Source organism: Tenacibaculum holothuriorum, assembly GCF_002120225.1.
Lineage (GTDB): Bacteria > Bacteroidota > Bacteroidia > Flavobacteriales > Flavobacteriaceae > Polaribacter > Polaribacter holothuriorum.
Genome location: NZ_LAPZ01000005.1, coordinates 57,672 through 115,342, shown reverse-complemented (window position 1 = coordinate 115,342; position 57,671 = coordinate 57,672). Strand labels below are relative to the sequence as shown.

The following is a 57,671-nucleotide window of genomic DNA, read 5'->3' as shown; positions in this document are numbered from 1 at the left end:
CGTATGGCCTTGGAAAAATACTATTTACAAAATAGAAAACGGAGTACATTTACTTGATAAAAAAGGAAATAAGATCGTTGAAAATTATCAACGTTATATTCCAGATTTTTCTTTGCAAGAAACATGGATTGCAGTAGGCTTTATTGTATTTGGAATTCTTTTAATTTTAGGAATAGATTATTATGGAAGAAAAAGAAAATAAACAACTTTTTGCTCTTGTAGGAAGAAATATTGCCTATTCATTTTCAAGAGATTATTTTTCAAAAAAGTTTGAAAAATTAAACTTACGGAATCATCAATACATAAATTTTGATATTGAATCTATTGCTGATCTTCCAAAGAAAATAAAAGAAAACAAAACTACTTTAAAAGGAATGAATGTTACCATTCCGTACAAATTAGAAGTCTTCAACTATTTAGATAAAATCGATAGGAAAGCATTAAAAGTAGGTGCAGTTAATACGATAAAAATTACCAAAAAAGGAAAGTTAAAAGGGTATAATACAGATGTGTACGGATTTAAGCATTCATTACTTCCACTATTAAAAAAACATCACAAAAAAGCATTGATATTAGGAACAGGAGGTGCTGCAAAAGCTGTGGGGTATGTTCTTAAAAAGTTAGACATTAAGTATAAGTTTGTTTCTAGAAATCCGTCTTCAAAAAAGGGAATTAGTTACAAAGAATTGTCAGAAGAGTTACTACAAAAGCACACGGTTATAATTAATTGTACGCCATTAGGAACTTCTCCTAATATTGAAAGATGCCCAGATATCCCATATCAATTTTTAAGATCAAATCATTTATTGTACGACTTGATTTATAATCCAGAAGTAACTACATTTCTTCAAAAAGGGATAGAGAAAGGTGCTACAACCAAAAATGGATTAGAAATGTTAGAGCTTCAAGCAGAAAAAGCTTGGGAGATTTGGAATTCGTAATGAAGTTTAGTTCCTACAAAAAAATCGTCGTTTTCCTTCTAAAATAAGTTTGCTGTTTTCTAAGAATGATTATCTTTATGACCTTTATTAGTGGAACTTAAACATTGTAGACATGTTAGACAATAACGACGAAAGCGTAGAGCAAACAACAAACACAAATTCACAAGAATTAAACGAAGTAGAAAAAGCGGTTGATGTAGTTGAAAATGAAGTAGCACAAGATGCTGAAAAAGAAGATGAGAAACACCAAATTCCGATGTTAGATTATGCATCGATGGATTTGGAAAAATTAGTAACAGAATTAAGTAAGTTGCTAAAGGCTCATCCAGTTCAACAGTTAAAAGCCAATGTAGATGCTATTAAAAATTCGTTTAATGCTAAGTTTGGAAAACTTTTAGCAGAAAAGAAAGAAGCTTTTTTAGCTGAAGGAGGAAACACTATCGATTTTCAATATTCTAATCCAACCAAAATAGAATATAACAAGTTATTAGGAGAGTATAAATCAAAAAGAGATACTTATTACTCGCAATTAGAAAAACAATTAAAAGAGAATTTAGAAAAAAGAGTTACTTTAATTGAAGAGTTGAAAAACTTAATTACTAATGCTGATCCTAAAACAATGTATAATGATTTCCAACAAATTCAAAATCGTTGGAAAAGTGTAGGGCCAGTTCCAAAAACTCGTTACAATGATACTTGGAAAACATACCATCATCACGTAGAAAGATTTTATGATTTACTTCACTTAAATAAAGACTTTAGAGAGTTAGACTTTAAACATAACTTAGAAGAAAAAATTAAGTTAATTGATAGAGCAGAGGCTTTAGCAAATGTAAAAGATGTAAATGTAGCTTTTAAAGAATTGCAGCTATTGCATAAAATGTGGAAAGAAGAAATAGGTCCTGTAAGTAAAGAGCACAGAGAAGAAGTTTGGACTCGTTTTAGTACCGCAACAAAGAAAATTCACGATAAAAGGCATGAGTATTTTAGACAATTAAAGTCTAAATACCAAGATATGATTGATGCTAAGTTAGAAGTAGTTGCTGAGATTAATGCTTACGATACTTCTGGGAATAAAACCCACAATGATTGGCAAAAGAGCATTAATGAAATAGAAGCTTTACGTAAAAAGTATTTTGATATAGGTAAACTTCCATACAATAGAAGTGAGGCTGTGTGGCAACAATTTAAGGCGGCCACTAAGAAGTTTAATACATCTAAGAATAGCTTTTATAAATCAGAAAAGAGTGCTCAGAGTTCTAACTTAAAGCAAAAAATGGCTTTAGTTGAATTAGCTGAGAGTATTAAAGATAGTGAGGACTGGAATGAAACAACCAATACAATGAAGCGTATCCAAGCAGATTGGAAGAAGATTGGTCATGTTCCAAGAAAATATTCAGATGATATTTGGAATCGCTTTAAAAATGCTTGTAATTACTACTTTGACAGATTACATGCGCACAAAAATGAACTAAACAAAGAGCAACAAGCTGTTGTTGATACGAAGAAAGAGTTTTTAGATGAGTTTAAAGCTCAAGAAGGAGTTACTTTAGAACAAGTACAAGAAGCAATGAGTAAATGGAAAGAATTAGGTTTCTTACCAAGAAATGCTCGTCACTTAGATGGTAAATTTAACAAAGCAATTGATTCACATTTAGAAAAGTTAAATCTAGGGAGAGAAGATATTGAAATGATGAAGTTTAAAAACATTGTCGATACATATCTATCTCAAGAAGATTACAGAAAACTTGATAGTGAGCAATTATTCATTAGAAGGAAAATTGATGAAACTGTTAGAGAAATGCAACAATTAGAAAATAATTTAAGTTTCATTTCTAATGCAACAGAAGACAACCCTTTAGTGAAAAATGTACGTGCAGGTATTCAGGAGTTTAAGAATGAATTGGATATTTGGCAGCTAAAATTAGACTATCTTAAAAAGTTAGATTACTAAAATATATTTATATAAATAAAAAATCCCAGAACAATTTGTTCTGGGATTTTTTTATTAATGCTTTTCAGTAGCTTTCAACAGTAAACTGCATTTGGCTATGTATCCATAATCAGATGATTTGCTGTTTTCAGCAGCTTTTAAGCATTTTGTAGCGCTGTTTCTGGCAATACTATATTTTTTCATTTTATAAGCTAATTCGCCTTTGTAATACTCATACCAAAAAGCATTTGGTCTTAGTTCAGTTGCTTTTTGAAACCAATTTAAAGCTTGGTCTAATTTTGTGTTTTTATGATAATAAAATTGAGCAGCATCAAAGTAGGTTTGTGCGTTAACTTTTCCGGTACCTTTATTTATTTTATCATCGATTTCTTGGAAAATTAACATATCAGTATCTACAAAAACAGGAATCTTCATTTTTGTGTTTTCCCATGCAATAACCAAATCTGCTCCATTAGTATTAAAATTTTCAAAATGTATTGTAAAAGTTTCTATGTTGTCTTTTAATGTTTGAGGAGTAATCTTAAAACGTAAAAAGTCATTTTCTTTATTATATCCTCCAGCTCCCCATAAATTGCTTTTCTTGTGTAATATTATAGTCCATTCCTTTTTAGTAGGAATAGTATAGATCCCATAAGTACCTGCTGGTACTTTATTACCAGATACATATATTTCTCTATTTGTAGTTAGTTTTGTTGATGCATTAGCACCAGTTCTCCATAACTTATTGTAAGGAATTAAGGAGCCAAAAATTGTTCTCCCTTGAGCATTGGGTTGTCCATACTCTAAAGTTATTTTAGCGAGTCCAACATGTTGTTCGGTTTTTATTTTTGGACTTAAACTAGGTTTGGTTATTTGTGAAAAAGTAAGTGAGCTACTTAAAGCTAATAAAAAGAATAGTTTGTTCTGAAATTTCATAATGTATTAGTTATGCTAGCTAAGACGAAAAAGAAAACGATTCTTTACTTATAAGCCAATAAAAAAAGCTCTCAATTTCTCGAGAGCTTTTTAAAAATATTTTTAAGCTAAAAATTAAGCTAATAAACTTTCTATTTTTTCTTTTTCTTCTGCTGCTAAAGCAGGATCAACTAAAATACGACCACTGTGCTCGTCGATAGTAATTTTTTTACGGTTAGCAATTTCTAACTGTACTTGTGGTGGAATAGTAAAATAAGAACCACCAGCAGCTCCACGCTCAATTGCAACTACAGCTAAACCATTTTTAACTTTATTACGAATTCTTTTGTAAGCGTTTAATAAGTGTGCGTCTATTGCTTGAGAAAACTCCTCTGACTTCTGTCTTAATAAAGTTTCTTCTTTCTCAGTTTCTTTTAAAATAGCATCTAACTCATTCTTTTTGTGATCTAAATGAGATTCTTGCTGCTTTAATTTCTCTTTAGTGTTAGAAATAACTTCGTTTTTCTGAGCAATTTTTGCTTTATATTCTTTGATTCTTTTTTCTGATAATTGAATTTCTAACTCTTGATATTCAACTTCTTTTGTTAAAGAATCGAACTCACGATTGTTACGTACGTTCTTTTGTTGTTCAGCGTACTTAGCAATTAATGTTTTAGACTCTTCAATAGCTAATTTTTTGTTGCTAATATCAGTTTCTAAATTCGATACATCCTCTGCTAAATTCGATAAACGAGTGTTTAATCCGGCAACTTCATCTTCTAAATCTTCAACTTCTAAAGGTAATTCACCACGAACGTTTCTAATTTCGTCGATTCTAGAATCGATTAATTGTAAATCGTATAAGGCTCTTAATTTCTCTTCTACAGTTACTTCTTTTTTTGCCATCTGTTAAATATAGTATATTGGATTTGTACTTTTTTCGCTTAAAATAATTGCAAAAGTACTAATTTTTTTTCTAAGATACTCAACTAATAAGTTTTTTGTAAACTGTTCACTCTCATAGTGTCCAACATCAGCTAGTAATATCTTTTTTTCTGCTTTAAAAAACTCATGATATTTAAAATCGGCACTTATATAAGCATCTGCACCTGCTCTTATAGCGTTAGAAATAGCAAAGCTACCCGAGCCCCCTAAAACAGCTACTTTCTTAATCGGTTTGTCTAGCAATGCTGAATGGCGAACACAATCGGTTTTAAAAGTCTTTTTCACATATTTTAAAAAGGATACATCATTCATTTCTTCTGAAAATTCACCAATCATTCCCATTCCCACATTTTGATGTGTATTATCTAACGTAGTCACTTCATACGCAACCTCTTCATACGAATGATTTTCAAATAAAGCTTTCAAAACTTTTGCTTCTTTATAAGCTTCAAAAGTAATTGTAATACAAGTTTCATCTTCAAACATTAGTTGTCCTTTATCACCAACAGTCGGATTAGAATTTTCGTTCCCTTGATAACTCCCTTTTCCGTTTACATTAAAACTACAATTATCGTAGTTACCAATGCTTCCTGCTCCCGCATTAAATAACGCTTGCCTTAAATCAATTGCTTCTTCAGTTGGAGCATAAGTAGTTAGTTTTTTTATGATGCCTTTTTTAGGGATAAGTGTTTTACAGTTAGTTAGTCCTAAAACTTCACACATTTTAGTAGAAACTCCGTTGTTAACATTATCTAAAGCGGTGTGGGTTGCGTAAATAGCAATGTTATTTTGAATTGCTTTTAACACTACTCGTTCTACATAATTGTTACCATTTAAACGCTTTAATCCATTAAAAATAATCGGATGAAAACTTACAATTAGGTTACAATTATTAGCAATTGCTTCATCTACGGTTTCTTCTAAAGTATCTAAAGTAACCAAAACACCATTGACTTTAGCATTGTAATCTCCTATTAATAAGCCTACATTGTCAAAACTTTCAGCATAGGCTAAAGGAGCTAATTCTTCTATATAATTTGTAACTTCTCTAATTGTCATATTCTCGTATTAATCGAAACCAAATTTACTATTTTTAATGTATTTTCGTGCTAATGAAACTGATTCGTTTTTTACTTTTTCCGTTTGCTATATTGTATGATATAGTTACTACAATTCGAAATGTTTTGTATGATAGAGGAATATTTAAATCAACAAAATTTGATATTCCAGTTATTGCTGTTGGAAATTTGAATGTTGGTGGTACTGGAAAAACTCCTCAAATTGAATATTTAATTGAACTTTTAAAATCTAAAGTTAATCTAGCAGTTTTAAGTAGAGGTTATAAAAGAAAAACAAAAGGATTTCAAATTGTTAATGAAACTCATACTGCGTTAGATGTTGGTGACGAACCATTACAATTTTATACAAAATACAAGGATGATGTTATTGTTTCTGTAGATGCCAATAGAGTTAACGGAATTCAAAACTTATTAAAACAGCAAAACGCTCCAGAAGTAATTTTATTAGATGATGCTTTTCAACACAGAAAAGTACAAGCAAGTTTTTATGTGTTACTTACTAAATATAACGACTTATATACCAATGATTTTTTGTTGCCAACAGGTAATTTAAGAGAAAATAGAAAAGGAGCAAATAGAGCAGATGTTATTGTAATAACCAAATGCCCTAGCGATATTTCTAAAGAAGAAAGAGAGAAGATTTTAAAGAGTTTAAAAACAAACAAACCAGTGTTTTTTAGCACAATTGTTTACGATGAGGTTGTTAAAGGAGCAGAAGTAATTCCGTTAGAATCAATTAAAAATAAGGAGGTGGTATTAGTTACGGGGATTGCAAATCCAAATCCGTTGTTAGAATTTTTAGCTACTAGAAATATAAAATTTACACACCTAGACTTTCCAGATCATCATAATTTTTCTGAGAAAGAAATCAATTCAATTAAAGAGAAAGTAGAAGGTGATAAGTTATTGCTAACGACTGAAAAAGATTACATGAGACTTAAGAATAGCATTAATTCTCTTTATTATTTAGGAATAAAAAGCCAGATTATTGATGATGTAGAAGCATTTAATTCTTTAATCTTAAAAGCGATAAACATTTAGTTGTTTTGAAGTTGGTATGTTTTTTGATAAATTTGAAAGGATAAGTTAAACAGTATTATTGTTTAATTTTTTAAATCATGAAATTTTTAGTAAAATGAAGAAAGTTATTTTCCTTAGCGTATTTATGTTTGTTTCATTTTTAGGATTCTCTCAAGAAACTGAATTAGTAAAAGAAGAAATTCATTTAAACTGGGTTGATTCGTATAAAGACGCACTGAAAAAAGCTAAAAAGGAAAAGAAACCATTGTTGATTTACTTTACAGGATCTGATTGGTGTGGACCTTGTATTAGGTTAGATAAAAAATTATTTCACACTCAAAAATTCAAAGATTTTTCTGATGAAAATATGGTGCTGTATATGGCAGATTTTCCTAGAAATAGAGATTTGGTAAGTAAAGAGGCTAGAAAGTATAACAAAAAATTAAAAGAACAACATGTGGTAGATTCTTTTCCTGCTATAATCGTTGTAGACGGAAAAGAAAATGTATTGGGAGAAAAAAGAGGAAGTTATATGGTTGAGTATTATTTTCCGTTTTTCGAATCATTAATAAAATAAATAAAAAAGAGGAAGTTTAAACTTTCTCTTTTTTATTATAGTTCTTTTGCTTCTGCAGCTATTTGTTTAATGTCTTGTTCGTCTTCTTTTGGACAAATTAAAATTACATCATCTTTTTCTACAACTATAAAATTGCTTAATCCTTGTAGTATAACTTTTTTGCCAGTTGAAGTACTAATCATATTTCCGTTAGCATCTCTACATAATGTATTAGCGCCAACAACAGCATTTTGTTGAGCGTCTTTATTGAGTTTTTGATATAAAGAACCCCAAGTACCTAAATCATTCCAGCCAAAATCAACAGGAAGCACGTGTACATTATTAGCACGTTCCATAATTCCGAAGTCGATAGAAATGTTTTCACATTTTTCATAGTTACTTTTAATAAAATCGTCTTCAAAATCGGTATTATAAACGTTGTTTCTATCGTCTAAAATATCAATCGTTTCTGGTAGGTGTTTTTTAAAAGCTTTGATGATACTTTTAGCAGACCAAACAAAAATTCCGGCATTCCATAAATAATCACCACTTGCTAAAAACTTTTCAGCAGTTTCTAAATTTGGTTTTTCGGTAAAATTTTTTACTTTTTTTATGTTAGAATTCTCATCTTCAAACTGAATATATCCATAACCTGTATTTGGTGAGTTTGGTTGAATTCCTAAAGTCATTAAAATGTCATTTTCAGAACAGGCTTTAAATGAGGTTTCTATGTTCTGTAAAAACTCAGCTTCATTTTCTATCCAATGATCAGAAGGAGCAACTAACATCACTGCATCTTTATTTTGCTCATAAATTTTTAAAGCAGCATATAAAATACAAGGTGCTGTATTACGCATTGCAGGTTCTAATAACAGATTGTTTTCTGAAGTTTTCGTAAGTTGTTCTAAAACCAGTTCCTTGTAGCGTTGATTAGTAGCAATTAATATATTTTCTGAAGGAATTAAAGAATGAATTCTATCAAAAGTTTTTTGAATTAATGACTGTCCTGTTCCTAACATATCGTGAAATTGCTTCGGATATTCTTCGGTGCTTACAGGCCAAAACCTTGAGCCTACGCCACCAGCCATAATTACTGCGTAATAATTATTATTCATTATTGTTTAAGTTTTGTTTAGCTGAATTTGTTTCAGCTTCTCATCATTAACTACCCGAATTTAATTCGGAGTTATATTTTAACTTGTTACTAAAATTACTTCAGCATTTTGATTAAAAAGGTACACTTGTTTGTTGCTTAAATTTAAGCATTCATAACGAGTTCTTCTTTTATTTCCTCTTTTGTATAAGGTGTTTTTAAACTGAAAAGTGCTTCCGTTTGGGATTTCAAAGATAAAACTCTTTCCCGACTCTGCCTTACCTTCTCGTAAAGCTAATGATAATTTAGCATCGGCATCGGTACTTGCTTTCGGATTTTTTAAATAATTCGCCAAAAAAGGAAGTATAGTTTTTGGGTAAATTTCTGGTTGTAAAAAAGGCAACATTAAATGCTGAAAAACAGTTTTCCATTCTTTTCCATGCGGTTGTACTTTGCCAAATTTAGTATAAGTAACATGATGTGCTATTTCATGAATAAGCGTTAGTAAAAATTGATACGGATTCAAATTGTTATTTACCGTGATTTGCATTTGTCCGTTAGGCAAACGACGAAAATCTCCATGTTTTGTTTGTCTTTGATTAACAATTTTTAAATGCACTTTATGTTTGTTAATCAAATATTCAACCAATGGAATTGCTTTTTCAGGAATGTATTTAATTAGTGTTTCTTTCAAAATTTAAGGAGTAGAACTAGAAACTTGTAAAACTTTTCCGTTGTAAAATTTATTTCCTCTTAAAGCAAAATCATAGATATAATTAGCCATTTCTTTGGCAGATAATGGAGCTATATAGCCTGGGAAAGCTTCTTCTAACATTTCTGTTTGTACAGCACCCAAAGCCAATACATTAAAAGCTATTTGTTGCTCTTTATATTCTTCAGCTAATAATTCAGATAGGGTAATTACGGCTCCTTTGGCAGAACTATAAGCTGCTAATCCTGCAAATTTAGCACTACCTTGTATTCCGCCCATAGAGCTTACAGTTACTACATGACTTCCTTTGTTCATAAACGGAAGTAAGTTTTTAGTTAACTCAGCAACCGCAAAAACATTTACTTTATAAACTTCTTCAAAATCCTGAGTAGTTAATTCTTCAAAAGGTTTATTGATGAGCTTACCTGCGTTGTTAATTAAAATATCTACTTTATTCCATTCATTTTTAATGAAATCAACAGCTTTGTTAATATCGTTTTCTGAAGATAAATCAACAGAAATGGTAGTGATGTTTTTATGGTTAACAGTTTCTAAAGGTTTCGTGTTTCTTGATAAAGCCAAAACCTTATGACCTTCGTTTGCAAATTGTTGAGCTAATTCAAAACCAATACCTCTACTGGTTCCTGTAATAACAATATTTTTCATTCAAATCGTGTAAAATAAAGAGCAAGCTACTTAAAATTTTTATACATTTAACAGATTAATCCAACTTTTTAAGATGAAAAAACTAAGCTTTTTACTTACATTACTATTTACTGCAATTCAAATCAATTCACAAAGCACCTATATTTTATGTGGAAAATTGATTGATACTGAAAAAGGAAATATAAAGAAGGAACAAACTTTAGTTGTAAATGGAAATAAAATAACAAATGTATTTGATGGCTATGTAATGCCAAGAGATAAAACTTCAAAAACCATAGATTTACGAGATAAAGTGGTAATGCCAGGGTTAATAGATATGCATGTTCATATTGAGAGTGAGCACAGCCCAAAAACAAGATTAGAAAAATACGTATTAAATGAAGCTGACAGAGCGTATAACTCGGTTGGGTTTGCTAAAACTACCTTGTTAAAGGGCTTTACTACGGTAAGAGATTTAGGAGGAACAGGAGTTAATATTTCATTGGCAAAAGCGATTAAAGCTGGTAAAATTCCTGGGCCTAGAGTATTTACTGCAGGAAAATCGTTAGCAACTACAGGAGGTCATGCAGATCCAACAAATGGAAGTAGTAGAAAATTAATAGGAAATCCTGGGCCTAAAGAAGGAGTCGTAAATAGTGTTGAAGATGCTAAGAAAGCAGTACGTCAACGTTATAAAAACGGAGCTGATTGTATTAAGATAACAGCTACAGGAGGAGTGTTAAGTGTTGCAAAAAGTGGAGATAATCCGCAGTTTACATTAGAAGAAGTGAAAGCAATTTGCGATATGGCGAAAGATTACGGAATGCATGTAGCAGCTCATGCTCATGGAGACGAAGGAATGCAAAGAGCTGTTTTAGGTGGTGTGAAAACCATAGAACATGGTACGTATATGAGTGATAAAACGATGGAGTTGATGAAAAAATACGATGCTTATTTAGTACCAACAATCACAGCTGGAAAAGAAGTTGAAGAGAAAGCGAAGGTGAAAGGATTTTATCCAGAAATAGTTGTGCCTAAAGCATTGGCTGTTGGACCTCAAATTCAAGGAACTTTTGCTAAAGCATATAAAAAAGGAGTTGGAATTGCTTTTGGTACAGATGCTGGAGTTTTCAAACATGGAAACAACGCAAAAGAATTTGGTTATATGGTAGAAGCAGGAATGCCTGCTATGGAAACTATTCAAGCCGCTACGGTTACTAATGCCAAGATATTGAAAATGGAAAATGAAATAGGGAAACTTAAAAAAGGGTTTTTAGCTGATATAGTAGCTGTTAACGAAGATCCAACAAAGAATATACATACTATGGAAAATGTAGTTTTTGTAATGAAAGATGGAAAGGTGTATAAACAGGAAAAGTAATCTCAAATTCATGTAACAACCTTTTCATTATTTCTACTAATAAATAAAACAAAAACAGATGAGAAATACAATTAATTTTAATAAGAGATATTTAGTTTTTGGAGTTCCATTATTAATGATTTTGTCATTAGTTGTATTATTAAAATCACCATTATTTATTCCAAAGTTATCGTCATTTGTTATTATTGATTTTTTGGTGACAATTCCGTTAGTGTACTTTTTTATTGTTAGAAAAACATCTATTTCTAATAAAACAACAATCTCAATTGCATTATTAGGTTTTGTTTTAATAACTATCTTAATTCCTGAAGAGTATCAAGGTTCTTTTTCAAAATTTAAAACCCTTTTATTACCTGTAATAGAATTATTGTTGATAGGTTTTGTGATAGTAAAAACTAGAGTAGCAATAAAAAAAATAAGAGAGAGTAATGATGATTCTAAAGATTTTTTTGAGCTAATGCAGCAAGTTTGTAATGAGATTTTACCCTTTGGCCTTGGAACTGTTTTTGCATCAGAAATCTCTGTTGTTTACTACGGATTGTTTAATTGGAAGAAAAGAACACTTAAAGAAAACGAATTTACCTATCATAAAGATGGAATGGCAACGAGTGTAATTCTAGGTTTTTTATTAGTGGTAGTGGTAGAAATGTTTGTGACACATTCAATGATGCAGCATGGTAATGTTAGGGGATCTATTGTACTAGGAATATTAAGTGCTTATACAATGTTACAGGTAATTGCAGTGCTAAGATCATTATCGAAAAGACCTATTTATATTGATGAACAAAAAGAAGAATTAGTATTACGATTCGGAATTTTATCAAATGCAATTATTCCGTTTAGTAGTATAGAGAAGACTGAGTTAAGTACGAAAGATATACCAGAAAAATCAATAATTAAATTTTTCTCCCCTATTGGAAGGTCTGGAGGACATAATATAATACTACATTTTAATAAAGAAATAAAGTTTAATGGATTCTATGGTTTTAAAAAGAAAGCAAAGTCACTAGCAATTTTTGTTGATGAGGTTAGCATGTTTGAAAAAGTATTGAAAGATAATTTGTCAAAAGATAACTAACCAAATTCCATTTATAGAGAATAAAAAAAAAGAGTTATTTACTTTAAGTAGATAACTCTTTTTTAACTAACCAAACTAATTAATCACAATAATCAATGAAACATTATGTTGTAAAGATATTTACAGAGTGAAGTTTTTTCTTCAGTTTTTCGTTGAGTTAAAGTTTTTAATCGTTTAGTGGTTATAATTACTTGTTAAGTCGATTTAATCGAATGTTATATGTTGATATGCGCCAATATCAGGATTCGTAGTTCTATTCACTCCTAATATGTCAAAAGAAACAGGGGTGCTAATTGCTTTATTAATTGCATCGCTGTCTTTACCAATAATTAAATCTTCATTACTAGCATCTCTAAAATTAGGATTGCCGTTAATAATTATATTTTGATAATGGTTTGTGTCGCCAAAATTCATTTCTTCATTATTCGCTAATGCATTGTTAATATCGTTAAATTGAATCAAACAGTTTCTAATATTGTAATTAAAAACACTTCCATCAACCTTATCTAAAATAAATTCAATATTATTATTTCCTTCAATAATGCAATTGGTAAAATTGGCAGCGTTTAAATCTTTGGTTTCAGTAACTTCTTGTCCATTGTCATTTTTGTAAGTAAAATGATTATTTACAATTACAGCGGGGAAATCACGTAAGCTACTGTTCCAATAATTTGCAAAGGTTGAATGTGTAAAGTTATAAGTGCCACCAATAGTACAAGCTAAAGATGATTGCCCGCTTTTACCAATAACCAAATTTTCTCCTAAGATATTGGTACTTCTTCCTAAAATTCCATAATTAGAGTTATTGTATATCTCCGTGTTTTTTAAGGTTAGCGTAGAAGAGGTAGCATTATCGATATTATCTGCCCATATTCCTATAATTCCATTTTTAATTATAGCATGATTAATCTCACTATCATTACTGCCGGGGCGTAACCAAATAGTTCCCCATTGCCCTGGTATTTTGTCGAATCGATGTTCTAAACGATCACCTTGAAAAGTAACTTTGTCGTTTAATGTTCCGTTTACTTTTAAAGAGGCTTTTTTATCTACAATTAATCCAGAATTTCTATGGAAATGTATTTTTGTTCCTGCTTCAATAGTTAGTGTTTTGTCTTCAGGAATCGCAGCATAACCGTAAATTACATAAGGTTTGTCTTTGGTAAATGTTAATTCGCTATCGGTTAAAAAACGACCTTTAATTCGTGTGGGTTTTCCGTCTAAAGTTAAACTATCTATTTTCATAGATATTGGTTCTTTACCAGGAAAAATAAAATGAGCGTCTTTTACAAGGGTAACCAAATCTACATCTTGTTGATTATTTCCATTATCAAACAAAATTTGGTCGGTATATAAAGGATCAGCAACATTATTAAAATTGATAGTAGTTTCAATAAAAATGAAAATGCTATCGTTGGCAAGAATATCTACATCTGGAAAGACTTTTCCTGATTTTCCATCTACATTCAATCTATAATTAGAAGAAGTTCCGTTTTTTAATTTAATTTCAGGAATTGTAATTGCTTTATTACTTCTGTTGTATACTTTTAGGTTATAAGTTGCAGAACCAATATTGGTAAAAACAGTGTCTAAAAAAACGGTGTCTTTAGAAAATTTTAATTCTCCAAAACTAGGTACTGTAGAAAAATCTTTTCTACAAGAAGCAGTAACTATTACAAATGAAATAATAAGAAGGGTATATAGGTATCTCATAAATAAAATAATGTATGTAAATATAACCTATTCTTTAGAAGAATATTATTTTTCAATTAGCTCAATCTCAAATAATTTTCCCCAGTGTTTACCCGTAACAAACAAGCGATTGTTTTTAGCATCATAGGCAATTCCATTTAAAACATCATCTTGTTCTTCTAATTTTTGATCTTTTGTAACTAAGTCTTTTAACCCGTTTAAATCTGCAACTCCTTCAACAGCACCAGTTTCTGGATTAATAATTAAAATAGAATTTTGTTGCCATTTGTTAGCGTACACTTTTCCGTTAATTAATTCAATTTCATTTAACTTGTCTACAGGATATTTATCTGTATAAACCTGAACGTTTTTAATTTCTTTTTGATTTTCAGGATTTAAGAACCATACTTTATTGGTTCCATCAGTTTTTATTAACTTAGAATCACTATGAGTTAGTCCCCAACCTTCGTGACTGTTGTCATAATCAAAAGAACCTATTTGTTTAAAAGTTTCTAAATCATAGATAAAACCTTTGCGAGCTTGCCATGTTAACCAGTAAATTTTATCGTTTAAAATAGTCATACCTTCACCAAAGTATTTCTTATCTAAATCTATTTTTTGTAAAACTTCACCAGTTTTTATATCTACTTTTCTAAGAGAAGATTCTCCTCTTCTTCCTGTAGTTTCGTATAAAAATCCATTTTTATATTCTAAACCTTGAGTATATGCTTCTTTATCGTGCGGAAAAGTATTAATCAATTTATATCCATAAACTTTTGGAGCTTTATCAGCTAATACTTCGATAGAAGCCTTTTCTTTTTTTGTCTTTCCAGGAAAGAATGCTAAAGCAGAAACTGTATGCATTCCTAAACCTAATTTGTCTGTGTCTAAAGCTAAACTAGTTTCGTTTTTATTTACTCGTTTATTGTCTACGTATATATGAACAGAATCGGCTTTGTTTCCTTCAAGTTGTTCAAACTTAATAGCAGCTTTTTTGCCTAAAGTAGTTTTTTTAGTGGTACTCAGTTTAAATTTATAACCAGTTTCACTACAAGAAGTTACAGTGATTGTTGCTAATGCAAGTGCAAAAAGTTTGTATGTACGCATGAGTATTTTTAGATTTTCTGAATTTTATATTGAATTACTACAAATTAAAGCAATTTTTTTGTTTGCAAATTAAAAAAAAGGGTTAAATTTGCACCCTCAAATCGCCATTGCAGCTTTTTGATTTTTGAAATATTACAAAGATTTACCAACTTTTAAATATTTCAGCCAAAAATAAAAGATTTTAAAAACATACAGAGATGAAAAAAGGTATACATCCAGAAAATTATAGAATGGTAGCATTTAAAGATATGTCTAACGGAGATGTATTTTTAACTCGTTCTACTGCAAACACAAAAGAAACTTTAGAGGTTGAAGGAGTAGAGTATCCATTAATCAAATTAGAAATTTCTAGAACGTCTCACCCATTCTACACTGGTAAGTCTAAGTTAGTAGATACTGCAGGGCGTATCGATAAATTCAAAAACAAATACGCAAAATTCAAAAAGTAATTTTGTAGTATCAAAATATAAAGAAGCTCTAACTACGGTTAGAGCTTTTTTTATACACAAAAAACTGTATTTTGCATATTCAAAACTAACAAAAATGAGAAACACAATTTTAGCAATACTAATATTAGCTGCCGTTTTATGCGGAGTATTAGTATATTTTATGCCACACACAGGTAATATTATTCTATTTTCTATAACTGCTGTTTTATTAATTATCGGATTGTATGATGCTTTTCAAGATAAACATTCATTATGGAGATCGTTTCCAGTAATTGCTCGTTTACGTTGGGTTTTTGAAGAGGAACGAGAAAAGATACAGCAATATTTTATTGAAGACGATTTAAATGGAACTCCTATAAATCGTGAAAAAAGAAGTATTGTTTACCAACGTTCTAAAAAAGAAACAGAAACCATTCCGTTTGGTACACAACACGATGTATATGAGAAAGGATATGAGTTTGTGAAGCATTCGTTATTTCCAAAAGATCATCATCATATAGATGGAGAGCGTGTTTTGATAGGTTCAGATAAGTGTACGCAAAAGTATGATGCTTCGATTATAAATATATCGGCAATGTCTTTTGGTTCGTTAAGTAAGAATGCGATTATGGCATTAAATCAAGGAGCTAAAATGGCAGATTTCGCACATAATACAGGTGAAGGCGGAATTTCACCTTACCATTTACAAGGAGGGGATTTAATTTTTCAAGTAGGAACAGGATATTTTGGAGCAGGAAAAACAGTTAATGGGAAACGTGTTTTTGACGATGAAATTTTTAAAGCGAATGCTATTCGACCAGAGGTGAAAATGATTGAGATTAAATTCTCTCAAGGAGCAAAACCTGGTCATGGTGGAATTTTACCTGCAAAAAAGAATACTGAGGAAATTGCTAAAATTAGAGCAGTAGAACCGCATACAAGAGTAGATTCTCCACCAGGTCACGATGCATTTTCTAATTTTGAAGAAATGATTGCCTTTATTCAAAGAGTTCGTGAATTGGCTGAAGGAAAACCAATTGGGGTTAAATTTTGTGTAGGAGATAATGAAGAAATTGAAGAAATGATACAAGCTTTTTCTGAAGCTAAAAATTATCCAGATTTTATTGCTGTAGATGGAGGAGAAGGAGGTACAGGAGCAGCGCCTTTAGAGTTTACGAATTATATAGGTACTCCATTATTAGAAGGATTAGCTTTTGTACATAAAACTTTACAGAAATACAATTTAAGAAATCAAATAAAAATTGTAGCTAGCGGTAAGGCTGTTGATGCTTTTGATGTAGTAAAATACAAAGCTATGGGGGCAGACATAATTGCTATGGCTCGTAGTTTTATGTTGAGTATAGGATGTATTCAGGCACGTGAGTGTAATTTAGATAGTTGCCCTGTAGGTGTGGCAACTCAAGATGAAGATTTAGTAAAAGCTTTGGTGGTTGAAGATAAAAACATCCGTGTAAAGAATTACCACGATAAAACTATTGACGCTGTAAAAGAAATGGTAGCTGCTATGGGAAAACAGTCTATTGCTGATGTGAAATCGAAACACATTTTCAGAAGAAATAAAGCAGGAGATATAACTTCTTTAGATAAGATTTATGGATTAGAAGAGATGTATGTTAATTCTAGTGTTATTAAAAACTAACTAGAAGGTTGGTTATATGCAATAAAAATAGAAAGAGATGATGAAAAAAGAATGTTGCAATATTAATGAAGTAGTTCAAGAATTTTACGATTACCTAAGGGCTTATATCTTTAAGAAGACTAAAGATAGTCGGTTAGCAGATGATTTAGTACAAGAAGTAATGATTAAATTAGTTGAAACACACCAAAAGGCTAAAGATATAAAGAATGTTAAAGCATGGTTGTTTCAGGTAAGTAGAAATGCTATATATGATTATTTTACAAAGAATAATTTATCTGTAAGCATAGATGATGATTGGAAGCTAAATAGTATAAAAGATGATGAAGAATCTCTTGTTAAGGTAGAAGATTATGTTCTTCCGATGATAAATATGCTACCCAAACAATATGCTGTTGCTTTAAAAATGAGTGATATAGATAATATTCCTCAAAAAGAAATTGCCAAAGAATTAGATTTAGGACTATCCGCTACAAAAATGCGTATACAACGAGCAAGAACAAAATTAAGAGCTTTGTTTGTTGAATGTTGCGATATTGAATACGATAAACAAGGTGATTTTATTGGTTGTTCTATAAAAGAATCTTGTGAACCTCTTCAAAATACTTCAAAAAAGCTTAAAGATAAAACGCTATAAATAAATGTTTTGTTGTTGTTTTTCGGGTTTTATGAAAAATAATTATAAAAAAGTGTGTCTTTTCTAATACCGTTTCAGTCTTCGTAGAGAAGTTTAATTAAAAACAAATCTCATGAAAACTGAAGTTAAAATTTTACACTCATCTTGTTGTGCAACAGGTTCACCAATTAAAGCACATATTGAAAAAGTAGCTGAGAATAATAATATCAATGTTGATATAGAAGAATTTTCTGAGTTAAAAGATACTATGGTTTATGGAACAATGACGTTTCCTTCAATTGTTGTGAATGGAAAAGTCTATGACTATAAAAAGTATTGGACAGAAGAAAAGTTACTTTCTATTTTATAATTCTTATCAACATGGAAACATTAACACAATTGCTGTCTAAACTAGCAGATTATTTGGTTTATAATTTACTAGGACTTTCTGAAGCATCTTTGTTCGGTAGCTCTTTACACTATTTTATTATTGGTTTTACTGAAATTGTCATTTTGGTCATTTTAGTAACCTATCTAATGGGAATTATTACTAGCTATTTACCAATGGATAAAATAAGAGTGTATTTAGAGAGAAATAAAAAATCAGGTTTAGGAAATGTGTTAGCTTCACTTTTGGGAGCAATAACACCATTTTGCTCTTGTTCTTCTATTCCGCTTTTTGTAGGAATGATGCAAGCTAGAATTCCGTTAGGTATTGCATTATCTTTTTTAATAACATCACCGTTAGTAAACGAAATAGCAATTGCTATATTTTGGGTTTCTTATGGTTGGAAAATTACTCTTATTTATGTGATTTCGGGAATAGTTCTAGGAGTAGTAGGAGGTATTGTTTTAGAAAAGTTAGGGATGGCTCAATATGTAGCAGATTGGATAAAAGAATTAGGAGAAAATAAAACTGAAATAGATAAAGATAAGAGAACATTTCTAGAACGTTTACCAGAAATAAATGCAGAAGCTTTAAAAACTTTAAAAAAACTAATTCCTTATATTTTTATAGGTTTAGCAATAGGATCGTTTATTCACGGTTATGTTCCTCAGTCATTTTTTGAGACTTATATTTCTAAATCGAATCCGTTCGCTGTACCTCTAGCTGTTGTTCTTGCAATTCCATTGTATATAGATGCAGTTGGTGTATTACCTATAGTAGAATCTTTGGTAGGTAAAGGAGTTCCTCTTGGAACCGCTATAGCATTTATGATGGCTTCTATAGGACTTTCTTTTCCAGAGGCTTTAGTATTAAAAAAAGTAATGAAGAAAAAATTAATCTTCGCCTTTTTTACAACAATAGGAATCGGAATGATTATTTCTGGATTCGTTTTTAACCTAATTTTTTAAATCCTAAATTATGAAATCATTACTATCTTCTATTAGCGCAGTAATTGTGGCAATAGCAGCCTGTACTTGTTGTGTAGGACCTTTAATGGCATTAGCAGGAATGTTAGGTGTAAGTGCTTCAAACTTAATTTGGTTATCAAGTATAAAAAATTACCTAATACTCTTTAGCTTACTTGCAATTGGGTATAATTTATACCGAGCATATTACCCTAAAAAAGAACAAGAATGTTGTGATGTAAATCAATACGAGCAATTATCTAAATTAAACACAACAGAAAGGAAAACAGTTTCTTTTTTTCAATCTAAAAAGTTTTTATGGTTTGTAGCAGTTCTAACAATTGTTATTCTTCTACTTCCATATATTCAATAATTTATAAAAACATAAAAATGAAAAATATAAAAATTATAATGTTATTAATCGGTGTTTTGTTTTTTACTTCTTGTGAAAGTAAATCACAAACAAAATCAGAATTAAAAACAAAAACTGTAGCAAATAATACTGTAGAGAAAACCTATAAATTAAAAGGATTTAATCAATCTTGTTGTATAGGAATTGTAAATTATTCTCTAAAAGAAGTAAATGGTTTTGTGAACTTAAAAGCTAATGTGAAGAAAAGTGAGATAACAGTTTGGTTTGATAAAACTAAATGTGCCGAATCTGAGATAAAAAAAGCAATTAATAAAACTTCTTACAAAATTAGAAGCTAATCTTTTTATGAAGTTTTAAGTTATATAAAAACGGTTCGAAAATTTCTTCGAACCGTTTTTGTTTTTAAGATATTATCAAACCACAAAATAAACATCTAAATTTGCTGTAACTAATACACGAAATTGTTGGAAACAGTATTAAATTTTAATAAAAAAGAATATTATTTAGAGCGTTATCCAAAAACGGATGATAAATCGTTGCGTGCGTGGAGTAATGCGGAGTTGTTAGTCTTAGATTATATAGCTGATAAACGAGTAAATAAAATTCATACTTTTAATGACAGATTTGGAGTGTGGAATTGTACATTTCAAAACGAAAGTATAACTACAATTTGGAATTATGCAAGTCAGCAAAAAGCAATTCAACAAAATTTAGAATTGAATAATTTTCCCACTGAAATTGAATATAAAACTTCTTTAGATAATTTAGAAAAAGTTGAATTAGCCTTAATCAAAATTCCAAAGTCTTTAGAATTATTCGAATTGTTTTTACAACAAATCCATAAATCGTCAGATGATAGAACAGAAGTTGTTTGTGGATTTATGACCAAATATTTTTCTCCTTCTTATTTAAAAATAGCAGAACAATATTTTGGAGAAGTAGAGCAATCGAAAGCGTGGAAAAAGGCTCGTTTACTAATCTTAAAACAGCCAAAACCTATTCCAGATTATAAAGAATTAACCAATTCTTTTCAATGGAAGGGTAAAGAATATAAACAATACTACGGAGTATTTTCATCTGGAAATATTGATATAGGAACACAGTTTTTTCTTGAGCATTTAAAAATTCATCAAGATGAAAATAAAGTGTTGGATTTAGCTTCCGGAAATGGAGTTATAGCTCGTTGGGTAACTGAACAAGACTCAAATGCAAAAATCACCTTAGTAGATGATTTTAATTTAGCAATTGAGTCATCAAAATTGAATTTAGAAAATCAGAAAACGAATTTTGTTTGTAATGATACATTAGTGGAACTATATGATAATTCTTTTGATTTAGTAGTTTCAAATCCACCATTTCATTTTGAACACGAAAACAATATTGAAGTAACACTTTCTCTTTTTAAAGATGTATTTAGAATCTTAAAACCAAATGGGAGATTAGTTTTAGTAGCAAATTCGCATTTAAATTATAGTACACATTTGAATAAGCTTTTTGATAAGACTAAGGTTTTAAATTCAAACAAAAAATTTGAAATCATAGAGTGTAAGAAATAAAAAATAGCGACTAGAATTAAGTTTCTTGTCGCTATTTTTTTAAATAAACTTTTGAATTGCCAAAGCGGCATTATCTTGAAAAGTATGATTGTCTAAATCTTTCCAAATAGAACTTTGATCTATTACTGGACCTGTTAAGATGTTTTCTTTACTGGCATAAAACACACCACTTTTAAATTTAGGATTGTTAATGCCTTCTACAAAACGCTTAGCTCCTTTTTCAACAGAATGAGACATTTTCATTAAAGGCATAATTAATTTCATTCCAATATGTTTTAAGAAAAGCCTTTTTATAAAAGGTAAATCATCCATACCATTTGTTCCTCTCGTACCTCCTGGACTCATACTTATGAATTTAATTTTTGGATATTTTCTAGCCATACTACTCATGCAAAGTGTGCCTCCATATTTAATCCATCCGTAAACTTGAAATGGATCAAAATTTCCTTTGAACTTGGTTCCATCAAAGATAGAAATAAACTCTTCCACTGAGTTTTCCTTTAAATCTGGACGATTCATTCCCATTTTTTGAATACCTCTGGCGGCTTCTGAACTAGCGAATAAGGCAACATTATTTAGTTTATTATGTTTTATCAATTCATTAACAAGAACAACATGTCCTAAAAGATTACTAGCTGTTAATTCGGTTACACCTTCTTTAGTAAGTTTTTCAGGAGTTTTTCCTCCAGTTCCACCAGCGTTCATTATTAATGCATCAATAGAGTTTGATAGTTGCGAAACGGCTTTTTCTACAGTTTCTGGTTTTGAAACATCTAAAATTATAATTTTAAATATGTCTCTTCCTGTAGCTTCAATAAGCTCTCTTTTAGCAACTTCAGCTTTTTGAAGATTTCTACATGCTAAATAGATTATTTCTGTATCTTTTATTAAAGCTAATTGTCTTGCTGTTTCTTTGCCAATTCCAGCATTGGCACCTGTTATTAATATTGTTTTGTTCATCTTTATTTTAGTTTTAGAAAGATTGTTTTTTGTTATTTGAAATAAAAAGTATAAGACCAACTAAACCTAAAACAATTTCTAGTCCAGTAGCTTTTACCATACCATCAGAAGGCACTCCATCAATAAATATGCTTAATAATCTTCCCAGTCCTAAGGATAAGAAAAGTAGAAATGAAATTATGGAAGCTGATTTTCTTAAAGACTTTTTAAAGCTTCCTAAAAAAGATAATAATGCCACAGCTAATAATAGCATTCCAAATGAACGAACATCATTTAATGCGCTAGCATTACCTGCAATATTAATACCTTCATTAGCTTTGATATTTACAGGGTTAAATGTTGTTAAACTACCTATAGCAGTTAATATTAATCCTGAAACGAATAAATAAAATTTTAAAATTCTAGAAGTGTTCATAACCTTGTATTTAATTAGTGATACAAAGGTGATGAGAATGGGTTTTGTTTAAAACGCGATTTGGTTCAAAAGTTGCTCAATTTAGTTCAAGCGATAATTTGAAGGTGATTTTCCATAAAAATCAGCAAAATTTCTATTAAATGTAGATACAGAATCGAAGCCAACATCATAAGCAATTTCAGAAATACGATCACTACTAGATTTTAATAATTCTGCAGCTCGTTTTAATTTTTTCTCAGTAAGATATTTTTTAGGACTATTATTAAAAATTTCTTTAAACTTTCTTTTAAAAGAAGATTCGCTCAAATGAGTTAGTAAAGCAAGCTCTTTTATAGTAAGGTTTGCGTATGCGTTTTGTTGAATAACTTTTTTAAACTCTACTTCGTTAGGCTTAAATAGAGCAGCTAAAAAATCTAATTGTGAAGGGGCATTTTGAGATTTAATGAGTAATTGAACAAATTCTTTCAATTTTGTTTTTATGATACCGTCATCAACCAATTCAGGATTTTCTAATAAGATGTCAATGCTTTGTCTAAAATTATCAAGCATTAAATCAACTTGTACTTGTTTTACGTTATAATCATTTTGGTGATTTGATAAAGAAATATCTAAATCAAATAAATCTTTAACTAAAGAAGGGTATAGAAAAATTCCCACAGATTCTACACCATCCTTATAAACTTCTTTATTCTTACTTGGTTCAAAAAAATAATTTAAACACTTCGCAATCATTGCGGTATTTCTATTAAGTTTAAGGTATTCATCTGGAGTTCTAACACCAACTTCTCCTTTGTTTACAAACATAAAACAAGCTTCGTCTTCAACATAGCTCTTTAATGTTCTATTGAAAAAAGGCATTGATAATTTGATGAAAACTATTCGATCTTTATATGTAATTACTTTTTCTTTGAAACTCATTTATATGTTCTGAACTAGTTTACGAAGCTAAATTATTTAAAAATAATAATTATTTATTACTGAAAATAAAAAAGCCTAAGAGTTTTCTTAGACTTTGTAGGTATTATGATAAAATAGTTTTGTTTTAACTTAAAGAGAAGTCGTACGAAAATTCATCTTCAATAATTGGTTCGTTACAATTTTTTATATCGTTAATAAATTCATCAATTTGTTCTTTAGTTACATTAGGCATGCAGATAACGTGAGATACTTCACCTTCAGTAGCCAATTGCCATTTGTCTTTAATACTTTTAGGTGTTTTTGGTAATACCACAGTAATAGCATTTGGATTTCTCCAAGCATCTACACCAATAAACTTTAACTGAGCTTCACAATATTCAGCAACTTCTAAGCTGTGTAAATATCTGTCACGTAATCCTTGAACCCCTAATTGTTTTAAAGCATACCATAAGAATAGTGGTGAGTGCCCGTTTCTTGAACCTGTAATGGTGGTGTCTAATGATCCAATGTATGAAATCCCTTTAGCGATACGATCTCTGTTTGAACGCTTAGCAATTAATACTCCTGTTGGAATTGGAGAACCAATAAATTTATGTCCACTGATTGAAATACTATCTACTCCATCCATAAAATCGAAAGGTAAACGAGGCTGCATAAACGGACCAAAAGAACCTGCTAAGGCAGCATCACAATGTATGTAATGATCTTGAATAGCTAAATTGCTTAAAATCCCTTTTACTTTGGCAACATCGTCTTTAGCTTCTTTCATTGTAGTACCAAAAGTAGTTAAGACGATCACGGGTTTATGACGATTCATGCGCACGGTGTTTTCAAAATCTTCATAATCCATTTCTCCATTTGGTTGCGATTTAATCACAATACTAGGAATGTTTAACAAATGAATATTTTTACGAACACTATAGTGTGTCGATTCTGAATAATACACAATCGCTTTTGGGAATAATTCACGGGCAAGATATAAACCGTATAAATTACTTTCTGAACCACCATTGGTAACATAACCCCAAAAATCTTTCGGATTTGCTCTAAATAACTTAGCAAAAAAGGCAATTACCTCACGTTCCATCTCATGGGTTTGTACACGATACGTACCATGTTCAAAAGGATCTCCTAAATTGTTAATTGGAAATTGAAAGAATTCACTTAATGCTGAATAATCAAAATCTTTAGATACAGGATATCCTAAAAATGTATCTCTAGCCGAAGTTAATTGTTCTTTTAAAATATCAAGCTTTTGTTGGCTCTCTAATGGTAATTTCATGTTGATTTGCTATTTCAGCGCGCAAAAGTAATAGAAACGATATTATGAGTCAGTGCTTGTGTTTAAAATTAGATAATTTTTCTAAATTATTATTTTTATTAGATAAATTATCTGTTTAAGATGAAGTATTAGACTTTAATTGGAAGAATTTAAAGATGAGTTTTTATTAAGTAGTAACGGTCTCGTATAACCGTCAGTTACGGGTTTTAAATTACTATTTTTCGATTAAGTACTGACACTCGCAATTCCGAGTGGATTCGGACGTAGTCGAATTCGCCGTAATTGCGGTTATACATTGTTGCCACTAGTATTTTTCAGTAAATCGGTCCATCAAATTTCACAATGGTTGTGTCGTTTTTCACAGTAAAGTCAACCCAATGGTCTAATGAGCCTCCATTTGTATAATATCCACCACCACTTATTTCCATTTTTCCGTCCGCACGAGTAAAAGTCAGCGAGTAAGCTCCATCAGTTTTATTTTTCCGCATCGATAAAAATTCAGTCACGCTTTCATTCGGCTCGATTCGGTCAATTTTTATCACGTCCAGTTTTTCGGTCGTAGTAAATTCAACGTTTGTTATTGGTTCTCTCGAGTCATTTTTAACTTTCATTTCAATTCCGTTTTCTTTGAACATAAAACACGAGTTCAAATTCAGAATTATCATTATTGCAAGCAGTTTTTTCATATTAGTGGCAACGGTCTAGTGTATGAGTATTAGCGAATTTCTACTCACGAATCTTTCGGTTTTGCACTGATCTTTGTTTTATGTTTATACTTTCGTTTTATCACTTAAAACGCTATTACTTATACACGTTGTTATAGGCTTTTTTCTATTTTATTCAAACATAAATTCTTAAATCCCTCTTTTTCTAATTCCATTTTAGTCTTTGGTGATATTATAATTTTTGGCGATTTTTCATTTCCACTCGCAAACCATAAATCGCTTTGATAGAATCCTTTATCTAATGGTTTAGATATTTTGTCATAATTTATAGTTGGTCCAATTATACTTTCAAATTGATTACATTCAAGACATAGATTTTCTTTCATTCTAGCATTATATTCGATAACATTTCCTTTGACATAAACTTGAAAGAAGTTTGGTGCTTTTTTTAATTCAATAAATTCCAGATTATTATATTTTTTCTGATTGCAGAATTCCTTAAATTTTAAAGAAACTATTGTAATTCCGTCATAAGTTGAAGAATAATCCATTGTCTTTCTTTTCAACTTGAATTCCTCGTTGTTAAATCTGAAGTCAGTTCTATAACCACACTTTTTGCATTTCGGAATATTTTTAATCTCAGGAAACAAATTATCACAACTACCAGTCATATAACTATCATTGTCATATCCTGAAATTTCGTAACCAATTATCATTTTTTAGTTCTGTTTTAATTGCCTATAACTTGTTTATATACGCAATAAAAGTGCTTTTATACATCCGGTTTAGGAGAATAAACAGAAGTTTTAGCAATTTTATTCATTTTTTAATCAGTTCGAAAATAATGAATTTCTAGAAAAAAGGTTAACTTTTTTATGTAAACCTTAATAAGTTTTATAGCTTAAACTCTCTCTAAAGTTTTCAGTCTTTTTACTACTTTCGCAGGGTTAAAAATTCAGTATATGATTTCAGTAGATAATTTAGCGGTTGAGTTTAATGGAGGTACATTGTTTAGTGATGTTTCATTTGTAATTAATCCAACTGATAAAATTGCCCTAATGGGTAAAAATGGTGCAGGAAAGTCTACCATGATGAAGATTGTAGCAGGAGTTCAAAAAGCTACTAGAGGAGGGGTGCGTTCTCCAAAAGACACTGTAATCGCTTATTTACCTCAGCATTTATTAACTGAAGATAATTGTACTGTTTTTGAGGAAACGGCAAAAGCATTTAAGCATGTTTTTGATATGCGTGATGAAATGGATCAATTGAATAAAGAATTGGAAACACGTACTGATTATGAAAGTGATGCCTATATGAAAATTATAGAGCGTGTTTCTGATTTAGGAGAAAAGTATTATGCGCTAGAAGATGTAAATTATGATGCTGAAGTAGAAAAAGCGTTAAAAGGATTAGGTTTTACTCAAGAAGATTTTATACGACAAACAAACGAGTTTAGTGGAGGTTGGCGTATGCGTATAGAATTAGCTAAAATCTTATTACAAAAACCTGATTTAATTTTATTAGATGAGCCTACCAACCACATTGATATCGAATCGGTAGTGTGGTTAGAAGATTTCTTAATCAATAAGGCAAATGCTGTAATGGTAATTTCGCATGATAAAGCCTTTATTGACAATATTACTAATAGAACCATAGAAGTAACTATGGGGCGTATTTATGACTATAAAGCAAATTATTCGCATTATTTAGAATTACGTAAAGAACGTAGAGCGCATCAGTTAAAAGCATATCAAGAACAACAAAAGTTTATTGCGGAGACTAAAGCATTTATAGAACGTTTTAAAGGAACGTATTCAAAAACCAATCAGGTAGCTTCTCGTGAGCGTATGCTAGAGAAGTTGGAAATTATAGAAATTGATGAAATTGATAATTCTGCATTAAAACTGAGATTTCCACCGGCACCACGCTCTGGAGATTATCCGGTTACGGTAAAGGATGTATCAAAATCATATGATGACAAAGTAGTTTTCAAAGATGCTAATTTGTCCATAGCAAGAGGAGAGAAGGTTTGTTTTGTTGGAAGAAATGGAGAAGGGAAATCTACGATGATTAAAGCTATTTTAAATAAAATAGAAGTAGAAGGAACTTGCGAATTAGGTCATAATGTAAAAGTGGGATATTTTGCACAGAATCAAGCTGCTTTGTTAGATCCGAAAATGACGGTGTTTCAAACAGTAGATGAGGTTGCTGAAGGAGATATTCGTACACAGATTAAGAACATTTTAGGTCGTTTTATGTTTAGTGGAGACGATTTAGACAAAAAAGTTGGAGTTTTATCTGGAGGAGAGCGTACACGTTTAGCAATGGTAAAGCTATTGTTAGAACCAGTAAACTTGTTAATTTTAGATGAGCCTACGAATCACTTGGATTTAAAATCGAAGGATGTGTTAAAAGAAGCATTGAAGTCATTTGATGGAACGCTGATATTAGTTTCTCATGATCGTGATTTTTTACAAGGATTATCTCAGAAAGTATTTGAGTTTAAAGATCAAAGAGTCATAGAGCATTTTGAAACCATAGATGCATTTTTAGAACGTAATAGAATTGATAAAATAGCTGATATTAATTTAGTTAAGTAATTAGATTAAATGAATTAGACTAAAGACATTTCAATTAAATAGAATGTTCTTAAAAAGGAGGAAAATTAAAGTTTTTCTCCTTTTTTTTGTTTATAAGTTTTATTTATAGATAAGTTTAACTTTTAGATTTATTGGATAGTTTGTGATAAGTTGGTGATAATGAGTTTGTTGTTTTAAAGTTGACTTTATCAACAAAAAATAAATAAAATTATTAACAATTGTTGATAATTGCTTATTTTAGCCAATTCAAATTATTGATTTAGTGCTGTTTATTGCTAATGATTTATTTTGAATAACCCCTAAACCCCCAATAATATGTTTTTAAAAAAGGTAAATGTAGATGAGAGAGAGCATGAAAGGGCTCTAAAATTTCCGAAAATTAATGTTTTAGATCAAAGGATAGATCAGGTAAATGAATTGTTAAAGTTTAAAAGAGCTTTTTTTCTTGAAAACTCTAACCGAGAAATGTTGAAAATTTATGTAACAGACAATTCTGGATTGCATAAAATTGAAACCTCAGTATGGACAATCTCTGAAAAAGGAATTATTATTAAAAACGATACCGTTGTTCCGTTTGGAGACATAGTAGCGGTAGCTTAAAATAAAAAACCACTCTAATTTTAGAGTGGTTTTTTATTAAAATAGTATTGCTTATAAACTTAGCTTATTTTCTCGTTCCAATAGTAACTATCAGGATATATTCTCTCTCCAAAAATAGCTGTTCCTACCCTAACAATAGTAGCACCTTCCTCAATAGCAATTTCTAAATCACCACTCATTCCCATAGAAAGTTCTTTCATTTCTATATTTGGAATGTTTTTAGCAATTATTTCTTGTTGAATTGATTTTAATAATTTAAAACATGTTCTTACTTTTTCCTCATCAGCACTAAAAAGACCTATGGTCATTAAACCTTTAATATGAATTCTATCAAAATTAGCTAGTTCTTTTACTAAGTTCACAGCTTCATTTGGGGTAACTCCAAATTTACTTTCTTCAGCCGAAGTGTTTACTTGCATAAAGGCATTGATAGTTTTATCTTCAAACTCCAACCTTTTTTGTAGTTTTTCTGCTAGTGAAATTCTGTCCAAAGATTGAATACATGAAACATTGTACTTGAGAATTTCTTTTATTTTATTAGTTTGAAGATGCCCAATAAAATGTTTTTGATGTGAGGTGTTTTTAAGTTCATCATATTTTTGTTTTACTTCTTGTACTTTGTTTTCACCAATAAGTGTTTCGCCTTTTTCAATAGCAATTTTAATACGGTTAGCATCTACAGTTTTGGTAGCAAGTAGTAATTTAACGTCATTTATATCTCTGTTAGATTTAATACAAGCATTTTTAATTCGTTGTTGAATTGTTCTTAGGTTTTGTATGATTGTTTCAGACATTCTACAATTTTATTTAGCAATATAAATCCATGCTTTTTTTCCAGAAACAAAAGTTTCTAAAACCCTTTGGTAAGCATCTACTTCATATTTATCTGTTTCTATTAATTCTTGTTCAGATATTTCAAAAATAGTCCCAGTAATTTTGTCTTTTGATTGGTTGGTTTTAATAGCAATTGGATGGAATTTTTGTCCACTTCTATCCAATACCTCTTTGTTATTTATTTCAAGATTTTGTACTGTATAGTTTTTTAAAATATCTTCTTTTCCATGTAATAATCGACCATAAGTTTCTTTCTGAACTTTTTCTAATTGTAATGTTCCGTAAGAAAATAAAAGATGTGTAGTTTTTGATTTTTCTACATCAATTACTTTTTTCTTTATTTGTTTTAAAGTAAAGTTCTTAGCCTCAGCATAAGAAATGTTATAACTTCTTTTTATGTTTTGAAATTCTTTAGGAAATTTAGCTACTAATTCATCATAATAAATGTCAAGCTCATTGTTTTTAGGTAAGTCGAATTTTAATTGAACTTCAAATCTTCTTAAAAGAGCAGTATCTATAACCTCAACATAATTAGTAGCAGCTATTAATAAAGTATCATTATTTAGATGGTCAATTTGTTGAATTACGGTATTTACCAAACGTTTCATTTCTCCAGAATCTTTAGTATCGTAATCACGAGTTTTCCCTATAAAATCAAACTCATCAATAAAAAGGATTGCTTTTTCAAGAGAAGCTCTTTTAAAAATTTCAGCAATATTTTTAGAAGTTTCACCAAGTTTTGAAGAAACAAAATTTCCTAAGTTTAAGACGAAGATTTCTTTATTAAGAGCTTTGCTAATTGCTCTTGCTGTAGCTGTTTTTCCGCAACCTGTATGACCGTGAAATAGAATCTTATTATTTATAGGTAAACTATATTTTTTTAAAGCCGAATAGTAGGTAAACTCATCTAATAGTTGATTGGTAGCCTCTTGATTTTGATTGCTTAAATGGATTTTATCTAAAGTAAGAGGAGCTTCTTTTGATCGAATAGTTATATTTTTAGAACTCATAGCTTATGATACTTTTAAAACATGATCTTGACAGTCTATTCTTAATTCAGAATCATGAAGATTAGATTGTAATAAAGAACAAAAATGCTGGTTGTTTTGAAGCTTATAATTTGTACAAGTAAAACACATGCGTTGCAATGTTATTACACCAGAAGTATTCAAACTCTTAATCATTTGTACAAGACTGCTGAAAACGATTTCTTTTTGTTCTTTTGAAAATTGTTGAATTGGTTTTTCAATCGAAGATGTAAAATATGCCGACTTTTCTGCTATTTTCCTTCCCTTAGAACTTAACTGAATGGTATAACTTCTACTATCCGTTTCACTATATATTTTTGTAATTAACTCTTTTTTATGAAGCACTCTAATACTATCACTAATAGTAGCCTTTGTAAGATTAAACTCATTAGCTAAATAACTTACTTTACACTTTTCTTCTGAATGAAATAGTAAAAAAATAAGGATTTGAATTTGAATAGGACTCAATGAATTCTCTTTACTTTCTTTCCAAAGTAATACTTTAAAAGCTTCAGAAATGCGTTCCAAAGCGACAACTATTTTATAATCAATATTATTTTCTTGTTTTTTAAGGTTGAATGATGACATAGTAAAAATTTTGCTTCACAAAGTTAGTAATCCTAACTATGTGAAGCAAAAAAATATTAACCCTTTACATCTTCTATTGATGCACCAAAGTTAATATGCAAAACATTTCCGTTTGGAGTTACTAGAGCAGGTACCGACTTTACTCCTGAGTTTTCGGCAGTTGATATTTTAGAACGATCTTCACCTATGTGAATAATTTCTACCTTATCTTCACCGATAAGGTGTAGAATGTCGTGTTCTGCACTAATACAAACTGGACAACCCGCATGATAAAAAATTGATTTTCCCATTTTTATTAAATTAAAATTCTTTTGGTATTATTACCGATACAAATATAGTTAGGATTCCTAATTAATAAAAAATAATCTGAAAATATTTTTAAAAAATGAAAAAAGGGGATAAAAAAACCTCACCAAAAGGTAAGGTTTTAAAAAAGTTATATAAATTTTTTTAAGCTTCTGCTTCTATATAATCTTCAATAGGATTACAAGAACAAATTAAGTTTCTGTCTCCAAACGCATCATCTACACGACGTACTGATGGCCAGAATTTATTATCTGCAATATAATCTAAAGGAAATGCTGCTTGTTTACGAGTGTATGGCAAGTTCCATTCATCAGCAGTTAACATTTCTTGCGTATGTGGAGCATTCTTTAAAATATTATTATTATCGTCTTTTGAAGCATTTTCAATCTCTTTTCTAATAGAAATTAAAGCGTCACAAAAACGATCTAATTCAGCAACACTTTCAGATTCTGTAGGTTCAACCATAATAGTTCCTGCAACTGGGAAAGAAACTGTTGGTGCATGGAAACCATAATCCATTAAACGTTTTGCAATATCTACAACTTCAATTCCGTTTTTCTTAAACTCACGACAGTCTAAAATCATTTCATGAGCAGCACGATTCATTTCACCAGTGTATAATGTATCAAAATGACCATGTAAACGCTCTTTCATATAATTTGCATTTAATATGGCATTTTTAGTAGAGTTGGTTAAACCATCTGCCCCTAACATAGTAATATATCCGTAAGAGATAATACAAGCCAATGCAGAACCCCAAGGAGCAGCAGAGATGGCAGTAATAGCATGATCTCCTCCAGTAGTTACAACAGGATTGGTTGGTAAAAATGGAACTAATTGTGGTGCTACACAAATTGGTCCAACTCCAGGACCACCACCTCCATGTGGAATGGCAAATGTTTTGTGTAAGTTCAAGTGACAAACATCCGCTCCAATAGTAGCAGGGTTTGTTAAGCCAACTTGAGCATTCATGTTTGCTCCATCCATATATACTTGACCTCCGTTGTCATGTATAATTTGCGTAATTTCTTTAATCGCTTTTTCGTAAACTCCGTGAGTAGAAGGATACGTAACCATTAAAGCCGCTAAGTTTTCTTTATGTTTTTCAGCTTTAGCACGTAAATCTTCAACATCGATATTACCTCTGTCGTCAGTTTTAGTTACTACAACTTTCATTCCCGCCATCACAGCAGAAGCAGGGTTGGTACCGTGTGCCGATGCAGGAATTAAACAAATATTTCTATTTGTATCTCCATTAGCTTCATGATAAGCTCTAATTACCATTAAACCAGCAAATTCTCCTTGCGCACCAGAGTTTGGTTGTAAAGAAGTACCTGCAAAACCAGTAACTACGTTTAGTTGATTCTCTAAATTAGTTAATACTTCTTGGTACCCTTGTGCTTGATCTATGGGTACAAATGGGTGAATATTTCCCCATTGCGGATTACTCAAAGGCAACATTTCAGAAGCTGCATTTAACTTCATAGTACAAGAACCTAAAGAAATCATAGAATGATTTAATGCTAAATCTTTACGCTCTAATTTCTTGATATAACGCATCATTTCAGTTTCTGATTGATACGTATTGAATACTTCATTGTCTAAAAAAGAGGTGTTTCTTTTTACACCCGCAGGAATAACATCAGTAGCTGTAAACTCGGTGATGGTAATGTCTTGAATATTAAAAGCTTGTTCAAAACAATCAATAATAGCATTGATTTCTTTTAAACCTACAGTTTCATTCACTGAAATAGAAACATGATGCTCATCAATATAATTGAAGTTAATACCATTTGCTTCAGCCACTGGACGTAGTTGATTTGTTTCAACTTCTACTAAAATTGTATCGAAATAGGCACTGTTCTTTTGTTTAAACCCTAAACGATTTAAAGCAGTAGCTAAAGTAGTTGTAGCTGCATGTACTTGATTGGCGATGTACTGAATGCCATTTTTTCCATGGTATACTGCATACATTCCAGCCATCACAGCCAATAATACTTGAGCTGTACAAATGTTCGAAGTAGCTTTTTCACGTTTAATATGTTGTTCACGTGTTTGTAAAGCCATACGCAACGCTCTTCCTCCATCTACATCTTTAGTAACTCCAATAATACGCCCAGGAATACTACGTTTGTATGCTTCTTTGGTAGCAAAATATCCAGCATGAGGACCTCCATAACCTAAAGGAATACCAAAACGTTGGGTAGTTCCTACAACAACATCTGCACCAAATTCAGCTGGAGCTTTTAAGTTTACTAAAGATAAAATATCAGCAGCAACAGCTACTTTTATGTTGCTAGCATTACAGTTAGCAGTAAACTCTGTATAATCGTAAACTTGTCCATGTTTTCCAGGATATTGAACGATAGCCCCAAAGAAATCTTCTGAAAAATCAAATTTTTCATGGTTTCCAATCACCAATTCTATACCTATTGGAATTGCACGAGTTTGTAATACTGATAAAGTTTGTGGTAAAATTTCTTCAGAAACAAAGAATTTATTTACCCCTGCTTTTTTCTGAGCTCTTTCACGAACGTCAAATAACAAAGCCATAGCTTCTGCTGCAGCAGTTCCTTCATCTAATAAAGAGGCGTTGGCTAACTCCATTCCTGTTAAATCGCAAACCATTGTTTGGTAATTTAATAAAGCTTCTAAACGACCTTGGGCTATTTCAGCTTGATAAGGTGTGTAGGCTGTATACCATCCTGGATTTTCTAAAATATTTCGTTGGATAACACTTGGTAAAATCGCTTCATGATATCCCAATCCTATATAACTTTTGAATACTTTGTTTTTAGCACCTAGTTCGTTGATATGATTTAAGTATTCATATTCACTCATTGCTGGCACTAAATCTAATTCATTTTGTAATCGAATATCATCAGGGATTGTTTCATAAATCAACTGATCTAAACTATCTACCCCAATAGTTTCAAGCATTTGCTTTTGATCCTTTTCACGTGGACCTATATGTCGTAATTGAAATGAATTTGTGTTCATTTGTGTTGTTTGTTTTTAAGTGGCTCAAAAATAATGAAATTTGTACGATTTTATACTGTATATTTTGAATGTAGGCTAATATTTTATTAACCAAAAACTAAGGTTATAAACAGAAAAACTATTTTTGTTTTATGAAGCTTTTAAAAGCCGTATTCAACTTTTATATAAATGCTAGTATTCACGTTGCTATAGCTGTATATGCTTTGGTGAAGATTACCGAACTGTATTTTGACTTGGCACACAACAAATTTTTAAATAACTTTATTTTTTTGGGTACAATTACTGGATACAATTTTGTGAAATATGCAAGAGTAGCTAAGTTGCATCATCGAGGTTTAACAAGACATCTGAAAATTATTCAGGTTTTTTCTTTTGTTAGTTTTCTATTCACATGTTTTTATGCTAGTAGATTAAAAATAGAAACCTTACTTGTTTTTATTCCATTAGGATTGTTAACACTATTATATGCTGTACCGTTTTTAGGTGGTTTTCAAAAAAACTTAAGAAGTATAGGATATTTAAAGATTGTAATAGTAGCCATTGTTTGGGCTAGTGTAACGGTATTGTTACCGTTATACGATGCTAGTCTTGGTGTTTTCAATGAAAAAGTAGTGTTCTTATTTCTTCAAAGATTTATGTTGGTAATTATATTAATACTTCCTTTTGATATAAGGGATATGAAATATGATGCTGCTTCTTTACAAACAATTCCAAAGAAAATAGGAATTCAAAAAACGAAGAGACTAGGTTTTGTGTTGTTGTTATTTTGTTTGTTACTAGAGTACTTTATACAAAGTCAACCAATATTTAAAAAAAGCTTTTTTTTGATATTTATCTTGTTGTCAATATTATTAATGAGAGCGACTGAGGATCAAAAAAAATATTACAGTTCTTTTATAGTAGAAGCTGTTCCGATTATTTGGCTGTTTTTACTTTCTGTTTTTTAGGATTCTTAATGTAGAACTTACATTTTGTAATTAAATATTCTGAACGAAAAAAAATATCAGGTTCTAATACTTTTTTAGCAGAACCTTTGTACTTTAGTTGGTTTATTAAAAACAACACAACACAACAATTATGAGTACAGAAAAAAGAAACTTTGTATTCGACTTTGACAGTACATTAACCAGTGTAGAGGCATTAGATGTCTTAGCTGAAATTACCTTGACAGGTAACCCTAAAAAGGAAGAGATTATCCGAGAAATAATTGATATTACGAATCAAGGAATCGATGGAGAAATTTCTTTTCCACAGTCCTTAGAAAAACGTATTCAATTATTAAATGCAAAGAAATCAGATTTACCTTTATTAATTGAAGAATTGAAAAAGCATGTTTCCTCTTCTATAGAAAGAAATAAAGAGTTTTTCGAAAATTTTTCCGATGATATTTACGTGATTTCCGCAGGATTTAAAGAGTTTATAGATCCTATCGTAGCGGAATATAATATTCCTTCGGAAAGAGTGTATGCCAATACTTTTGAGTTTGGTGTAGATGAAGCTATTGTAGGTTTTGATGCGCAAAATCCATTGTCTAAGCACAATGGAAAAATAGAGTGTTTACAAGACTTAAATTTAGATGGAGAAATCCAAGTAATTGGAGATGGTTATAGCGATGCTGTAACTAAAGAAGCTGGAGTAGCCGATACTTTTTTTGCTTATACAGAAAATGTAGTAAGAGATAAGACAGTAGCGAGTGCTGATCATATCACCCCGAGTTTAGATGAATTTTTATACGTTAACAAATTGCCTAGAAATATATCATACCCAAAACACAGAATTAAAATTTTATTATTAGAGAATGTGCATCCTGATGCCTTTACGAAATTATCAGGAGATGGCTTTTCAGTAGAAACTGTGTCTAGAAGCTTGTCCGAAGATGAGTTGATAGAAAAATTAAAAGATGTACACGTTCTTGGAATTCGTTCAAAAACTCAAGTCACTCGTAAAGTAATTGAAGCTGCTGAAAAATTAATGGTGGTTTCTGCCTTTTGTATTGGAACGAAGCAGATTGATTTAGAGGCTGCCAAAGAAAATGGAATTGTCGTATTTAATGCGCCGTATAGTAATACACGTTCGGTAGTAGAATTGGCTATTGGTGAAATTATTATGTTAATGAGAAGTGTTTTCCAACGAAGTACAGAATTACATAACGGACAATGGAATAAGACAGCTCAAGGTTCTAAAGAAGTACGCGGTAAGAAATTAGGAATTGTTGGATATGGTAACATAGGTAAACAATTGTCTGTTTTAGCAGAAGCTTTAGGAATGGATGTATATTATTATGATGTGGAAGATAAGTTAGCTTTAGGGAATGCTACCAAAGCAAATACTTTAAAAGAACTTTTAAATTTATCTGATGTAGTGACGTTGCATATTGATGACAATGCAGCAAACAAAAACTATATTGGAAAGGAAGAAATTGCTGAGATGAAAGACGGGGCTCATTTGGTAAATTTATCAAGAGGGTTTGTTGTTGATATTGAAGCGTTAGTAGAAGCTTTGAAGTCAGGTAAGATAGCTGGAGCAGCAGTGGATGTATATCCTGAAGAGCCAAGAAAGAATGGAGAATTCTATACGCAGTTAAAAGGATTAGACAATGTAATTTTAACACCACATGTTGGAGGAAGTACAGAAGAAGCACAAAAAGATATTGCAGATTTTGTTCCTGGTAAAATTATGGCGTATATAAACTCAGGAAATACTGTAGACGCAGTAAACTTCCCGAATATAAGATTACCAAAGCATGATAATGCGCATCGTTTCTTACATATACATAAGAATGTACCAGGAGTAATGGCAAAGATTAACAAGGTGCTTGCAAAATACGAATTGAATATCACTGGGCAGTATTTATCTACCGATGAAAAAGTTGGTTATGTAATTACCGATGTTGATAAAGAATATGATAAAGATGTAGTTGCAAAACTGAAAAATGTAGATGGAACAATTAAGTTTAGAGTTCTATATTAAGAAATAAGAAAAATCCCGCATCAGTGGGATTTTTTATTTATAAACTGTCAAAATCTTTGAACTCTTCTTCTATTATAACAACACCTTTTTGGAGAATATTTATATAATTAGGAATATTTTCAGTTCTAAATCTACTTAAAGGTCCAGACGCACTTATAGTCGCAATAATAGTACCTGATTTATTTCGAATAGGAATGGCAATACTAACCAACCCCAATTCAAACTCTTCAATGTCTAGAGCATATCCTTGAGAATTAATTGTGTCTAATTCTTTTTTTAAGCTTTTTATATTAGTAATAGTATGTTGTGTAGCTTTGGAAAGTTGGATTCTTTTTAAAAGATCATTCTGAATTTCCTTTTTAGAAAGAGCGAGTAATAGTTTGCCCGAAGCGGTAGCGTGTATTGGTTGATAAGAACCTATAGAAGTATTTATTTTTAAACCATGTAAACTATCCGCTTTATTAATATGAAAAACCTGATCTTCCTTTAAAATACTCAATAAAACAGTTTCCTGAATTTCTAAAGCAACATTTTTTATAGGAGTGTTTGTTGATTTAGTGATTGCCTTGTATATAGCTACTCTATTTCCTAATTCAAATAGTTTGCTACCTAAACTGTATTTTTCGTTACTGTTTTGATGAACAATATTCAAAGAAGCTAAAGTATTTAATAAACGATACGTTGTACTTTTATTATAACCAGTTTTTAAAGCTAATTCACGTACACCCCAAGAAGTTTTTTCATTGGTAAAAGCATCAAGTAAAGCAAAAGCCTTTACCACAGATTGATTTACTTTTTTGTCAGGATCACTCATAAAATTCTAAAATATGTTGACTAAGATAATAAAAATGTGTAGATTTATAAAACACCGTTTCATAAAGTGAAACGCTTTAGCTTTTATTTTGCCGAGAAATAAAGTATCTTTAGTGTTCTTTTAGAAAAGGTTTTGAAATAAAAAGTAGCATGTATAAAGCAACGTTAGAATACGCACAACAACTTGATAAAGAAGATCAACTAAGTTATTTAAGAGATCAATTTCATATCCCAAAAGATAAAGAAGGCAATGATTGGTTGTACTTTACAGGAAACTCATTAGGGTTACAACCAAAACAAACACAACAATATATTCAACAAGAATTGGATGATTGGGCAAAGTTTGGAGTTGAAGGACATTTTGAAGCAAAAAATCCTTGGATGCCTTATCATGAATTCCTTACAGAAAAAATGGCAACAATTGTAGGGGCAAAACCTTTGGAGGTAGTTGTAATGAATACACTTACAACCAATCTGCATTTATTAATGGTTTCTTTTTACCAACCTACAAAAACTAAATATAAGATTGTTATAGAGTCAGATGCCTTTCCTTCGGATAGATATGCGGTTCAATCACAATTAAAATTTCATGGATTCGATCCAGAAGAAGGATTGATAGAATGGAAGCCAAGAGAGGGAGAAGAATTACTTCGAATAGAAGATTTAGAGCAAATTGTTTCAGAGCAAGGAGATGAAATAGCTTTATTACTAATAGGAGGTGTGAATTATTATACAGGACAATACTTAGATTTAAAGAGAATTGCAGAAATAGGACATGCCAAAGATTGTTTTGTGGGAATTGATTTAGCACATGGAGCAGGAAATATTTCGCCTGAATTACATGAGAGCGGAGTTGATTTTGCTGCTTGGTGTACGTATAAATATTTGAATTCTGGACCAGGGAGTTTGGCAGGCTTGTTTGTACATGAAAAACATGCATATAATAAAGGATTGCCTCGATTTGCAGGATGGTGGAATCACAATAAAGAGACTCGTTTTAATATGCGTCAACCATTTGATGTTATGCCAGGAGGTGAAGGATGGCAATTAAGTAATCCACCTATTTTGTCAATGGCAGCTATACGTTCATCATTAGATTTGTTTGATAAAGTAGGAATGAAGGCTTTAAGAGAGAAGTCAGAAAGGTTAACAGGATATTTTGAGTTTTTAATCAACCAAATTGATACAGATAGAATTAAGGTAATTACACCTAGTAATCCAAAGGAAAGAGGTTGTCAATTATCCATTCAAGTAAAAAATGCAGATAAAAGTTTACACCATAAACTAACAGAAAAAAATGTAATAACCGATTGGAGAGAACCAGATGTAATACGTTGTGCACCTGTACCAATGTATAATAGTTTTGAAGATGTATTTAGAATGGTAGAGGTTTTAAAAGGATTATTGTAATGTTTTCAGTTTTTCTAGATGAAATTAAGATTGGAACTACCAAACTGGAGAATCGAGACTCTTCAATGGGGGTAGCTTTTGGAAAGATTAATATAATTAATAAAGAGTTTGATTATGATTTTATCAAAAAGTTCTGTATTGAGAATGATATTGAAATAAATTTTGATGATAACAATCAAAAACTAATAAGTACAAGAAATATTTCAAACTTTAAAATTTTTAAAACATCTAATAATATAGAAATAGAAAGTGAAATTGGATGTAATCTTGAAGGAATGAATGAGGAAGGATTTCAAATTACAGTTTTAGGAATATCAAATTCATTTTTCGAGAAAGAACTTTTATAAAAGAATATGAGTAAAAAAGATAATATAGTAATCATAGGAGCTGGATTGTGCGGAAGTTTATTAGCATTACGTTTAGCGCAAAGAGGATATAAGGTTTCGGTGTATGAAAGTAGACCAGATTTAAGAACTACTGATATTTCTGCTGGACGTTCAATAAACTTAGCCTTATCAGATAGAGGTTTTAAAGCATTGAGACTGGCAGGTGTTGAAGAAAAGGCTAGAGAGATTTGTATTCCTATGTATGGACGATTAATCCATGATAAAGAAGGAAACACCTTTGCTTCTAATTATTCAGGAAGAGAAAATGAATATATCAATTCAATTTCAAGAGGAGACTTAAATGGAATTTTACTTACGGAAGCTGAAAAACATGAAAATGTAACTATTCATTTCAATACAAAATGTACTTCAGTAGATATTGAGAATACGATCGCTCATTTTAAGAGTTATACAACCGAAGAAGATTTTTCTGTAGACGCAGATGTTGTTTTTGGAACAGACGGAGCAGGATCAGTATTGAGAAAGAGTTATTATTTAGAAAAGAAATTCTTGTTTAGTTATTCTCAGAACTATTTAACACATGGCTATAAAGAATTAGAAATTCCAGCTGACAAAGTTGGAAATCATCAAATAAGTAAAGATCATTTACATATTTGGCCACGTGGACAATATATGTTAATAGCCTTACCAAATTTAGATGGAAGTTTTACGGTAACACTATTCTTAAGTTATGATGAAGGTGAGTATAACTTTAATAACTTAACTTCCGAAGAAAAGATTACTAGCTTTTTTGAGAACGAATTTCCAGATGCACTAGCATTGATACCTAATATAAAAGATGAGTTTTTTAACAATCCAACTGGAGCGCTTGGAACCGTAAAGTGTTCTCCATGGATGTATCAAAACAAAACAATGTTAATGGGAGATGCAGCACATGCCATAGTTCCTTTTTATGGACAAGGGATGAATGCTTCTTTTGAAGATGTTACTGTTTTTGATGCCATTTTAGACGCTCACGAAGGAGATTGGGAAAAGATATTTTTGGTATATCAAAATGCAAGAAAAGAAGATACAGATGCTATTGCTGATTTAGCAATTGATAATTATTATGAAATGCGAGACCATGTGGCAAATCCTTTGTTTAAGCAAAAACGAAAGATTGAAATGGATCTAGAAAGTAATTTCCCAACGAAATATTTTTCTAAATACTCAATGGTAACTTTTAATGAAGAAATTCCATATGCGAGAGCAATGAAAAAGGGAAGAGCACAAGATAAAGCATTATTAAACCTTATTGCAGATAAGGAAGTAACAACTTCTTTAGATATGACAAAGGAAGAATTAAAGTTGGTGTTAAGGAAAGTGCAAGAAGAAACGAATGAGATTTTAGAGGAAGATAAAGTAGCGGGACTGAAATAATGAATAAGTATATCGTTTTACTTAGAGGAATTAATGTGTCTGGGAAAAATAAAATCCCCATGGCAGAACTTAGAGAGGTGTTAAATACTTTAGGTTTTCAAAATGTACAAACTTATATTCAAAGTGGAAACATTGTTTTAGATGCTAATGAATCAAAAATTGAAGTTTGCAGTAAAATTCATTTGAGTATCAAAGAGAAGTTTGGGTTTGATATTCCCGTGTTAGCAAGAACACCTGAAGAATGGAAAAAAACGATTGATAAATATCCTTTTCCAATAGAAAATGAAAAAATAGTAGCATTTTCATTTTTAAATAAGGTCCCTGCTCAAAAAGAGATAGAGGTGAAAGGAATTAATGATGATCAATATAAAATAGAAGATGATATGGTCTATTTATATTGTTCATCTGGATTTGGGAAAACAAAACTAACAAACAACACCATTGAAAAGAAGTTAGCTGTAATAGCTACTACAAGAAATTATAAAACAACAATAAAGTTGTTAGAATTGGCAACGAAAAATTAAAATCGTCATTACGAGGAGTAAAGCGACGAAGTAATTTTTTAAAAGATTGCTTCAACTTTAATAAGTTTCGCAATGACGTTAAAATAACATTATGGACAGTAAAGTAATCAAAGGAAAAGCAATACCAAGAGGGAAATTTCCGCATGTAAAACAAGTAGGAGATTTTATATATGTATCTGGAACAAGTTCTCGTAGACCTGATAATTCTTTTGAAGGAGTTGAGGTGGATGAATTTGGAACAACCAACTTGGATATTAAAAAACAAACAAAGGCTGTAATAGAGAATATTAGAGATATCTTACAAGAAGTAGGAGCCGATTTATCTGATATTGTAGATGTAACCTCGTTTTTGGTAAATATGAATGATTTTGGAGGTTATAATCAAGTGTACGCCGAATATTTCGATTATAATGGCCCAACAAGAACTACTGTGGCAGTACATCAGTTGCCACATCCTCATTTATTGATTGAGATAAAAGTAGTAGCGTATAAAAAACAAGACTAGAATGATAAAGTTTTTTAGAAGAATAAGAAAAGAATTACTAAAAGAAGGAAAGGTAAAAAGTTATCTTACCTATGCAGTAGGAGAAATTTTTTTAGTAGTGATAGGTATTCTAATAGCTCTACAAATTAACAATAATAATGAGCGAGCTAAAGAACGAAAAAAAGAACTTGCTTTTCTAAAAGAAATAAACCTCGATTTTAAATCCAATAAAGCACAATTAGACTCTATTATTAAGTATAATGAGGTAAGCTTGCATGCAGGGGAAAGATTATCAAAGATTCTGACGCTTTTTGATTTTGAAAATCCAAAAAGAAACGAATCTAATAGACACGTGGCAGACAGCATTGGATATTATATCGATTTAGTATGGAGGAATAAATCTTTCAATCCTAAAAACGGAACCGTAGAAGCTCTTTTAAACTCTTCTTCTTTTGATTTGATTACTAACGATACTTTGAGAAGAAATTTAATTTCATGGAAAGACGTTTTAGGAGATTATTTAGAAGAAGAACAATTAGCTGTAAAATTTTTATATGAAGAATATGGTCCTTGGGCTAGAAGTACTTTTGAACCAGATTTAGACAATGATCCTCAAAGTGTGAAAGCTTTGTTTAGTAAAGAATATAGAAATTTTACATATCATAGAGTAGGAGATTTAAAAAATATGATTGATACTGCTAATTCAGAGGGAATTATTGATATGATAAATAGCATTATCAAATTAACTGAAACAGATAAAATTGATAATTAAATGAAAATCCAAAATTATATAAACGGAGAATTTTTAAATCCAGTTTCTAACAATTGGATTGATAATTATAATCCATCTATTGGAGAAGTGTATGGACAAATTCCTAACTCTGCTACTGAAGATGTAGAATTGGCATACCAAGCAGCCAAAGAAGCTTTTCTGGTTTGGTCAAATACTTCTTTGGAAGAAAGAAGTAAGATTATGTCTAAAATAGCTAAGCTAATTCAAGATAAGCTACCTGAATTAGCAGAGGCAGAATCTAAAGACAATGGGAAACCATTGAGTTTAGCAACCGTTATCGATATCCCAAGAGCATCATCTAATTTTCAGTTTTTTGCCAACGCTATCACACAGTTTTCTTCAGAAGCCCATGAAAGTGTAGGTTTAGATGCAATGAATTTTACATTACGTCAGCCAATTGGAGTTGTAGGTTGTATCTCTCCATGGAATTTACCGTTGTATTTATTTACTTGGAAAATAGCACCTGCTATTGCAGCAGGGAATTGTGTTGTTGCAAAACCAAGCGAAGTAACTCCAATGACGGCCTTTTTATTAGGAGAAATATGTAATGAAGCAGGACTCCCAAAAGGAGTATTAAATATCGTACATGGTTTAGGAGGAACAACCGGACAAGCAATTGTTGAACACCCAGATATTAAAGCGATATCATTTACAGGAGGAACTACAACAGGAGCTCATATAGCTCGTGTAGCGGCTCCAATGTTTAAAAAGCTTTCTTTAGAATTAGGAGGAAAGAATCCGAATATCATTTTTGCCGATTGTGATTATGATAAAATGCTTGCTACTACAGTACGTTCTTCATTTGCTAATCAAGGACAAATTTGTTTATGCGGGAGTAGAATTTTCGTAGAAGAAAGTATCTATGAACAATTCAAGAAAGATTTTGTTCAAAAAGTATCAGAATTAAAAGTTGGAAATCCGTTTGATAAAGATACAAATGTAGGAGCTTTAGTATCTAAACCACATTTAGAAAAAGTACAATCGTATATAGAAATAGCTGAAGAAGAAGGAGGAAAGGTATTGTATGGAGGTAATAGAGTCATAGTTGATAATTCCGAAGAAGGATATTATTTACAACCAACAATTATTGAAGTACAAAGTAATGGCTGTAAACTCAATCAAGAAGAAATATTTGGACCAGTGGTTACAATTATGTCATTTAAAACGGAGGAAGAAGTTTTAGCAATGGCAAATGATGTAAAATATGGTTTGTCATCAACCTTATGGACTAATAACCTGAATAGAACCATGAGATTAAGTAAACAATTACACGCTGGAATTGTTTGGGTAAATACATGGTTGTTACGAGATTTAAGAACACCATTTGGTGGACAAAAAGGCAGTGGTGTAGGAAGAGAAGGAGGTTTTGAAGCATTACGCTTTTTTACAGAACCCAAAAATATATGTATTAAATATTAGTTTTTAGTTGTGCTAGATTTAATAGGAGAAGTATTGGTGGTTATAAATGATATACTTTTTTGGAGAAGAAAAAAGAAAAGAAGAAAATTCGAGAAGGAAAATAATTTACCTAAAAAGAGAATGGTAAACCCATTAGCTCAAATAATTATAGGATTGATAGTTCTTATAGTGATATTTAGAGTACTTAGAATTATTATTAAATAAAAAGTAAATGAATTTAGGATTACAAGATAAAAACGCATTAGTTTGTGGTAGTACACAAGGAATAGGGAAAGCATCTGCCATTCAATTAGCAGAAGAAGGAGCAAATGTTACATTAATAGCTCGAAATGAAGAAAAGCTAAAAGCAGTTTTAGCTGAATTGCCAAATAACGGACAACGTCATGATTATATCATTGCCGATTTCTCTAATCCATTAGAATTAAAAGAGAAAATAGAAGCGTCTAATTTGAACTTTCATATTCTAGTAAACAATACTGGAGGACCTGCAGGCGGACCAGTTTTTAATGCACAATTAGATGAGTTTGAAAAAGCTTTTACACAACATTTAAAATGTAATCATGTATTGGTGCAAGCATTGGTACCATTCATGAAAGAAGCAGGGTATGGAAGGGTTATCAATGTAATATCTACTTCGGTAAAACAACCTTTAGATGGTTTGGGGGTGTCAAATACCATTCGTGGCGCTGTAGCTAATTGGTCAAAAACATTGGCAAATGAATTAGGACAGTATAGTATAACGGTAAATAATGTATTGCCTGGAGCAACAGGAACGGAGCGTTTAAATGAAATAATCAATAATAAAGCTAAAAAGACAGGAAAGTCTGTTGAAGAGGTTGCTGAGGCAATGAAAAACGCATCACCTGCCAAACGATTTGCTCAGCCTGAAGAAATAGCAAATGCAGTGGTGTTTTTAGCAAGTGAAAAAGCAAGTTTTATTAACGGAATTAATGTTCCTGTAGACGGAGGAAGAACAAAATCATTATAAAATCTAAACAATCATGAGTAAGCTAGTACAACCTTTGAATTTTAAAAAATGGATAGATGAGCATCGTCATTTGCTAAAACCACCTGTAGGAAATAAACAAGTGTGGAAAGATGGAGAATATATTGTAATGGTTGTAGGAGGTCCTAACAATCGTAAAGATTATCATTATAACGAGACACCAGAATTTTTCTATCAGGTAGAAGGAGATATGGTTTTAAAAATTATTGATGATAAAGGTGAGATGATTGATGTTGAAATTAATGAAGGTGATATTTATTTATTACCAGCAAAAGTTCCACATTCGCCTCAACGAAAAGCTAATACTGTTGGTTTGGTAATTGAATATCCACGTTCAGAAGGTATGATGGATGCTTTAGAATGGTATTGCGAAAATTGTGGAACGCCTTTATATAGAGAAAAGTTTGCTTTAGACAATATAGAAACAGATATGCCTATTATTTTTGATAAGTATTATTCAGATAAAGAAAAATGTACTTGTTCTAATTGTGGAACTGTAATGCAAGCTCCAAACAAAGCGAAATAATGATTGAAGCTGCTAAAGAAAGTTTTTCAAAACAGGGTTTTATGAAAACCTTGGGAGCAGAAATTATTCATATAGAAAAAGGATTGCTCAAAATACGATGTAAAAAGAACGAAGGATTGACACAGCAACATGGCTTTTTTCATGCAGGAGTACTTACAAGTATTATGGATTCAGCATGTGGTTATGCAGCGCTGACTACCATGGAGAAGGGTTCTGATGTATTATCGGTAGAATTTAAAACAAATTTATTACGTCCAGCTAAATCTGATGTGATTATTGCTACAGGACGGGTAGTTAAGAGTGGCCGAACTTTAGTTTTTTGTGAAGCAACCGTAACAGACGAAACAGAAGAGATATTATACACAACAATGCAAGGAACCATGATTTCCTTAAAACCAACCAACTAAAATGAAACGTAAACTAAGAATAAACGGACATTCACATTTACTTCCTTATCCAGAAGAAATTCCTCAATACATGAAAGATAAAGGAATTTTTTGGGTTGATAAAGACAGGAAATATATGCTTCAGAAAGATTGGAGTAGACCTGTAACAGACTCAAGTTTCTTTTTAGAAGAAAAACTAGCTTGGATGGAGCATTTTAAAATTGACCATGCAGTAGTTTTAAATTTATCACAGCTCTATGGAAATGGTTTACGCTTAGAAGAAATGAAGCAGGCTTTACGCTTTCAGAATGATTTTAATGCACGTGTACAACACGATCATCCAAATAAATTTACTTGTGGGTTTGTGGTGCACCCTGGTTTTGTTAGAGGAGCGTTATGGGAAATAGAACGCTGTGTTGAGGTACTCGGAATGCGTTTATTGTGCTTGCCAACACACTATATGGATACGATTGGTACTTGGCGTTGTATTTTTGACGAAGAGAATGAACCTATTTTTGAATTAGCAAATAAATATAATTTAGCGATTGAAATTCATCCTTATGATGGAGAAAAGTTTATAAAACTAGAAAATACATCGTGGCGTTTTCATTTAATTTGGATGTTAGCTCAATGTGCAGATGCCTATCATTTTTTAACCTTGAATGGGTATTACGATAAATATCCAAATATGAGAATCTGTTTTGCACATGGTGGACAATTGGCACAAATGAATATAGGTCGTCGTATCCAAGGATTTGATGGACGTCCAGATTTATTTGAGGGAAAGAGTCACCCAAGAAAAGCAGTAGGACATAAAAATATTTTCTTTGATACCTTAGTACATGATACAGGGTCTTTAGATTTGTTAATTAAAAATCAGGGAGCAAAACAAGTATTGATTGGGTTAGATGATCCATATCCGTTGGGAGAAATGGAGAGTGATAAACAATCGTCATATCCAGGAAAAATATTAGATTTAGCAATTGATAGAAACATTATCAATGAGGAGCAGAAAGATGAGATGTGGGAAGATAATGTATTACAATGGTTGTATGGAGATGATGAAAAGGCAAAACAAAATTTAGTCAATAAAATTTTACAATAGATGATAGAAGTAACACAGTTCCATAACTTATCACATATTTGTATATCACTCATTGGAGCTGTGTTATTACTAGCTATTTATTACAATATTAGAAAGCGATTTAGTGCCGTTCTGGAAGAAGGGAATTCGATAAAAAGAGTAGATCGAGGATTGTTGTATTTTAGCTTTGGAATGCTTGTTTGGGTGGTCTCAGGAACCTGGGCTTTTATAGTGAATTACTTCTCTTTTCAAGGTACATTGCTAAATCAAATAGTTGTAAATATACTATCTACTATTAATAATTTATTTTGGTTGTTGGCTTTGTATTATGTGTATGATGCGCCGAAGTTTATTTACAGAAATGAGAAAAACGCTAGGATTATAGCTATAATTATAGTAGCCGTCGCAGCTATTACATTAGTGCTCTCATCTATTCTAGGAAATAAAGTAATAGCTGGAGTAAAAATAATGTCTATACCAGATGTATTGCTAACTACATTTTTGTGTTTCTTGATGGGTGTTTCTTTTTACAGAACGTTTATGCATAGAGATTTAAAGCTGGTTGCTTTTATTTCTATCATAGCAATTTCGTTATTATTTATATCGCAATTATCAGATGTTTTTGTAGGCTTAGATAATGATTTTATAAATCAACTAATTCGAATTGTAGCTAAAACTTCTTTAGTGTCTATATTTTTAGTGTTGGCAACAAGCTGGGTTATTCAGCTAGCAAGCATGCCTAAGCCCAATGAGATGAAAATAAGTTTTCTAGATTGGTCATTAATTAAGTTGAGTATTCCTTCAAAAGGAATTATTAATGAGAAAATTGATTTTGGTTCGAAAACAACACAATATAAAAATCTACTAAACTTTGCTTATAGAAGAAAGTATATGGATGCTGAGCAACAATCAATAGTGGTCAATTCAGGAGGAGAGATTAAAAGTCAAACTTATCTAACAAGAATTATAGACAATATCAACTCTATACTTTCTTTAGAAAAAGAAAATAAATTAGAACGTAAGGATTTAATTACTTTTATTGGTGAAAGTAAATACCGTTTGCGTGTACTTCCAAAACATATTGTGATTGATAAAGCTTTGTTAGAAGAATTTTTGAGTTAAGGTATTATTAAGGAATTAAACTGGATTTTTGTATAGTCGAATGCGCAGTAAATAGATTTATATTGTTGATCATAATTATTTTATTCAATATAATAATACCTTACTCCCTTGTTGTTTTTTATCAAATGGTTTAATTATGATTTCTTTCTTTAGATATCTGTGAATTTCATATTCCTGTAGAGTTCCATTTCATCGAAATAATCAACTCTTATTTTATTTTAGGCTCTAAGGTTATATATTTTTTGAAATTTTAAAGTTTCATTTTTTCTATAAAACGTAATTTCAGATGGTCTTCTATTCTCAAAAAAACTTCTAACTTTTTACTCCCATTAAAGTAATATTCAGTTTCTTTCCCGTTACAAGTTTTATTAAAGTTTAAAAGAAGTATGAATAATTAGCAGCTTACAAAAACTCACAAAGCTTATTTTTTATAACAATTTGCTACAAGTGTTCTTAAAGTTTTGGGTAAAAAATATTTTCGCTAAAACTTTAATTATATGAAAACACAAACAGCATCAACAGATGTTTTTGGACATCCTAAAGGACTATTATATTTATTCTTTGCAGAATTATGGGAACGATTTTCCTTCTACGGAATGAGGGCATTACTTGTTTTATATATGACAAAACATTTATTGTTTTCAGATGAAATGTCTTTTGGTATATATGCAGCTTATATGTCTTTGGTGTATGTTACACCGTTAATAGGAGGAATGTTAGCCGATAAAATTTTAGGATTTAGAAAAGCAATTGTTTTAGGAGGTGTTTTAATGGCATTAGGACATTTCTTTTTAACCTTTGAACATCCTGTATTTTTTTATAGTTCACTTTCTTTGATCATTGTAGGAAATGGCTTTTTTAAACCCAATATATCATCATTTGTTGGTAAATTATATAAAGAAGACGATTCTAGAAGAGATTCTGGTTTTACCATATTTTATATGGGGGTAAATATCGGTGGAGCGGTAGCGCCTTTATTGTGTGCTTGGTTAGCTGAAGTATACGGATGGCATTATGGTTTTGTACTAGCAGGTATAGGGATGTTAATCGGTTTATTAGTGTTTAAAAGAGGGTTGAATGCTAACGTTTTTAAAAATCATGGTTTGGTTCCTAATCAAGAAGTTTTTGATAAAAAGAAAATGGGAATTAAATCTGGATATTTAGTTACTATAAGTGCTTTTTTAACAGTGCCTATTTTTGCTTTAATAGTTAAATTTCATCAGTTTGAACATTATTTAGTTTGGATAGTTTCTGCTTTTTTAATCATTTATTTGACTTATATTTTAAAGAGAGTTACTAAAATCGAAAGGCAAAGATTATTGGTAGCCGTATATTTTACTGCATTGTATACATTGTTTTCTGCAATTTTTGAACAAGCAGGAAGTTCATTAACCTTGTTTGCTGATAGAAGTGTGAATTTAGTAGGATTAAATGCAGCACAAACCAACAGTATTAATTCTGGATTTATAATTCTATTAGCCATACCATTTTCTATTTTATGGACTTTTTTAAGTAAGATTAAAAGGAATCCTAATTCTGTTATCAAATTCGGATTAGGTGTGTTTTTCTTAGGTTTAGGTTTTGTTATTTTCGGATTGTCAGCACAACAAGCAGATGAGTTTGCTAGAACTCCAATGTTTTATTTAATATTTGGAACATTTGTGTATACAGTCGGAGAATTGTTCTTATCTCCAATTGGACTATCAAAAATGACTGAATTATCCCCTTTAAAGTATGTAGCATTTATTATGGGAGTATGGTTTTCTGCTAATTTTTATGGTCATTTTTTTGCAGGGAAAATAGCAAAGTTAACTGCGGTTTCTAATGGGGGAATAGGAGTTTTTTCTGAAGGTCTTTTTGGAAAAATAACAGAGTTCGTTACAGGAATGTCAGGAGAATTTGTTTTGGCTAAAGGAGAAGCTTTTCAGCAACTGTATTCGTATGTTTCGGTGTATGCGAGTTTTGGAGTGATTGCTTGTGTGATAGGAGTCTTAGTAATTGTGTTTTCTATACCGATAAAGAAAATGATGAATGGTATTCATTAAGAAATATCCTTATTTTTAGGGATGGAAAAATATAAAAAATACTTCGATACAAATAAGGAAACTTGGAATAAGAGGGTTGCTGTACATGCTAAAAGCAGTATGTATGATTTAGAAGCTTTTAAAAATGGGAAAAGTTCCTTGATGAGTTATGAATTGGAGGCTTTAGGAAATGTTTCTGGTAAAACACTATTGCATTTGCAATGTCACTTTGGTCAAGATACATTGAGTTTAGCTAGAATGGGAGCAGATTGTACTGGTGTAGATTTATCTGAAGAAGGAATAGTATTAGCTAAGAAATTAACTAAAGAATTAGGGTTAGATGCAAAATTTATTTGCTGTAATGTATACGATGTCAATGAACACATTCAAGAAAAGTTTGATATTGTCTTTACAAGTTATGGAGTTATAGGTTGGTTACCAGATTTGAAATTATGGGCAAAAATAATTGCTTCTCGATTAAAATCAGCAGGAATGTTTTTTATGGTTGAGTTTCATCCTATAGTTTGGATGTTTGATTATTTAGAACAGCCTCCAAAGCTAGTCTATGGATATAATCAAAAAGAAGTTATTTATGAAGAGTATTCTGGAACTTATGCAGATGCTGAAAGTACTATGGTTAGTAAGGAATACGGATGGAACCATGGTTTAGGAGAAGTAGTAACAGCATTATCTAATGCAGGACTAAGGATTGATTTTGTTCAAGAGTTTGATGAAGTACCTTATAATGTGTTGCCTAATCTTCAAAAATTAGATAACGGAATGTTTGTAACAAAAGATAAATTGTATCCTTTAATTTTTACAATAAAAGCAACAAAGCCCTAATTTAATTAGGGCTTTGCTTTATTTTATCTGAATTGTTTTTATTTAAAAGTAGAAGTGATGTTTATAGCAACTTCATCCCAAGTTTTAGAAACACCGTCAGCTCCTTTATGTAAGTCTTTACAAGCTTCATTTAATGAACTTAAGGCTTTCTCTGCATTCCAATCAGAAATTTTCATTACTCCAGTCATGTTAAAAATTTTTCCTGTAATGGTATAGTTAAAAGGAAGTTTCTTTGTAACTCCATTCATTGTTAAATCAGCATAACCTATAGAATCGTTTTCTAAAACTAACTTACCAGAAAGTAATTGAGTTTTGTCCATTACACCAAAAAAGAATTTTTTAATCTTAAAATCTCTGCTCGTATCTTTTGTGAAGATACTACTTACAGGTACAGAAAATTCAGCATTATTAACCGCTTCTTTTACAGAGTTTCCTTCTCCACCAGAAGTAATGTTAACTTTTTTAAATTGTCCTTTTACAGGAGCTTTATCTGTAGTTTTATATGCAGTCCAGTTAATACTGTTGTCAGCATTATTTAAAGAATATGGAGCTGTTTTAACTTCTGTTTTTGGAGCTTCAGTATCTTTAGTTACCTCTTTTTTAGCTTCTGTTTTACAAGAACTAATTTGCACAGCAATAAAGCAAATAGAAAAGTAATATGCTAGTTTTTTCATTTGTTGAGTTATTTTATAATTGAGTTTACTAAGTTAATATATTCTTGCTTTGCTTCATCTTCATTCATTCCTTTTAATTGAATCCATGCATTAAATTTGAATGCATTTCTTAAATCTGAGCCAACATTAGCATTGAAAGAAAAATGATCTCCTTTTATAGCTTGCTTATAATAGGCATATAATTTAAGCATAATATCGGGAGGAAGTTTTTCTCTATAGTTGGAAGCTTTTTCAAAAGCTTCGTTAAATAAATTGTCTAAATTTTTAGACATAAACAAGAATTATAAAATGATGTAATGTATATACAAATATACGAAGGGTGCAAGGAAAAACAAGCTGTCTAAACGATCTAAAAGTCCGCCATGACCAGGCATAATAGTTCCACTATCTTTTACTTTGGCTTGTCTTTTAAATTTAGATTCTACTAAATCACCCAAATTTCCTATGATTGATACTATGGATGCTATAACAATCCAATGAGTAATGTTGAAGATAACAGAGTTTTTACCAATGATAAAACCAACGATTATTGCGAACGCTAATCCGCCAATAAAGCCTTCAATAGTTTTTTTAGGAGAAACCCTTTCAAAAAGTTTGTGTTTTCCAAAGTTTTTACCAACTAAATAAGCAAAACTATCATTAGTCCAAATAAGTAATATAATGTAAAAAACAATACTTGGTTTGTACTCTCCATTTAAAAAAGGAAGTTTAGCTAAATAGAAAAATGGTAAAACTATATATATATACTTTTGAAATATTTTTTGCTGAATACTATCGTATTTAATTTTTTTAAGAGAAAAAAGGTAGTATAATAATATGGATAGACAAAAAACAGAAAAGCCTAAAATTAAAGCAGGGTAATCTGCATCAAAAATATAAATTGTTAAAGCAGTTATAATAGCTAAAACAATATATGAAATGTAGTTTTTAGACTGAATTATTTTAGAGAATTCCCATAAACAAATTAAGCCGAAAATGCCAATAACAGCTAAGTAACTTTCTTTAGAAAAGAAAATAGCTGTTATAAAAACAGCAGCATACACAAGTGCAGAAACACTTCTTGTTAAAAGGTCGCGCATATTAAAGGTCTTCAAAGAGCAGCAAATATAAGTTTTTTGAGTTACTGTTACCGTAGTTCAAAAAATTATCGTCTTCTTTTTGTAAAGTATAGTTTGTTATTGAGCTAATGTTTGTTGGGATATTTCCTCTAAAATGAGTTTTTATTCCAGTAAGTCCTTCACCAGTATCTTTTACTAATTGACTTGTAGTTGCATAAACAATAAAATGTTCTGTTAAAGAAGATAATTTATTGCTTCCTAATTGGTTAGATGAAAAAAGGATGTCACCATTATTAGCTATTAAATGCTCACAAGTGGTGAAAAAAGGAGTGTTTTTATTAAACTCGTTTTGAGTATTTGTTTCAGCTTGTACAGCTAGTTTTAATAAATCAATATCTGTACAAGTAACTTGTTTCCAGTTATTTTCATTTACAATACTTTTTAAGTTTCTTATAACTTCTTTAATAGAAGTACAATATAAAAACTTACCGCCTTTATTAATAAAATGATGAACAAAAGAATCATCTAAAGCAAGTTTAACAGGTTGCTGTTTTATTTCCTTGTCTTTAGATGATTCTGAATAAGATTTAAATAATTTCTTAAATAAATTCATTTAGATATGTTAACTATTCTTCTGTCGAAATATTATCAGTTGTAGCTTTTTCTTTTTCGAATGGTCTTTCTCCAAAGATTTTAATTAAATCGTCTTTGAAAATAACTTCTTTTTCTAATAAAAGGTCTGCTAATTCAGTTAATTTATCTTGATTGTTTTTTAATATATCAATGGCTCTTACATATTGACCTTCGATGATTTCAGAAATTTCTTCATCAATAACCTTTGCAGTAGACTCACTATAAGGCTTTACAAAAGAATCATTTCCTGAAGAATCATAATAAGTAACGTTACCGACTTTATCGTTTAAACCATAAACAGTAACCATAGCACGAGCTTGTTTAGTAACTTTTTCAAGGTCACTTAATGCTCCAGTAGAAATTTTGTTGAACATTAATTTCTCAGCAGCTCTACCACCCATAGTAGCACACATTTCGTCTAACATTTGTTCTGTTTGAACAATTTTACGCTCTTCTGGCAAGTACCAAGCAGCTCCTAACGATTGTCCTCTAGGCACAATAGTAACTTTAACTAATGGTGCAGCATGCTCAAGCATCCAGCTTACAGTGGCGTGACCAGCTTCATGGTAAGCAATTACTTCTTTTTCTTTCGGAGTAATTACTTTATTTTTCTTTTCTAAACCACCAATAATTCTATCTACAGCATCTAAAAAGTCTTGATGATGAATTGCTTTTTTATCATTTCTAGCAGCAATTAAAGCAGCTTCGTTACACATGTTAGCAATATCAGCTCCAGAGAAACCTGGTGTTTGTTGTGCTAAGAATTCAATATTTACATCATCAGCTAATTTTAAAGGCTTAATGTGAACTTCAAAAATTTCTCTACGCTCATGTAAATCTGGTAAATCAACATAAATTTGACGATCAAAACGACCTGCACGCATTAATGCTTTATCTAAAATATCGGCACGGTTTGTAGCTGCTAATACAATTACATTTGTATCGGTACCAAAACCATCCATTTCAGTTAATAATTGGTTAAGTGTATTTTCTCTTTCGTCATTACCACCTGTCATGCTGTTTTTACCACGTGCACGACCAATAGCATCAATCTCATCAATAAAAATAATTGAAGGTGATTTTTGTTGTGCTTGTTTAAATAAATCTCTTACACGAGAAGCACCAACACCTACGAACATTTCTACAAAATCTGAACCAGATAAAGAGAAGAAAGGTACACCAGCTTCACCAGCTACAGCTTTTGCTAATAAGGTTTTACCTGTTCCCGGAGGTCCTACTAATAAAGCTCCTTTTGGAATTTTACCACCTAATTTAGTGTATTTTTCGGGGCTTTTTAAGAAGTCTACAATTTCTTGAACCTCTTCTTTAGCTCCTTCTAAACCTGCTACGTTTTTAAAGGTAGTTTTTACTTGAGTATCTTGATCGAAAAGTTTTGCTTTTGATTTACCAATATTGAAGATTTGACCTCCGCCACCGGCACCTCCGCCAGCTCCAGACATTCTTCTCATAAAGAATAACCAAATAGCAATTAATAAGATGAAAGGTAAAAAGTTAAAAACAGTTTCTAACAAGCTAGTACTTTCTACATTCGACTTGTCAAAATCTAAGTTTTTATCTTTTTTCTCTTTTTCAATCTCGTTTTCAAAATTTTGAAGATCTCCAAAGTTATACGTGTATAAAGGAGTTCCTTTTCTATAAAAAGCCGAGTTTACTAAAGCTTTGTGCTCTTCTTTTTTCTCTGCAGCATCTTTAAGATAAATTCGTGCTACGTTGTTGTTTTCTACAACAATTTTTTTGATGTCGTTTTCTTGTAATATTTTTGAGAATTGGTTCTTTGAAATTTCTCTAGAAGCTAATGTTCCAGAGTTAAAAAAACTCAATCCTATAAGAATTACAAAGATCGGTATGTAAATCCAAAATGAATTGAATGAAAATTTTGGTGTGTTTTTCTTATCGCTCATAAAAAAATGTATGAATTTGTTAGCAATTATGCAGGTGTAATCTGAGTAATTTTAGCATCACCCCACAAGCTTTCGATGTCGTAATATTCACGAACTTGTTTTTGGAAAATGTGTACTACTACATTTACATAATCCATTAAAACCCATTCGGCATTACCTGTTCCTTCAACATGCCAAGGTTTATCTTTAAGTTCTTTACTTACTACTTTATGTATAGCGCCAGAAATGGCATTTACTTGAGTGTTTGAATTACCTGAACAAATAACAAAGTAATCGCAAACAGTGTTGTCTATTTCTCTTAAATCTAATAATTGGATGTTCTCACCCTTTACATCATCTATCCCTTTTAAAATCACAGAAATTAACTCGTCTGTGCTTGCTTGTTTTTTTGTCATTAAAAAAAATTAAGTTTTAGCAAAGTTATTATTTTTTTGCGAGTAATTTACGTATTATTGGTCGTTGTTTTGCCTATAAATTACTGCAAGAAATCCTCATTGAGGAAATTGGTAAAATAAGCTAAAAGAATCTATAAGATTTTATCTTAAAATATAAGATTGATAACTTAAAATTACACAAGTGAAAATAATCAAACTTAATGCCATTGATTCTACCAATTCTTTTTTGAAAGAAATGGCAGTAAATGCTACACTAGATAGTTTTACTGTAGTTACTGCGAAAGAACAAACTTCTGGTAGAGGACAAATGAAAAATAAGTGGATTTCTGAAGCGGGTAAAAACCTTACATTTAGTGTCTTTGTTAGGTTTGATAAATTTAAAATAGAAAATCAGAAGTACTTGAGTTTTGTGGTTAGTAGAAGTGTTTTTGAAGCTTTAACAACTTATTATTTGCCAAAATTAGCTATTAAATGGCCTAACGACATTATGACAGTAAATAAAAAGATTTGTGGTGTATTGATTGAAAATTCTCTTCAAAAGGAATACATAACATCTTCTGTCATAGGAATTGGTGTAAATGTAAATCAAGAAATTTTTAATGATGAATTGTCTAAAGCTACTTCATTAAAAAATATTTTAGGAAAAGAAGTTGATTTAGATGAATTACTCAATTTGATTCTAGAACGATTGCAAGAAAATATTCAATTGTTGAATGATAAAGAATTTTCGATTATTGAAGAAAATTATTTAAATGTACTTTATAAAAAGAATATACCAAGTATGTTTAAGACTCCAAATGGAGAATTATTTATGGGAAAAATAATTGGAGTTTCCCAAGAAGGAAAACTCCAATTAGAATTAGATAATGAAACCCTCGAAGAGGGATTCGGTGAAACTAAGTCTACTACTTCTGTAAAAGAATTTGATCTTAAAGAAGTATCGTTCGCTTAAAGTTTCGAAATATTTTCTGTTAATGTATTAATGAAGCTAGTTAATGGCTTTTTTACCATCATAGCCATCATTGGATTAAAATCACCAGCAAATTTTAAAGTAACGTTTGTTTCGTTTTCAGAAATTTCTTGTAAATCGGCTGCTAAAGTAAATGGCAATTTACTACTAGCTGCTCCTAAAGTTACGTTAGAAAATTCTGTTTTTTCTTTCATAACTAATCTGATTTCTGGCATTCCTTTTAATCCGAAGATAAAACTATCACCATCAACTTCAAATTTTTGAATGCTTTCTGGCATTAATTGTTCAAAATTTTCAAGTTTTGTAAAAAAATCAAAAACATCTTTAGCAGATTTCTGCACAGTAACTGTATTTCCTTCTATATTCATTTTTGTTATTTAAGATTCTGTATTTTGTTTCCAAGTGCTTGGTGATACTCTCCAATCTTCTAATAAACGAAGTTCTTCACTTGTAATATATTTACTATCTAGAGCTTGTTCTAGTAATGTTTCGTAGTTACTTAAGGTAGTAAGTTCTACATGTTTTTCTTCGAAATTTTGTGTAGCTACATCAAAACCGTAAGAAAATATAGCA

General features: G+C 30.8%; 63 protein-coding genes (2 of these 63 cut by a window edge). 35 read left to right on the top strand and 28 right to left on the bottom strand.

All coding sequences use genetic code 11. The features are described from left to right. From WH52_RS08045 to WH52_RS08035, 3 genes are all read left to right on the top strand, one after another. A protein-coding gene (locus WH52_RS08045; RefSeq protein ID WP_086030439.1) for a DUF368 domain-containing protein crosses the window boundary here: on the top strand, nt 1-202 show its end. The gene continues 806 nt to the left of window position 1, outside the view; only the last 202 of its 1,008 coding nucleotides appear in the window; its start codon lies beyond the left edge, outside the window; the stop codon is at nt 200-202. After that, complete coding sequence (locus WH52_RS08040; protein WP_086030438.1) at nt 183-941, top strand: shikimate dehydrogenase family protein; 759 nt, start codon at nt 183-185, stop codon at nt 939-941. Before WH52_RS08045 ends, WH52_RS08040 begins: the two co-directional genes overlap by 20 nt. A 112-nt stretch (nt 942-1,053) precedes the next feature. After that, nucleotides 1,054-2,895, top strand: a complete 1,842-nt coding sequence (locus WH52_RS08035) for a DUF349 domain-containing protein (RefSeq protein WP_086030437.1) — start codon at nt 1,054-1,056, stop codon at nt 2,893-2,895. 54 nt (nt 2,896-2,949) lie between these two features. Here the strand turns inward: WH52_RS08035 and WH52_RS08030 are convergent, their stop codons facing one another. From WH52_RS08030 to WH52_RS08020, 3 genes are all read right to left on the bottom strand, one after another. Next, nucleotides 2,950-3,810: a DUF2911 domain-containing protein gene (locus tag WH52_RS08030; RefSeq protein WP_086030436.1), complete on the bottom strand. Its 861-nt coding sequence runs from the start codon at nt 3,808-3,810 to the stop codon at nt 2,950-2,952. Between the two features lie 114 nt (nt 3,811-3,924). Further along, entirely contained in the window at nt 3,925-4,695 is a 771-nt protein-coding gene (locus WH52_RS08025) for a zinc ribbon domain-containing protein (protein WP_086030435.1), read from the bottom strand. Nucleotides 4,696-4,698: 3 nt separating this feature from the next. Next, nucleotides 4,699-5,793, bottom strand: a complete 1,095-nt coding sequence (locus WH52_RS08020) for a Nif3-like dinuclear metal center hexameric protein (RefSeq protein ID WP_086030434.1) — start codon at nt 5,791-5,793, stop codon at nt 4,699-4,701. A gap of 53 nt (nt 5,794-5,846) precedes the next feature. Here WH52_RS08020 and lpxK point away from each other — a divergent pair, with 53 nt between their 5' ends. Together lpxK and WH52_RS08010 are read left to right on the top strand one after the other, a co-directional pair. After that, entirely contained in the window at nt 5,847-6,854 is a 1,008-nt protein-coding gene (gene lpxK / locus WH52_RS08015; RefSeq protein ID WP_086030433.1) for a tetraacyldisaccharide 4'-kinase, read from the top strand. Nucleotides 6,855-6,948: 94 nt separating this feature from the next. Further along, nucleotides 6,949-7,410 carry a thioredoxin family protein gene (locus tag WH52_RS08010; RefSeq protein WP_143592107.1) on the top strand — a complete coding sequence of 154 codons (462 nt, stop codon included), beginning with the start codon at nt 6,949-6,951 and terminating at the stop codon, nt 7,408-7,410. 35 nt (nt 7,411-7,445) lie between these two features. Here the strand turns inward: WH52_RS08010 and WH52_RS08005 are convergent, their stop codons facing one another. From WH52_RS08005 to WH52_RS07995, 3 genes are all read right to left on the bottom strand, one after another. After that, on the bottom strand, nt 7,446-8,504 hold the full coding sequence (locus tag WH52_RS08005; RefSeq protein WP_086030431.1) for a mannose-1-phosphate guanylyltransferase: 1,059 nt from the start codon (nt 8,502-8,504) through the stop codon (nt 7,446-7,448). Nucleotides 8,505-8,582: 78 nt separating this feature from the next. After that, nucleotides 8,583-9,176 carry a SprT-like domain-containing protein gene (locus WH52_RS08000; protein ID WP_198938414.1) on the bottom strand — a complete coding sequence of 198 codons (594 nt, stop codon included), beginning with the start codon at nt 9,174-9,176 and terminating at the stop codon, nt 8,583-8,585. 3 nt (nt 9,177-9,179) lie between these two features. Next, nucleotides 9,180-9,860 (bottom strand): SDR family NAD(P)-dependent oxidoreductase, encoded by a 681-nt coding sequence (locus WH52_RS07995; protein WP_086030430.1) that lies wholly within the window; start codon nt 9,858-9,860, stop codon nt 9,180-9,182. Between the two features lie 73 nt (nt 9,861-9,933). Here WH52_RS07995 and WH52_RS07990 point away from each other — a divergent pair, with 73 nt between their 5' ends. Both WH52_RS07990 and WH52_RS07985 read left to right on the top strand, forming a co-directional pair. Beyond that, complete coding sequence (locus tag WH52_RS07990) at nt 9,934-11,220, top strand: metal-dependent hydrolase family protein (protein WP_086030429.1); 1,287 nt, start codon at nt 9,934-9,936, stop codon at nt 11,218-11,220. A gap of 58 nt (nt 11,221-11,278) precedes the next feature. Beyond that, entirely contained in the window at nt 11,279-12,298 is a 1,020-nt protein-coding gene (locus WH52_RS07985; RefSeq protein ID WP_086030428.1) for a hypothetical protein, read from the top strand. A 204-nt stretch (nt 12,299-12,502) separates the two neighbouring features. On the opposite strand, the gene WH52_RS07980 is transcribed toward WH52_RS07985, so the two are convergent. Together WH52_RS07980 and WH52_RS07975 are read right to left on the bottom strand one after the other, a co-directional pair. Beyond that, nucleotides 12,503-14,011, bottom strand: coding sequence for a hypothetical protein (locus WH52_RS07980; protein ID WP_086030427.1), 1,509 nt, complete (start codon nt 14,009-14,011; stop codon nt 12,503-12,505). A 45-nt stretch (nt 14,012-14,056) separates the two neighbouring features. After that, nucleotides 14,057-15,097 carry a glutaminyl-peptide cyclotransferase gene (locus tag WH52_RS07975; protein ID WP_086030426.1) on the bottom strand — a complete coding sequence of 347 codons (1,041 nt, stop codon included), beginning with the start codon at nt 15,095-15,097 and terminating at the stop codon, nt 14,057-14,059. A 197-nt stretch (nt 15,098-15,294) separates the two neighbouring features. Between WH52_RS07975 and WH52_RS07970 the strand changes: the two genes are divergently transcribed. The 8 genes from WH52_RS07970 to WH52_RS07935 all read left to right on the top strand — a co-directional run bounded on the left by WH52_RS07970 (nt 15,295) and on the right by WH52_RS07935 (nt 21,080). Further along, nucleotides 15,295-15,546 carry a type B 50S ribosomal protein L31 gene (locus tag WH52_RS07970; RefSeq protein ID WP_047789607.1) on the top strand — a complete coding sequence of 84 codons (252 nt, stop codon included), beginning with the start codon at nt 15,295-15,297 and terminating at the stop codon, nt 15,544-15,546. 94 nt (nt 15,547-15,640) lie between these two features. Continuing rightward, entirely contained in the window at nt 15,641-17,185 is a 1,545-nt protein-coding gene (locus WH52_RS07965) for an FMN-binding glutamate synthase family protein (RefSeq protein WP_086030425.1), read from the top strand. A 37-nt stretch (nt 17,186-17,222) separates the two neighbouring features. Further along, entirely contained in the window at nt 17,223-17,819 is a 597-nt protein-coding gene (locus WH52_RS07960; RefSeq protein WP_086030424.1) for a sigma-70 family RNA polymerase sigma factor, read from the top strand. 112 nt (nt 17,820-17,931) lie between these two features. Next, nucleotides 17,932-18,168 (top strand): thioredoxin family protein, encoded by a 237-nt coding sequence (locus tag WH52_RS07955; RefSeq protein ID WP_086030423.1) that lies wholly within the window; start codon nt 17,932-17,934, stop codon nt 18,166-18,168. Nucleotides 18,169-18,179: 11 nt separating this feature from the next. Then, complete coding sequence (locus WH52_RS07950) at nt 18,180-19,154, top strand: permease (RefSeq protein WP_233131535.1); 975 nt, start codon at nt 18,180-18,182, stop codon at nt 19,152-19,154. 10 nt (nt 19,155-19,164) lie between these two features. Next, complete coding sequence (locus tag WH52_RS07945; protein ID WP_086030422.1) at nt 19,165-19,524, top strand: mercuric transporter MerT family protein; 360 nt, start codon at nt 19,165-19,167, stop codon at nt 19,522-19,524. A gap of 17 nt (nt 19,525-19,541) precedes the next feature. After that, entirely contained in the window at nt 19,542-19,862 is a 321-nt protein-coding gene (locus WH52_RS07940) for a heavy-metal-associated domain-containing protein (RefSeq protein WP_086030421.1), read from the top strand. 126 nt (nt 19,863-19,988) lie between these two features. Then, entirely contained in the window at nt 19,989-21,080 is a 1,092-nt protein-coding gene (locus WH52_RS07935) for a class I SAM-dependent methyltransferase (RefSeq protein ID WP_086030420.1), read from the top strand. A gap of 39 nt (nt 21,081-21,119) precedes the next feature. Here the strand turns inward: WH52_RS07935 and WH52_RS07930 are convergent, their stop codons facing one another. The 6 genes from WH52_RS07930 to WH52_RS07905 all read right to left on the bottom strand — a co-directional run bounded on the left by WH52_RS07930 (nt 21,120) and on the right by WH52_RS07905 (nt 26,036). Then, complete coding sequence (locus WH52_RS07930; protein WP_198938412.1) at nt 21,120-22,040, bottom strand: SDR family NAD(P)-dependent oxidoreductase; 921 nt, start codon at nt 22,038-22,040, stop codon at nt 21,120-21,122. A gap of 13 nt (nt 22,041-22,053) precedes the next feature. Next, entirely contained in the window at nt 22,054-22,455 is a 402-nt protein-coding gene (locus WH52_RS07925) for a DUF4345 domain-containing protein (RefSeq protein WP_086030419.1), read from the bottom strand. Between the two features lie 81 nt (nt 22,456-22,536). Further along, complete coding sequence (locus tag WH52_RS07920; protein ID WP_086030418.1) at nt 22,537-23,373, bottom strand: helix-turn-helix domain-containing protein; 837 nt, start codon at nt 23,371-23,373, stop codon at nt 22,537-22,539. 124 nt (nt 23,374-23,497) lie between these two features. Beyond that, nucleotides 23,498-24,655, bottom strand: coding sequence for a histidine decarboxylase (locus WH52_RS07915; protein ID WP_086030417.1), 1,158 nt, complete (start codon nt 24,653-24,655; stop codon nt 23,498-23,500). A gap of 314 nt (nt 24,656-24,969) precedes the next feature. Beyond that, nucleotides 24,970-25,290 (bottom strand): hypothetical protein, encoded by a 321-nt coding sequence (locus WH52_RS07910; protein ID WP_143592105.1) that lies wholly within the window; start codon nt 25,288-25,290, stop codon nt 24,970-24,972. Between the two features lie 182 nt (nt 25,291-25,472). Beyond that, nucleotides 25,473-26,036: a hypothetical protein gene (locus WH52_RS07905; protein WP_086030415.1), complete on the bottom strand. Its 564-nt coding sequence runs from the start codon at nt 26,034-26,036 to the stop codon at nt 25,473-25,475. A gap of 246 nt (nt 26,037-26,282) precedes the next feature. Here WH52_RS07905 and WH52_RS07900 point away from each other — a divergent pair, with 246 nt between their 5' ends. Continuing rightward, the gene (locus tag WH52_RS07900; protein ID WP_086030414.1) at nt 26,283-27,920 is read left to right on the top strand and encodes an ABC-F family ATP-binding cassette domain-containing protein; all 1,638 of its coding nucleotides are present in this window, start codon (nt 26,283-26,285) and stop codon (nt 27,918-27,920) included. Between the two features lie 315 nt (nt 27,921-28,235). Beyond that, nucleotides 28,236-28,520: a hypothetical protein gene (locus WH52_RS07895; protein ID WP_086030413.1), complete on the top strand. Its 285-nt coding sequence runs from the start codon at nt 28,236-28,238 to the stop codon at nt 28,518-28,520. A 59-nt stretch (nt 28,521-28,579) separates the two neighbouring features. Here WH52_RS07895 and WH52_RS07890 read toward each other — a convergent pair whose 3' ends face one another. From WH52_RS07890 to gcvP, 5 genes are all read right to left on the bottom strand, one after another. Next, nucleotides 28,580-29,314, bottom strand: a complete 735-nt coding sequence (locus tag WH52_RS07890) for a YggS family pyridoxal phosphate-dependent enzyme (protein ID WP_086030412.1) — start codon at nt 29,312-29,314, stop codon at nt 28,580-28,582. Nucleotides 29,315-29,323: 9 nt separating this feature from the next. After that, nucleotides 29,324-30,364, bottom strand: coding sequence for an AAA family ATPase (locus WH52_RS07885; RefSeq protein WP_086030411.1), 1,041 nt, complete (start codon nt 30,362-30,364; stop codon nt 29,324-29,326). Between the two features lie 3 nt (nt 30,365-30,367). After that, entirely contained in the window at nt 30,368-30,970 is a 603-nt protein-coding gene (locus tag WH52_RS07880; protein ID WP_086030410.1) for a MarR family winged helix-turn-helix transcriptional regulator, read from the bottom strand. A gap of 56 nt (nt 30,971-31,026) precedes the next feature. After that, nucleotides 31,027-31,260, bottom strand: a complete 234-nt coding sequence (locus tag WH52_RS07875) for a thioredoxin family protein (RefSeq protein WP_086030409.1) — start codon at nt 31,258-31,260, stop codon at nt 31,027-31,029. 160 nt (nt 31,261-31,420) lie between these two features. Next, nucleotides 31,421-34,276 carry an aminomethyl-transferring glycine dehydrogenase gene (gene gcvP / locus WH52_RS07870; protein WP_086030408.1) on the bottom strand — a complete coding sequence of 952 codons (2,856 nt, stop codon included), beginning with the start codon at nt 34,274-34,276 and terminating at the stop codon, nt 31,421-31,423. Nucleotides 34,277-34,407: 131 nt separating this feature from the next. On the opposite strand from gcvP, the gene WH52_RS07865 reads away from it, so the two are divergent. After that, nucleotides 34,408-35,223 carry a UbiA prenyltransferase family protein gene (locus tag WH52_RS07865; RefSeq protein WP_086030407.1) on the top strand — a complete coding sequence of 272 codons (816 nt, stop codon included), beginning with the start codon at nt 34,408-34,410 and terminating at the stop codon, nt 35,221-35,223. 130 nt (nt 35,224-35,353) lie between these two features. Next, nucleotides 35,354-37,246: a phosphoglycerate dehydrogenase gene (serA, locus tag WH52_RS07860; RefSeq protein WP_086030406.1), complete on the top strand. Its 1,893-nt coding sequence runs from the start codon at nt 35,354-35,356 to the stop codon at nt 37,244-37,246. 37 nt (nt 37,247-37,283) lie between these two features. Here the strand turns inward: serA and WH52_RS07855 are convergent, their stop codons facing one another. Then, entirely contained in the window at nt 37,284-38,060 is a 777-nt protein-coding gene (locus tag WH52_RS07855) for an IclR family transcriptional regulator (RefSeq protein WP_086030405.1), read from the bottom strand. A gap of 149 nt (nt 38,061-38,209) precedes the next feature. Here WH52_RS07855 and kynU point away from each other — a divergent pair, with 149 nt between their 5' ends. The 15 genes from kynU (at nt 38,210) to WH52_RS07780 (ending at nt 51,446) form a co-directional block, all read left to right on the top strand. Further along, nucleotides 38,210-39,469, top strand: a complete 1,260-nt coding sequence (gene kynU / locus WH52_RS07850) for a kynureninase (RefSeq protein ID WP_086030404.1) — start codon at nt 38,210-38,212, stop codon at nt 39,467-39,469. After that, complete coding sequence (locus WH52_RS07845; protein ID WP_086030403.1) at nt 39,469-39,816, top strand: hypothetical protein; 348 nt, start codon at nt 39,469-39,471, stop codon at nt 39,814-39,816. Before kynU ends, WH52_RS07845 begins: the two co-directional genes overlap by 1 nt. 6 nt (nt 39,817-39,822) lie before the next feature. After that, nucleotides 39,823-41,235: an FAD-dependent oxidoreductase gene (locus WH52_RS07840; RefSeq protein ID WP_086030402.1), complete on the top strand. Its 1,413-nt coding sequence runs from the start codon at nt 39,823-39,825 to the stop codon at nt 41,233-41,235. After that, nucleotides 41,235-41,759 (top strand): DUF1697 domain-containing protein, encoded by a 525-nt coding sequence (locus WH52_RS07835; RefSeq protein WP_086030401.1) that lies wholly within the window; start codon nt 41,235-41,237, stop codon nt 41,757-41,759. Before WH52_RS07840 ends, WH52_RS07835 begins: the two co-directional genes overlap by 1 nt. Nucleotides 41,760-41,850: 91 nt before the next feature. Further along, a complete protein-coding gene (locus WH52_RS07830; protein ID WP_086030400.1) occupies nt 41,851-42,264 on the top strand; it encodes a RidA family protein in 414 nt (137 codons plus the stop codon). 1 nt (nt 42,265) lies between these two features. Next, the gene (locus WH52_RS07825) at nt 42,266-43,015 is read left to right on the top strand and encodes a DUF6090 family protein (RefSeq protein ID WP_086030399.1); all 750 of its coding nucleotides are present in this window, start codon (nt 42,266-42,268) and stop codon (nt 43,013-43,015) included. Beyond that, nucleotides 43,016-44,455 (top strand): aldehyde dehydrogenase, encoded by a 1,440-nt coding sequence (locus WH52_RS07820; RefSeq protein ID WP_086030398.1) that lies wholly within the window; start codon nt 43,016-43,018, stop codon nt 44,453-44,455. Nucleotides 44,456-44,464: 9 nt separating this feature from the next. Next, on the top strand, nt 44,465-44,659 hold the full coding sequence (locus WH52_RS07815) for a hypothetical protein (RefSeq protein WP_086030397.1): 195 nt from the start codon (nt 44,465-44,467) through the stop codon (nt 44,657-44,659). 7 nt (nt 44,660-44,666) lie between these two features. After that, nucleotides 44,667-45,443 (top strand): SDR family oxidoreductase, encoded by a 777-nt coding sequence (locus WH52_RS07810; RefSeq protein ID WP_086030396.1) that lies wholly within the window; start codon nt 44,667-44,669, stop codon nt 45,441-45,443. A gap of 13 nt (nt 45,444-45,456) precedes the next feature. Then, entirely contained in the window at nt 45,457-45,987 is a 531-nt protein-coding gene (locus WH52_RS07805) for a 3-hydroxyanthranilate 3,4-dioxygenase (RefSeq protein WP_086030395.1), read from the top strand. Nucleotides 45,988-46,028: 41 nt separating this feature from the next. Next, complete coding sequence (locus tag WH52_RS07800; RefSeq protein WP_233131534.1) at nt 46,029-46,394, top strand: PaaI family thioesterase; 366 nt, start codon at nt 46,029-46,031, stop codon at nt 46,392-46,394. Between the two features lies 1 nt (nt 46,395). Beyond that, the gene (locus WH52_RS07795; RefSeq protein WP_086030393.1) at nt 46,396-47,478 is read left to right on the top strand and encodes an amidohydrolase family protein; all 1,083 of its coding nucleotides are present in this window, start codon (nt 46,396-46,398) and stop codon (nt 47,476-47,478) included. Next, nucleotides 47,479-48,579 carry a hypothetical protein gene (locus tag WH52_RS07790; RefSeq protein ID WP_086030392.1) on the top strand — a complete coding sequence of 367 codons (1,101 nt, stop codon included), beginning with the start codon at nt 47,479-47,481 and terminating at the stop codon, nt 48,577-48,579. It abuts the gene before it with no gap. A 497-nt stretch (nt 48,580-49,076) separates the two neighbouring features. Beyond that, nucleotides 49,077-50,624, top strand: coding sequence for a peptide MFS transporter (locus WH52_RS07785; protein ID WP_086030391.1), 1,548 nt, complete (start codon nt 49,077-49,079; stop codon nt 50,622-50,624). A 21-nt stretch (nt 50,625-50,645) separates the two neighbouring features. Continuing rightward, on the top strand, nt 50,646-51,446 hold the full coding sequence (locus tag WH52_RS07780) for a class I SAM-dependent methyltransferase (protein WP_086030390.1): 801 nt from the start codon (nt 50,646-50,648) through the stop codon (nt 51,444-51,446). Between the two features lie 38 nt (nt 51,447-51,484). On the opposite strand, the gene WH52_RS07775 is transcribed toward WH52_RS07780, so the two are convergent. The 6 genes from WH52_RS07775 to rsfS are packed head-to-tail and all read right to left on the bottom strand — an operon-like array spanning nt 51,485 to nt 56,128. Next, the gene (locus tag WH52_RS07775) at nt 51,485-52,120 is read right to left on the bottom strand and encodes a YceI family protein (RefSeq protein WP_086030389.1); all 636 of its coding nucleotides are present in this window, start codon (nt 52,118-52,120) and stop codon (nt 51,485-51,487) included. 8 nt (nt 52,121-52,128) lie between these two features. Continuing rightward, the gene (locus WH52_RS07770) at nt 52,129-52,392 is read right to left on the bottom strand and encodes an acyl-CoA-binding protein (protein WP_086030388.1); all 264 of its coding nucleotides are present in this window, start codon (nt 52,390-52,392) and stop codon (nt 52,129-52,131) included. A 9-nt stretch (nt 52,393-52,401) separates the two neighbouring features. Then, nucleotides 52,402-53,199: a phosphatidate cytidylyltransferase gene (locus WH52_RS07765; protein ID WP_086030387.1), complete on the bottom strand. Its 798-nt coding sequence runs from the start codon at nt 53,197-53,199 to the stop codon at nt 52,402-52,404. Between the two features lies 1 nt (nt 53,200). Continuing rightward, a complete protein-coding gene (locus WH52_RS07760; protein WP_086030386.1) occupies nt 53,201-53,791 on the bottom strand; it encodes an LUD domain-containing protein in 591 nt (196 codons plus the stop codon). A gap of 13 nt (nt 53,792-53,804) precedes the next feature. Continuing rightward, nucleotides 53,805-55,733, bottom strand: a complete 1,929-nt coding sequence (ftsH, locus tag WH52_RS07755; RefSeq protein ID WP_086030385.1) for an ATP-dependent zinc metalloprotease FtsH — start codon at nt 55,731-55,733, stop codon at nt 53,805-53,807. Nucleotides 55,734-55,759: 26 nt separating this feature from the next. Next, complete coding sequence (gene rsfS / locus WH52_RS07750; RefSeq protein ID WP_086030384.1) at nt 55,760-56,128, bottom strand: ribosome silencing factor; 369 nt, start codon at nt 56,126-56,128, stop codon at nt 55,760-55,762. A gap of 181 nt (nt 56,129-56,309) precedes the next feature. On the opposite strand from rsfS, the gene WH52_RS07745 reads away from it, so the two are divergent. Continuing rightward, entirely contained in the window at nt 56,310-57,080 is a 771-nt protein-coding gene (locus WH52_RS07745; RefSeq protein WP_086030383.1) for a biotin--[acetyl-CoA-carboxylase] ligase, read from the top strand. Here the strand turns inward: WH52_RS07745 and WH52_RS07740 are convergent. Beyond that, nucleotides 57,077-57,466, bottom strand: a complete 390-nt coding sequence (locus WH52_RS07740; RefSeq protein ID WP_086030382.1) for an orotate phosphoribosyltransferase — start codon at nt 57,464-57,466, stop codon at nt 57,077-57,079. The genes WH52_RS07745 and WH52_RS07740 overlap by 4 nt on opposite strands. Before the next feature lie 9 nt (nt 57,467-57,475). After that, on the bottom strand, nt 57,476-57,671 hold the final stretch of the coding sequence (gene pyrE, locus WH52_RS07735; protein ID WP_086030381.1) for an orotate phosphoribosyltransferase. Its footprint extends 458 nt past the window's final position; 196 of the gene's 654 nt are visible here — the last part of the coding sequence; its start codon lies off the right edge, out of view; the stop codon is at nt 57,476-57,478.

Bases quoted from the DNA above. Each gene is read 5' to 3' on its own strand.
- WH52_RS08040 (WP_086030438.1), top strand. From the start codon at position 183: ATGGAAGAAAAAGAAAATAAACAACTTTTTGCTCTTGTAGGAAGAAAT.
- WH52_RS08035 (WP_086030437.1), top strand. From the start codon at position 1,054: ATGTTAGACAATAACGACGAAAGCGTAGAGCAAACAACAAACACAAAT.
- WH52_RS08030 (WP_086030436.1), bottom strand. From the start codon at position 3,810: ATGAAATTTCAGAACAAACTATTCTTTTTATTAGCTTTAAGTAGCTCA.
- WH52_RS08025 (WP_086030435.1), bottom strand. From the start codon at position 4,695: ATGGCAAAAAAAGAAGTAACTGTAGAAGAGAAATTAAGAGCCTTATAC.
- WH52_RS08020 (WP_086030434.1), bottom strand. From the start codon at position 5,793: ATGACAATTAGAGAAGTTACAAATTATATAGAAGAATTAGCTCCTTTA.
- lpxK (WP_086030433.1), top strand. From the start codon at position 5,847: ATGAAACTGATTCGTTTTTTACTTTTTCCGTTTGCTATATTGTATGAT.
- WH52_RS08010 (WP_143592107.1), top strand. From the start codon at position 6,949: ATGAAGAAAGTTATTTTCCTTAGCGTATTTATGTTTGTTTCATTTTTA.
- WH52_RS08005 (WP_086030431.1), bottom strand. From the start codon at position 8,504: ATGAATAATAATTATTACGCAGTAATTATGGCTGGTGGCGTAGGCTCA.
- WH52_RS07995 (WP_086030430.1), bottom strand. From the start codon at position 9,860: ATGAAAAATATTGTTATTACAGGAACCAGTAGAGGTATTGGTTTTGAA.
- WH52_RS07990 (WP_086030429.1), top strand. From the start codon at position 9,934: ATGAAAAAACTAAGCTTTTTACTTACATTACTATTTACTGCAATTCAA.
- WH52_RS07985 (WP_086030428.1), top strand. From the start codon at position 11,279: ATGAGAAATACAATTAATTTTAATAAGAGATATTTAGTTTTTGGAGTT.
- WH52_RS07980 (WP_086030427.1), bottom strand. From the start codon at position 14,011: ATGAGATACCTATATACCCTTCTTATTATTTCATTTGTAATAGTTACT.
- WH52_RS07975 (WP_086030426.1), bottom strand. From the start codon at position 15,097: ATGCGTACATACAAACTTTTTGCACTTGCATTAGCAACAATCACTGTA.
- WH52_RS07970 (WP_047789607.1), top strand. From the start codon at position 15,295: ATGAAAAAAGGTATACATCCAGAAAATTATAGAATGGTAGCATTTAAA.
- WH52_RS07965 (WP_086030425.1), top strand. From the start codon at position 15,641: ATGAGAAACACAATTTTAGCAATACTAATATTAGCTGCCGTTTTATGC.
- WH52_RS07960 (WP_086030424.1), top strand. From the start codon at position 17,223: ATGATGAAAAAAGAATGTTGCAATATTAATGAAGTAGTTCAAGAATTT.
- WH52_RS07955 (WP_086030423.1), top strand. From the start codon at position 17,932: ATGAAAACTGAAGTTAAAATTTTACACTCATCTTGTTGTGCAACAGGT.
- WH52_RS07950 (WP_233131535.1), top strand. From the start codon at position 18,180: ATGGAAACATTAACACAATTGCTGTCTAAACTAGCAGATTATTTGGTT.
- WH52_RS07945 (WP_086030422.1), top strand. From the start codon at position 19,165: ATGAAATCATTACTATCTTCTATTAGCGCAGTAATTGTGGCAATAGCA.
- WH52_RS07940 (WP_086030421.1), top strand. From the start codon at position 19,542: ATGAAAAATATAAAAATTATAATGTTATTAATCGGTGTTTTGTTTTTT.
- WH52_RS07930 (WP_198938412.1), bottom strand. From the start codon at position 22,040: ATGAACAAAACAATATTAATAACAGGTGCCAATGCTGGAATTGGCAAA.
- WH52_RS07925 (WP_086030419.1), bottom strand. From the start codon at position 22,455: ATGAACACTTCTAGAATTTTAAAATTTTATTTATTCGTTTCAGGATTA.
- WH52_RS07920 (WP_086030418.1), bottom strand. From the start codon at position 23,373: ATGAGTTTCAAAGAAAAAGTAATTACATATAAAGATCGAATAGTTTTC.
- WH52_RS07915 (WP_086030417.1), bottom strand. From the start codon at position 24,655: ATGAAATTACCATTAGAGAGCCAACAAAAGCTTGATATTTTAAAAGAA.
- WH52_RS07910 (WP_143592105.1), bottom strand. From the start codon at position 25,290: ATGTTCAAAGAAAACGGAATTGAAATGAAAGTTAAAAATGACTCGAGA.
- WH52_RS07905 (WP_086030415.1), bottom strand. From the start codon at position 26,036: ATGATAATTGGTTACGAAATTTCAGGATATGACAATGATAGTTATATG.
- WH52_RS07900 (WP_086030414.1), top strand. From the start codon at position 26,283: ATGATTTCAGTAGATAATTTAGCGGTTGAGTTTAATGGAGGTACATTG.
- WH52_RS07895 (WP_086030413.1), top strand. From the start codon at position 28,236: ATGTTTTTAAAAAAGGTAAATGTAGATGAGAGAGAGCATGAAAGGGCT.
- WH52_RS07890 (WP_086030412.1), bottom strand. From the start codon at position 29,314: ATGTCTGAAACAATCATACAAAACCTAAGAACAATTCAACAACGAATT.
- WH52_RS07885 (WP_086030411.1), bottom strand. From the start codon at position 30,364: ATGAGTTCTAAAAATATAACTATTCGATCAAAAGAAGCTCCTCTTACT.
- WH52_RS07880 (WP_086030410.1), bottom strand. From the start codon at position 30,970: ATGTCATCATTCAACCTTAAAAAACAAGAAAATAATATTGATTATAAA.
- WH52_RS07875 (WP_086030409.1), bottom strand. From the start codon at position 31,260: ATGGGAAAATCAATTTTTTATCATGCGGGTTGTCCAGTTTGTATTAGT.
- gcvP (WP_086030408.1), bottom strand. From the start codon at position 34,276: ATGAACACAAATTCATTTCAATTACGACATATAGGTCCACGTGAAAAG.
- WH52_RS07865 (WP_086030407.1), top strand. From the start codon at position 34,408: ATGAAGCTTTTAAAAGCCGTATTCAACTTTTATATAAATGCTAGTATT.
- serA (WP_086030406.1), top strand. From the start codon at position 35,354: ATGAGTACAGAAAAAAGAAACTTTGTATTCGACTTTGACAGTACATTA.
- WH52_RS07855 (WP_086030405.1), bottom strand. From the start codon at position 38,060: ATGAGTGATCCTGACAAAAAAGTAAATCAATCTGTGGTAAAGGCTTTT.
- kynU (WP_086030404.1), top strand. From the start codon at position 38,210: ATGTATAAAGCAACGTTAGAATACGCACAACAACTTGATAAAGAAGAT.
- WH52_RS07845 (WP_086030403.1), top strand. From the start codon at position 39,469: ATGTTTTCAGTTTTTCTAGATGAAATTAAGATTGGAACTACCAAACTG.
- WH52_RS07840 (WP_086030402.1), top strand. From the start codon at position 39,823: ATGAGTAAAAAAGATAATATAGTAATCATAGGAGCTGGATTGTGCGGA.
- WH52_RS07835 (WP_086030401.1), top strand. From the start codon at position 41,235: ATGAATAAGTATATCGTTTTACTTAGAGGAATTAATGTGTCTGGGAAA.
- WH52_RS07830 (WP_086030400.1), top strand. From the start codon at position 41,851: ATGGACAGTAAAGTAATCAAAGGAAAAGCAATACCAAGAGGGAAATTT.
- WH52_RS07825 (WP_086030399.1), top strand. From the start codon at position 42,266: ATGATAAAGTTTTTTAGAAGAATAAGAAAAGAATTACTAAAAGAAGGA.
- WH52_RS07820 (WP_086030398.1), top strand. From the start codon at position 43,016: ATGAAAATCCAAAATTATATAAACGGAGAATTTTTAAATCCAGTTTCT.
- WH52_RS07810 (WP_086030396.1), top strand. From the start codon at position 44,667: ATGAATTTAGGATTACAAGATAAAAACGCATTAGTTTGTGGTAGTACA.
- WH52_RS07805 (WP_086030395.1), top strand. From the start codon at position 45,457: ATGAGTAAGCTAGTACAACCTTTGAATTTTAAAAAATGGATAGATGAG.
- WH52_RS07800 (WP_233131534.1), top strand. From the start codon at position 46,029: ATGAAAACCTTGGGAGCAGAAATTATTCATATAGAAAAAGGATTGCTC.
- WH52_RS07795 (WP_086030393.1), top strand. From the start codon at position 46,396: ATGAAACGTAAACTAAGAATAAACGGACATTCACATTTACTTCCTTAT.
- WH52_RS07790 (WP_086030392.1), top strand. From the start codon at position 47,479: ATGATAGAAGTAACACAGTTCCATAACTTATCACATATTTGTATATCA.
- WH52_RS07785 (WP_086030391.1), top strand. From the start codon at position 49,077: ATGAAAACACAAACAGCATCAACAGATGTTTTTGGACATCCTAAAGGA.
- WH52_RS07780 (WP_086030390.1), top strand. From the start codon at position 50,646: ATGGAAAAATATAAAAAATACTTCGATACAAATAAGGAAACTTGGAAT.
- WH52_RS07775 (WP_086030389.1), bottom strand. From the start codon at position 52,120: ATGAAAAAACTAGCATATTACTTTTCTATTTGCTTTATTGCTGTGCAA.
- WH52_RS07770 (WP_086030388.1), bottom strand. From the start codon at position 52,392: ATGTCTAAAAATTTAGACAATTTATTTAACGAAGCTTTTGAAAAAGCT.
- WH52_RS07765 (WP_086030387.1), bottom strand. From the start codon at position 53,199: ATGCGCGACCTTTTAACAAGAAGTGTTTCTGCACTTGTGTATGCTGCT.
- WH52_RS07760 (WP_086030386.1), bottom strand. From the start codon at position 53,791: ATGAATTTATTTAAGAAATTATTTAAATCTTATTCAGAATCATCTAAA.
- ftsH (WP_086030385.1), bottom strand. From the start codon at position 55,733: ATGAGCGATAAGAAAAACACACCAAAATTTTCATTCAATTCATTTTGG.
- rsfS (WP_086030384.1), bottom strand. From the start codon at position 56,128: ATGACAAAAAAACAAGCAAGCACAGACGAGTTAATTTCTGTGATTTTA.
- WH52_RS07740 (WP_086030382.1), bottom strand. From the start codon at position 57,466: ATGAATATAGAAGGAAATACAGTTACTGTGCAGAAATCTGCTAAAGAT.